Below are 57671 nucleotides of genomic sequence, written 5' to 3'. Positions count from 1 at the left end.
ACCACCAGCGCGCCCGGGCGCAGGCGCTCCTGCAGCAGGTCCAGCACATCGTCGTACAGCACCTTGGCGCCATCGAGCAGCACCAGATCGATGGTATCGGGCAGGTCCACTGCCAGCGTCTCCAGTGCATCGCCTACGCGGATCTCCACCAGGTCGTCCAGGCCTGCTTCACGCAGGTGGCCGGCGGCACGGCGCGCCTTCTCCGGCTCGAATTCGGTGGTGATCAGGCGACCGCCGCCGTTGTCACGCAACGCAGCGGCCAGATGGATGCTGGAGATGCCGAACGACGTACCGAACTCGACGATGGTACGGGCACCGCTGCTGCGCGCCAGCAGGTACAGCAGGCTGCCGGTTTCCGGCGACACCGGCAGCCACAGGTCCTTCAGCAGCTCGCCGTACAGGCGCCGGTATTCGGTACGGCTGCCGAGCAGTCGCTGCCGCTCTTCGGCGGAAACAGCGGTCAAGGCCGGGCTGAGCGCGCTGTCGGCTTCGGTGAACAGGCGCGCCAGGAGGGGCGCAACCGGGGTGGAGATCAGGGTGGACATGGGCGGAGGTTCCTCTCGGTGGCGGAGTTAGAATGCGAATGATTCGTCGCAATCAAGAATACGGACGATCCCCCGTTCCGCCTATTCGCATTGGAAAACCGCCATGTCCGAGCGCCGCCCGCCGCAGATTTCCTCGAGAAAACAGCCTCGCCAGTCACGATCGAACGACCTGGTCGCGGCCATCCTCGAAGCCGCTGCTCAGGTTTTGAAGCATGAAGGCGCCCCTCGGTTCACCACCGCGCGGGTGGCCGAACGCGCCGGCGTCAGCGTCGGTTCGCTGTACCAGTACTTTCCCAACAAGGCAGCAATCCTGTTCCGTCTGCAGCGCGATGAGTGGCAGCAGACCGGCGCGATGCTGCGCGACATCCTGCAGGACACACGGCAACCGCACCTGCAGCGCCTGCGCACGTTGGTGCATGCCTTCATCGTGTCGGAATGCGAGGAAGCGCAGACCCGTGGCGCGTTGAACGATGCCGCGCCGCTGTACCGCGATGCGCCGGAAGCGCAGGAAGCACGCAGCGAGTCCGACGATGCGATGCTCGCGTTCATGGCCGAAGTGCTGCCGCAGGCCTCGGTGGGCACGCGCCAGCTGGCGGTCGATCTGATCGACACCACGCTGGGTGCCACCGGCCGCGAATTCTCCAGTGAACCGCGCACCGCAGCGCAGATGCGCACTTATGCCGATGCGGTGGCCGACATGTTCTGCGCTTACCTCAGGCATCTGGGCGCGCACTGATCGCGCAGGCCGGGCTCTACACCGCGTAGAAGCCGAGGAACATGGCCACCGCCGACTCGGCCACGCGCGTACGTTCGGCTGGTGCCAGCGGCGCCTGGCCCATCGTCACCTGCGGCCAGAACGCGAAGCTCTTCACCAGGCCCTGCAGCTGATGGCCGGCGAACTCCGGATCGACCTCGCGCAGCCGCCCATCGGCAATCGCCGCACGGATCCACGCGCTGACGCCACTCTCCTTCTCGCCCATGCGGCAGACGATCGCCTGCGCACGCTCCGGCGAATGGATGATCTCGGCCATCGCCACCCGCGCCAGATCAATGAAGTTGGCATCGCCCAGCAGGTCCAGTTTCTGCCGCAGCAGCTGCAGCAGCTGCACCTCCAGCGGCTGGTCGGCACGGTACGGCAACTCGACGCTGGCCACGCTGCTGTGCCACAGCTCTTCCAGGATCAGCGCGAACAGTTCTTCCTTGCTCGGGAAGTGGTTGTAGACGGTGCGCTTGGAGACGCCAGCCACCGCCGCGATGCGATCCATGCTGGTCGCCTCGTAGCCGGCCGACCGGAACTCCTCCACCGCCGCGCGGACGATGGCCTCGCGTTTGCGGTCGGTAAGGCGTTGCGGGGAACGGGACATGGCGGGACCAGATAGCTGAACGAACGCACCCATTTTACACCCGCCAGTGTACTTTCCGGAAATCGGAAACTACACTGTGCAGTGTACCCTGCGGACGTCACCCATGAAGCGCCTGCTCCTTGTCCTCCTGCTCGGAATCCTCGCCGTGACCACCTATACCTTCTGCAAATCCTGGTCCCTCCCCGACTTCCCCGATTCGCCGCAGTACCGCGAAGGCAAGTTCCGCAACGCCCTGCCGAAGCCGGCAATGGGCCTGCGCGATGGCCTGGAGATCTGGTGGACCTTCCTGTTCAACAAGCCCAAGGGCACCGTGCCCAACCACCCCATTCCGGTGCAGACGCTGGACCGCGCCACGCTGGACGCAGCGCCTGACCGCAGCCTGTTCCGGCTCGGCCATTCGACGATCCTGCTGAAGCTGCGCGGCCAGTACTGGCTGACCGATCCGGTGTTCTCCGAACGCGCCTCACCGGTGCAATGGATGGGACCGGCGCGCTTCCATGCACCGCCGATCAGCATCGACGAACTGCCGCCGATTGCCGGCGTGATCCTCTCGCACAACCACTACGACCACCTAGACCACGCGGCCGTGATGAAGCTGGCCGGCAAGACCGCGCGCTTCATCGCGCCGCTGGGTGTAGGCGACCAGCTGATTGCCTGGGGCGTGGATGCGGCCAAGGTCGAACAGCTGGACTGGTGGCAGTCCACCGAAGCCGCTGGCCTGCGCCTGACCGCCACGCCCGGCCAGCATTTCTCCGGCCGCGGCCTGGGTGACAGCGATCGCAGCCTGTGGGCCTCGTGGGTGATCCAGGACGGCGACTTCCGCATCTTCTTCAGCGGCGATACCGGCTACTTCGATGGCTTCAAGGCCATCGGCGAGAAGTACGGCCCGTTCGACCTGACGATGATCGAAACCGGCGCCTACGATCAGCGCTGGGCGTTCGTGCACATGCAGCCCGAACAGACCCTGCAGGCGCACCTGGACCTGCGCGGCAAGTGGCTGCTGCCGATCCACAACGGCACCTTCGACCTGGCCCTGCACGAATGGCAGCAGCCGTTCGAACGCATCAGCGCATTGGCTGCGGCGAAGAACGTGCCGGTGGCCACGCCGATGATGGGCGAGGCACTGGACATGCAGGCACCGACCGCGGGAACGCGCTGGTGGGAGCGGGTGGAACTGTAATGGCCTGTCGCGCAGCGACCCTCAGCCGGGATGGCTAACCAGCCGTTCCTGCTCCTTCGCCACATTGATCTGAAGCGCCGCAGCAGCGAGCTCCGCCAGCTCGCTGCTGACCTTCTGGCTGCCGCGCGCCTGCATCCACGAAAGAATATCGGCCAGGTGCCAGATCGACGCGCTGCCTTCGTGCACCGGTGCCGGAAACGTCTGCGGGTGCGCGAGCAGCAACTTGCGCATGTTCTGCCGTGACATGCCCAGCAGATCAGCGAAATCCGTCAGCCCTACCAGATCGGGACTGACTTCGATCAGCTCTGCATCGGGTACGGCACGCTGGACGTCTGCCAGCGCGGAGCGCATCGCCTCAGCGGCACTGCTCGCCTCACGACAGAATTCCAGCGCCAGCCTCGCCACGCTCCCTATGCCCGGCAGTGCATCTCCACATCCAGCATCGAGCAGGCGCCGCTCGAGGACACCTTGATCAATCGAGGTATCAGGCAAGTGGTATCTGAGGGTGAAGTTGAATTCCGTCTTCAATGGACCTGCGTATCCTTGAGTTCACTGAGGGCGGCTACAGCGAGCGCCGCTGGACTGCCTAACCTACAGAATCTCCGTCGCGTTTCCAGAGGCGAATGCGCCACTCACGGTTCGAGGTGAACTCGCAACCCTGCCTCTCCCTCAGCCAACTCCGGCCGCAGCTCCAGCGACGGGATCAGGTAATCACCGCCGTTCTGCCGCCGGTAGGCAATCACCGGATCGCTCGCCAGCCCATCCAGCCGCGCACCCAGACCCTCCAGCACGGCAGGCAGCGACGCGTCATCGATACGACTGCTGCGGTAGATCACATGCGCGGGCAGCACGTCAAAGCCGGGATAGAACAGGATGCCGTGCTGGATCGGGAACAGCACATCGTCGATCGGCCCATTGATGCCGCGCGGACCGTAGTGCGACTCCCAGCCGCCGGTGGTCACCACCAGCATCGCGCGCTTGCCGGACATCGCGCCCTCGCCATAGCGGTCGCCCCAGTGCCGATCGGAATGCTCGCCGACGCCATACGCAAAACCATAGGCGTACACGCGGTCCACCCACCCCTTGAGGATGGCCGGCATCGAGAACCACCACAGCGGAAACTGCAGGATCACCGCGTCGGCCCAGCGCAGTTTTTCCTGTTCGGCAGCGATGTCTGCACTCTGACGGCCGGTCTTGAAGGCTTCGCGAGAATCCAGTGAAGCGTGGAACGGCAGCGAAGGATCCCGCCCGATGTGATCGTCGGCGTCGATCTGCGCCTTCCATTGCATGGCATGCAGATCGGACACCTGCACGGTGTGGCCGGCACGTTGCAGGCGCTCGACCGTGAAGGCCTTCAGGGTGCCGTTGAGCGAAGTGGGTTCGGGGTGGGCGTAGACAAGCAGAACGTTCATGGTGGCACCAAGGAGGGGATGCCGGCCACGTTAGGCGTCGCCGCGCTATAGTTGAAATGAATTCCTGCAATCCCCGGCATTGCCATGGACAATACCCTGCGTCGTATCGACCTCAACCTGCTGGTGACCCTGCAGGCCTTGCTGGAAGAGCAGAACGTCACCCGCGCCGCCGAGCGCCTGCATCTGGCCCAGCCCACCGTCAGCGTGCAGCTGGCGCGCCTGCGAGACCTGTTCGATGATCCACTGCTGCTGCCGGGGCCACGCGGCATGCGTGCCACCGCGCGGGCCGATGCGCTGCGCGAGCCGTTGGCCGAGGCACTGGCCGCAGTGCAGCGCGCGGTCGCGCCGGTACAGGCGTTCGATCCTGCCCAGGCCACGCAGACATGGCGGATCATGGCGTCGGACTTCGGCGAAACCACGATCGTCCTGCCGGCGATGGCCGACCTGCGCCAGCGTGCACCCGGCACCCGCATTGCGGTCGTCAGCCTGGCACCAGCCCAGATGGTGGCGCAGAGCGAACGCGGCGAGATCGATCTCGCGCTCCACATCACCTCCGACGCGCCTCCCTCGCTGCATCATCGCCCGCTGTTCCAGGAGCGCTACGTACTGGCCGGGCGCCGCGATCATCCACGACTCAAGCGGCGGCCGACGCTGAAGCAGTTCTGCGCACTGGACCATGTGATCGTGTCACCGGATGGCGGCGGCTTCCATGGCGGCACCGACAGCGCGTTGGCGCATGCCGGCGCGCGTCGCAACGTGGTGCTGTCGGTGCCGCACTTCCTGTTCCTGCGCAGCGTGCTGCTGCGCACGGATCTGGTGGCGATGATGCCGTCGCGCCTGGTCGCGCAGGATCCGGCCTTGAAGGCGGTTGAAGCACCCCTCGATGTGCCGGGGTTCGAGATGGTGATGCTCTGGCATGAGCGCGTGCATCGCGATCCGGCGCATCGCTGGTTGCGCGAGCGGATCTGTGCGCATTCATGAAACGTCGGGCTGGAGCATGTCCGGGAAATATTGCGACGCGTCATGTAACCGGTTACATCCCTTGCTAGCGTAGGCCCGCCCGTTCCCGGGCCCTGCTGATGTGAGGCCTTCGCAATGACGTTGTGCGCCGACCGCTGGACCGCTCCCTGCCCGCCGAACCGGCGCCTTGCCCTGGCCCTGCTGCTGCCGACCCTCGCACTGGCTGCAGCCGTAAGCGCACAGAACCTGCCACCTCGTGCGCAATGGCAGGCCAGCGCGTCATCGCAGCAGGTTCCGGCGATGGCGATCAGCCACCTGATCGACAACGATCCGAAGACGGTGACCGGTGGCGCGTTCAGTCCCGGCCACTGGTTCCAGATCGATCTCGGCAAACCGGCAATGCTGGCCGGTACCCGCCTCACCTGGGACGTTTCCAACCCCGAAGGCTATTCACTGCAGACCTCCCTCGATGGCAAGCAGTGGCAGACCGCCTACGTCATGGCCGATTCACTGGGCGGTATCGAGACCCTGTACTTTGCACCGCGCCAGGCCCGCTACCTGCGCCTGGCCAGCCCGCAGCGCACCTCCGACTGGGGCGTCTCCATCTTCGAAATGGAACCGCTCGACACCGCGCTCACTGCACGGATAACCGGGCTGGATGCCGCCCAGTCTGCTGCGTTGTGGCAGGGCGGCGGCTCGGTTGCCATCCCCGCTGGCAAGGGCGGCATCCACATGCTCGACATCACCCTGCCCCGTGCGCAGCCGAGCACCGGGCTGGCGGTGGACTGGGCCAACGTGCACGGCGCTGCACGCCTGCAGGCACAGGATGCGAAGGGCCACTGGCACGAACTGGCGCGCGATGCGCAGGCAGCGAGCCGGCAGCAGAGTTGGCTGGCGGCCGACGCCCCGCTCGATCTGCAGGCGCTGCGGCTGACCGTGGAAGGCGATGCACCGCAGATCAAGCGCCTCCGCCTGCTCGGCCCGAAGGCGGTGATGACGCCGATGAAGCGCTACCAGATCGCCGCCAGCGGCGCGCAGCGCGCCTTGTTCCCCGCGTCGCTGCACATGCAGCAGACCTACTGGACCGCGGTGGGTGTGCACGCGGGCCGGCAGAAATCGATCTTCGACGAGTACGGCAACATCGAGGCCTACAAGGGTGCGCCGCTGGTGCAGCCGATCTGGCGCAGTGCCGATGGCCGCGCGGCGGGTGCCGCCGAACACCCCGTGCAGCACGCCCTTCGCGATGGCTGGAAGCCGATGCCATCGGCCACCTGGTCGCCGCAACCGGGGCTGGAACTACGCAGCGAAGCCTTCGCCATCGAGCGCGACGGGCAACCGGTCACCTTCGTGCGCCATCGCCTGCGCAACACCGGCAGCACGGCGATCGAAGGCACGCTGACCCTCGCAGTGCGACCGATGCAGATGAACCCGCCGTGGCAGAACGGCGGGCTGTCGCCGATCCGCGAGGTGGCCGTTGCAGGCAACGCCGTGCGCGTCAATGGCCGCACGCTGCTGCAGTCACTCACTGCGGTGGATGCCGCCGGCGCCGCGCCCTTCGGCAACGAAGGCGACACCGAGATCACGTCGGCCATCGCCAGCGGGCAACTGCCTGCCGCACAGCAGGCAAGCGACGGCGCAGGCCTGGCAGCGGCGGCGTTGAGCTATCGCGTCAGCCTGGCCCCCGGTGCCAGCGATGCGGTGGTGGTGGCCTTCCCACTTGGCACCGCCACCGCCGATGCCAATGGCGTGCTGCCGCAAGCACCGACCCTCGACCTCACATCGTTGCCGCGCGATGGCGACAAGGCCTTCGACACGCTGGCCAGCCGTGCCTCCGCCGATTGGCAGGCACGCCTGGGCCAGGTCGGCCTGCGCCTGCCCGATCCGTCGCTGGTGGACATGCTGCGCGCGCAGGCCGCGTACATGCTGATCAACCAGACCGGCCCGGCGATGCAGCCCGGCCCACGCAACTACAACCGTTCCTTCATCCGCGACGGCATGGCCACCTCGGCCGTGCTGCTGCGCATGGGCGAAGCCAAGGTCGCGCGCGACTACCTGGCCTGGTACAGCGAACATGGCGTGCACGGCAACGGCCTGGTGTCGCCCATCCTCAACGACGATGGCAGCGTCAATACCGGCTTCGGCTCGGACATCGAGTACGACAGCCAAGGCCAGTACGTCACCCTGGTGGCCGACGTCGCACGGCTGGATGGCGGGCCCGAAAGCGTACGTGCCTATCTGCCCAAGGTGAAGGCCGCGCTGCGCTTCCTGCAGGAACTGCGCGAACGCACGCTGGTGCCGGGTTACATGGCCGACCAGCCTGCACCGGAGCGCTTCGCCGGCATTCTTGCGCCGTCGATCAGCCACGAGGGCTACCCCTCGCCCACCCACAGCTACTGGGACGACTACTGGGGTCTGAAGGGCTGGCATGACGGCGCGTGGCTGGCCGAGTCACTGGGCGACCACGAAACCGCGAAGTGGGCGCGCGAACAGTACAAGGCGTTGTATGACGCACTGCATGCGTCGATCCGCGCAACCATGGCATGGAAGGGCATCGACTTCATTCCATCATCGGCCGACCTGGGCGACGGCGACCCGACCGGTGTGTCGATCGCACTCGACCCGACCGGTGCGCAGAGCGTGCTGCCCGCCGAGGCCCTGCGCACCACCTTCGCCCGCTACCTGGACGATGTGCGCAAGCGCAACCAGCCCGGTGCGCTGTATGCCTACACGCCGTATGAAATCCGCAACGTGCTGAGCTACGTGCACCTGGGCCAGCCTGAAGCGGCCGATGAGCTGCTGCAGGGCCTGCTGCACGATCGCAGACCGCTGGAATGGCAGGTTCTGGCCGAGGTCGTGCATTCGCGGCTGCGTTTCCCACGCTACCTGGGCGACATGCCGCACACCTGGATCGGCGCCGAATACGGCCGCACCCTGTTCGGCATGCTGATGCGCGAGGACGATGATGCGCTGTCGCTGCTGCCGGGCACGCCGCCTTCCTGGGTGGCCGGTGAAGGCCTGGCCGTGGACCGCCTGCCCACTGCCTATGGCACCCTGCAGATGCAGGCGCGCCAACGCGATGGAACGCTGCAGGTCTCGCTCGGCAAGGGACTGCGCAAGGGCAGCCCGGTACGTGTGTGGTGGCCGAGCCGCACCCTGCCGAAGGACGTGCGCGTCGATGGGCGATCGGTACAGAACTTCGACAAGGACGGGGTGCTGCTCGATGGCCCGTTCCGTATGCTTGAGGCACGCTGGTAATGACGCCCCTGCAGGAACCGAAGTGATCGAACTTCTACTCAATGGCGGCCCGGTTGCCGCCACGACCGACGAACAGCTGGCCAGCGCACTGGCGCTGGCCGCATCGATGCCCCAGTTCGAGCTGTGGGCATCGGTGCCCGATGGGCCAACGCTGTGCATGCTGCGCAATGCGGAACACGCGTGGCTGATGTACCTGCACGAGCCGGGCGACGGCGGCTTCCATTCCTGCGGAAACGAACATCGCGCCGGCAACGCCTATTTCCGGCTCGACAACGGCCAGGTGGATGGATATCCGCTGGCATGGTGCATCGACGTCGAAGCGTGCTTTGCCGCGATCAGTTTCTTTCACGGCAATGCAGGCGCCCGTCCGGAACACATTGATTGGCAGTCCTGACCCCGGTAGAGGCCGACCTTGGTCGGCATGCCCCGCCTCGCATTCCGGTGGGTGCCAACCGTTGGTTGGCACGCCCTCCGGTAGAGGCCGACCTTGGTCGGCATGCCTTCCGTCGAGCAAGCTCGACGCCTACCAAGCGGCATCGCTAGAACCCCGGCAGCCCCGGCGGATTGGTCTGCGACTGCGGCACCGCTTCTTCGGCCACGTTCCAGCGTGCCAACACCTTCGCGTAGGTACCGCTGCTGATCTGCGTGTTCAGGGCCTGGGTCACTGCATCGGCCAGACCGCTGCCCTTGCGGGTGGTCACCGAGATCGCCGCCGCATCCGGCCAGCCGCCCGGGAACAGGCCGACCCGGCGCACCTTGCCATCGCGTGCCGAATAGGCACCGGTGGCATTCGGCTCGAACGATACATCCGCGCGACCGGTGATCACCGCCAGCCGCCCGATCACTGCGTCATCGAAGTACTGGTACTCCACCGGTTTCAGGCCCGCGGCGATGTTCTGCTTGTCCCATTGGCGCAGGATCTGGTCCTGGTTGGTGCTGGCGCCCACAACCACTTTCAGCCCGGCCACGTCGGCGGGCGTGGCGATCTTCTGGATCGGTCCATCGGTGCGGGTGTAGATGCCCAGCAGGTCGAAACGGTAGCTGGAGAAATCGAACTTCTTCTTGCGCTCTTCGGTGACCGTCACGTTCGACAGCACCGCATCGTACTTGCCCGATTCCAGCCCCAGCGGCCAGTCGGCCCAGGCCACCGGCACCACCACCAGCTTCAGGCCGAGGCCGTCTGCGATCAATCGTGCGATATCGGGCTCCACGCCCACCACTTCCTTGCTGTCGGCACCGTAGTCGGCCAACGGCAGCTGGCCGGGATGGGTGGCGATGGTGAAGGCACCCGGGGTGACGAAACGGTAGCCGGCCGGAATCAGTGCCTGCGCCTTCGGATCGGGCGTGCCCTTCAGTATCTCCGCGTTGCTGGCTGCCAGCGATGTCGCCGCAACAGGCACGCCATCGGGGCCCTGGCGTACGCGTGAGTAGACGATGCCGGCGATGCCGATGACCAGCACACCGACGATCAACAGGGTGCTGCGTGCGGGACGTCGCTGCGATGCTGGGCTCATGGGGTTTCTCGAAAGGGGTTACAGGGTCTTGGCCAGGAAATCGGCGGTGCGTTGCTGGCGCGGGTTTTCAAACAGCGCGTCCGGCGTGCCCTGCTCGATCACCCGACCCTGGTCCATCATCACCACGTGGTCGGCCACACGCCGGGCGAAGCCCAGTTCGTGGGTGACGATCACCAACGTGGTGCCGGAACTGGCCAGCTCCTCGATCACGCTCAGCACCTCCGACACCAGCTCCGGGTCCAGCGCGGAGGTCGGCTCGTCGAACAGCAGCACCTTCGGCTGCAGCGCCAGCGCGCGGGCAATGGCCACGCGCTGCTGCTGGCCACCGGACAGCTGGCGCGGGAAGGCATCGGCCTTGTCGGCCAACCCCACCCGCTCCAGCAGGGTGCGCGCCTGCTGCTCGGCCTGTGCACGCGAAATGCCGCGCACGGCGATGGGCGCTTCGATGATGTTCTCCAGCGCGGTCATGTGCGGGAACAGGTTGAAGCCCTGGAACACCATGCCGACTTCGGCGCGGCGACGGCGGATCTCGCCTTCCGGCAGCTCGTACAAGGTGTCGCCGTCTCGGCGGTAGCCGATCAGCTGGCCGCCCACCGTTACGAAGCCACTGTCAGCGCGTTCAAGATGATTGATCAGCCGCAGCAGCGTGGACTTGCCGGCACCGGACGGACCGATCAGCACGGTCACGCTGCCCGCCTTCAGTTCCAGGTGCACGTCATCCAGCACCGTCTGCTCGCCGAAGGCCTTGCCCACACCCTGCAATGAAACGGCGGCGCCCGTGCCCGCCTCGATCGGCACGGCAAAAGCCGCTCGGCTGGGTACGCGTGCAATGGCCGGCACCACCGGGCGCGGTGGCGTCGACGGTACCCGCGACACGTTGCGCTCATGCTGCAGCTGGCCACGCGCGAAACGCTGCTCCACCCGCCGCTGCAGCAGCGACAGCACCGTCAGGATCACCAGGTACCAGACCGTGGCCACCATCAGCAGCGGCACCACCTCCAGGTTGCGGCGGTAGATCACCTGCACGGTGTAGAACAGCTCCGGCAGCGCCAGCACATAGACCACCGAGGTGCTCTTGGCCAGCCCGATCACATCGTTGAACGCCGCCGGCAGGATCGAACGCATCGCCTGCGGCAGGATGATGCGGCGCACCTGTCGGCCGCGCGGCAGGCCCAACGCTGCGGCCGCTTCGTACTGGCCGTGGTCGACCGACAGGATGCCGCCACGGATCACCTCCGCCGAGAACGCCGCCTGGTTCAAGGTGAGGCCGAGTACCGCCGCAGTGAACACGCCGATCAACTGCGTGGTCGGGTACGAGAACAGGCTGATGCCGGTGAACGGCACGCCCAGTTCGATGGTGCTGTACAGGTAGCCCAGGTTGTTCAGCAGCAGCAACAGCACCAGCAGCGGAATCGAACGGAACAGCCACACGTAGCCCCACGACACCGCCGACAGCAGCGGTGAGCCGGAGACGCGGGCCAAGGCCAACAGTGTGCCCAGCGCGAAGCCGAGGCCGGTACCGAGCGCGGTCAGCAGCAACGTGCGCCCCAGCCCTGCCAGTATCGGGCGGGCGAAGAACCATTCGGCGAACGTGCCCCAGCCCCAGCGCGGATTGCCCAGCACCGACTGCAGCCCGATCAGGATCAGCGCCAGTGCCAGCACCGTACCGATCACCTGCAGCGGGTGCCGCGCCGGCACGATCTTCAGCGCCGTGGCCGGCTGGCGGGGAATGCCCTCGATAGCGGTGGACGGTGTGCTCATGCCACCGCTCCGTGCAGTGCGATGGCGGGCGCGACGTCCAGCTGCGGCTGCGGCACCAGCTGTTTTTCGAACGGCAGATGCGCGATGGTTTCCGGATCCGCATCCAGATCGAACAGCGCGGTGTAGCCATGACTGAGGTACAGGCCGACCGCCTCCGGCTGGCGGAAGCCGGTGGTCAGGAACACGCGTCGATAGCCCTGCCGCGCAGCCTGGTCTTCCAGTTCCTGCAGTACGCGGCGGGCGATGCCCTGCCGGCGCAGACCGGGCAGCGTCCAGATGCGTTTGAATTCGGCGGTATCCTCATCGCGATGCGGCATGAACGCGCCGCCGGAGATTGCCACGCCGTCGCGCAGCAGCAGCACGAACGCACCCACCGGGGCCGCGAAGGCCTCCGCAGGATAGCGCTGCAGCTCTTCGCGGGCGCTGCCACCAATCCGACGGCGCACGTCCGCGTAGCGGTTGTCATATTCCTGCTCCAGACCATCAAACAACGGCCGCGCCAGCGGGTCATCCACCGCGGTGTACAGGAAGCGATCGTTGTCGTACCGCACGCTCATGCCACGTCCTCCACCAGGTAGTGCTCGGCCAAACGCGCCCACAGACTGGCCGCGGGGGCGATGGCCGCATCATTGAACACATAGCGCGGGCTGTGCAGCGGCGCGCTGTCGCCGTTACCGACGAACACGAAACTGCCCGGCCGCGCCTGCAGCAGGAAGGCGAAGTCCTCGCTGGCGGTACGCGGTGCGAAGGCCTCCACCACCTGCCCGGCGCCGAAGCCCTGCACCGCCACCTCGCGGATGTACGCCGTCTGCTCCGGATGATTGATTACGCTGGGGAAGCCGCGCGGGAATTCGATCTCGGCACGCGCGCCAAACGCAGCGGCGGTCTGCTCGGCAATGTCGGTGACCCGTCGGCGCAGGGTATCGCGCACCTCCGGCAGGTACGCACGCACGGTCAGCTTCAGCTCGACCACATCGGGAATCACGTTGGCGGCCTGCCCACCATGGATCGAACCCACGGTGACCACGCCCATCTGCCGCGGATCGACATTGCGCGACACCACGCTCTGCAGCGCGGTGATGATGTGTGCAGCGGCCAGGATCGGGTCGACGCTGCCCTGCGGCTCGGCGCCGTGGCCACCCTTGCCGATCACCCGCAGCCGCGCCCAGTCCACCGAAGCCATCGCCGGTCCGTCGACGAAGCCGAAGTGTCCCACCGGCACGCCCGGCCAGTTGTGCAGGCCATAGATGGCATCAACCGGGAAGCGTTCGAACAGGCCATCGGCGATCATCTTCGAAGCACCCGACCCGGTTTCCTCGGCCGGCTGGAACACCAACTGCAACGTGCCATCGAATCGCCCGTGGTGTGCCAGGTAGTGGGCGGCCGAGAGCAGGATGGCGGTGTGGCCATCGTGGCCGCAGGCGTGCATCAGGCCTTCGCGCTGGCTGGCATAGGCCAGCCCGGATTCTTCATGGATCGGCAGCGCATCGATGTCGGCGCGCAGGCCCAACCGGCGACTGCCCTGCCCGCGCTGCAGCGTACCGACCACGCCGGTGCCACCGATGCCGGTGCTGACCGCGTAGCCCCATTGCTGCAGCAGTTCCGCCACGCGGGCACTGGTGCGGTGTTCTTCGAAGGCCAGTTCCGGGTGCTGGTGCAGGTCATGGCGGATCGCGATGGCCTCGTCGGCACGTGCCGCGATCTCGGGCAGTACGCCCGTTGCCGGCGAATTGCTCCGGGCATGGCCCGGCGCTACCGAGGTATCTCCGCTCATCGCCTTATCCCACCTTCCGCGCCGGCTCGGCGTCGGTCGCATAACGGCTCGCCTTGCGTGGCAGGCCCAGGTGGTCGCGCAGAGTCTCTCCTTCGAGCTCACTGCGGTGGTAGCCGCGCGCTTCCAGCAAGGGCAGCACAAGGGTCACGAAATCATCCAGGCCTTCGCGCTGCGCGGCGAAGCCGAGGATGAAGCCATCGCTGGCACCGGCGTCGAACCACCGGATCAGCTCATCGGCCACATGCTCCGGCGTACCAATGAAGTTCGGCCGCGGGCTCACCGCCTGCAGTGCCACCTGGCGCAGGCTCAGGCCCTGCTCACGCGCGTCCTGCTTGATGCGGTCAGTGGTGGAGCGGAAGGAATTGGCACCGATATCGCCCAGCTCCGGGAACGGCGCATCCGGGTCGTACTGGCTGAAATCATGGTGGTCGAAGAAGCGGCCGAGATACGCCAGTGCATCGTCCAGCCCGGCCAGCGCGGCAATCGCCTGGTACTTGGCTTCGGCTTCTTCCGCCGTACGTCCGACGATCGGGCCGATGCCGGGGAAGATCTTGACGTCACCGGTACTGCGGCCATGGGCGATCGCCGAGTTCTTCACCTTCTGGGTGAATGCACGGGTCTCCTCCAGCGACGGCGCGTGGGTGAACACCGCATCGGCATACTTGCCTGCCAGCGCAATGCCATCGTCGGACGAACCGGCCTGGAAGATCACCGGCTGCCCCTGCGGCGAGCGCTGGATGTTGAGCGGACCTTCCACCTGGAAGAAGCGGCCCTTGTGGTCGAGGCGACGGAACTTCTCCGGTGCGAAGAACGTGCCGCTGTCGCGGTCGCGCACGAACGCATCGTCATCCCACGAATCCCACAGGCCCTGCACCACCTCAAGGTACTCATCGGCAATCTGGTAGCGCAGCGCGTGTTCCGGATGCGGGCGGCCGTAGTTGCGGCCCGAACCTTCCAGCGGCGAGGTCACCACGTTCCAGCCGGCACGGCCACCGCTGAGCAGGTCCAGCGAGGCGAACTGGCGGGCTACGGTGAACGGATCGCTGTACGACGTGGACAGCGTGCCGGCCAGACCGATCTTCTTCGTTGCCGTCGCCAGTGCCGACAGCAGCGAGATCGGCTCGAAACGGTTGAGGAAATGCGGGATCGACTTCTCGTTGATGTACAGGCCGTCAGCAACGAAGCCGAAGGCGATGCCGTTGTCCTCGGCGGTACGCGCGATGTCGATGTAATAGCCAAGGTTGACGCTGGCATCAGGCGCATTGGACGGATGCTTCCAGGCGTGCATGTGGCTGCCGGGGCCCTGCAGCATGATGCCGAACGGGATGGGACGCGGGGTCGTGCTCATGGGGTCGCTCCAGCAGTCAGGCCACCGCCGCGCGGGGTGCGGGCGACAGCAGTTCAAGGGACGTCAGGCGTGCGTCGAGGTCGGCCACCGGCGCGTCGAGGATGAATTCACCCACGCCGAAGCGCCGGTGCAGCGCATCCAGCTCGCTGCGTACGTGCTGCGCGTCGCCAGAGAGCACGCTGGGGCGTGTTTCTTCGACGCGGAAGTCAGTGACACCCACCTGCCGTGCGTACTCGGCAGCGGCCTCGGGGCTGGGCAGGTTCACCGCTTGTCCGGGGCCGAGGTGCAGCTTGTAGACCCGCAACGCGCCGATATGGCGCGCAGCAGCCTCGCTGGTGGGCGCGGCGAAGGCCACCGTTGCCAGCAGCGGCGCGTGCGTGGACACCGCGCGATACGCCTCGAAGGCGGCCTCGATGTGTTTCGGGTCGCCGTCGAAGTGCGCGGCATACACGAAGCGCCAGCCCAGTTCGGCCGCCTGCCGCGCGCTCTGCGGGCTTGCGCCCAGCAGGAAGCGCTCCGGCGCCGTCTGCGGAATCGGCCGCGCCTGCGCATCAGCCTGTGCATCGGACAGATATCCTTCCAGGTCGCGCAGCTGCTGGTCGAAATCGGCGAATGCCGGGCGACCGGCGGCCAGTGCGGCAGTCGATGCCGGCAGACCGCCCGGTGCCTTGCCCACGCCCAGATCCACGCGCCCTGGCGCCAGTGCCGCCAGCAGATTGAAGTTCTCGGCCACCTTGTACGGTGCGTAGTGGCGCAGCATCACCCCGCCACTGCCGATGCGGATGCGCCGGGTCTGCGCCAGCACCCACGCCGCCAGTACTTCCGGTGCCGGGCTGGCCAGCGTCGGCGCTGCGTGGTGCTCGGCAAACCAGTAGCGGTGATAGCCCAACTGCTCAGCACGCTGCGCCAGTTGCAGGCTGTTGCGCAACGCCTGTTCCGGCGTGCTGCCGTCGGCCACCGGGCTCTTGTCCAACACGCTGGTGAGGTAGCTCATCGTCACGTCCTCGCTCAGGGATGGGCCACGGGAATGCCCAGCAGGCCGTTCAGTGCTGCCAGGATCGGCTCGGCACCGGAGATGTACTGGCGCTGCTGGTACTCACCACTGGCGTACTCATTGACCACGCCCTGCGGCAGCACCAGCTTCGGCAGCGACTGGTCCTGCTCGCCGATCTCGGCGATCACCTCGCGGCGCGGCCGGCTGAAGCCGATGCGGCGCACATCCAGCTGTGCGTCGAGGCCATCGATGCTCGACAGCGCCCCTTCCAGCAGCAGGCTGTGCCGGCAGAAGAAGCGTTGTCCGGGCAACTGGCCGTCCTCGAACTCGCGGTCCAGCAGGAACAGGATGGGTTTGTGGGTTGCGTCTACAGCCACGGAATCGTCCTCGTAGGGGGCGGCAATGCACTGCCGCTTCGATATCGATGCTAGAGAAGGACGGCCGGATGCCAGCGCCAGAACTCGACAATCCACGGTCGGATCCGGCCATGCAGATGCAGGTTGGCAATAAGCAGACTGCCGGCCGTTATGGACGCTCGCGGCGTCAGGCCGCCTGTGCAGGCGCGCGCCAGCCCAGTGCCGGCGCGATGTCCTCGATCACCGTGGTGAGGATGCGCCGGTAGTCCTGCTCGGGCAGCTCATAGGGGAGCTCCACGCGAAGCTCGTCCACCTGCTGCAGCAGCGGATCGGCCTGCAACCGCGCGATGATCTGCGCCGTGCTGCCGACCACGTCGGGCGCGAACATGGTGCGGCGTGGCCCTTGCGGGGCCAGGGTGCGCGCATGCCGCTGCGCACTGAAGGCCTCGATCCGCTGGCGCGTGGCCGCATCCACACCATCGGTGGGCACCAGCACACGCCCCACCGCCACGCGGCGCGGGCTGTCCAACGGCAATGCCGCGCGATAGGCCTGCAGGTGCTGCAGCTGGGCACCGAAGAAGTCATCACTCAGCTCGGCGCGGTTGACGTTGCCCAGCAGCAGATGCAGGCCCTGCTCCCCCGCCGAACGCGCCGACTGCAGAGAGCCAGCGCCATACCAGACCCGGTCCACCAGCCCCGGCGCCTGCGGCTGCAGTCGCGGACGATAGCGCGTGGCGGCATTGCCGACCTCGGCATCCGCATCACCCAACGGCTCGCCCCGCAGCGCTTCCAGCAACCGCGCCACCCGGCCATGGGAAAAGTCGATGTGCGCGGGGTCGCTGTCGTACAGCAAGGACCCAACCAGTTCCCCGTGTGGCGGCGCGCCGGTACTGACTCCCACCTGCAGCCGGCCACCGGCCAGCGCATCCAGCAACGACAGATCCTCGGCCAGGCGGAAAGGTGTTTCATAGCCCAGCTGGATCACCGCACTGCCCAGCTCGATGCGGGTGGTGTGCTGGCTGGCCGCCGCCAGGAACACTGCTGCCGAGCTGATGCCCGGTTCCAGGTGGCGGTGGCGCACCCACGCGCCGTCATAGCCCAGCTGTTCGGCAAACGCGATCAGCGCCAGCGTCGCATCCAGGCCCGCGCGGGGTTGTTCCGGTAGATAGCTTCCGGGCGTGAGGAACGCCAGGTGCCGTAGCTGCACCGCCACGTCCTAGGCGATCCTGCGCAGCGGCGCCGGCAGCGCCGCCGCCCGAGGCGCCACGTGTCCCGCTGCACGCTCGGCCGCCAGCTGGATGCGCGCCTGCAGTGCAGCGCTGTTGATGCAGTCGCCGTCGAAGTCGGCCGGCGTGGCATACACCCCGATCGGCAACGTATGCGCCTGCAGGAAGCTGAAAAGCGGCCGCAGCTGATGGTCGATCACCAGCGCGTGGCGCTCGCTGCCACCGGTGGCGGCCAGCAGCACCGGCGTATCCACCAGCGCGTCCAGTTCGATGAAGTCGATCAGGTGCTTGAACAGGCCCGGATAGGACCCGCGATACACCGGCGTGGCCGCTACCAGCAGCTGCGCCGATTCAATCGTGGCCAGCGCGCGCTCCACCTGCGGCTCCACTTCACTGCGCTGCAGCGCCTGCCCCAGCGAGCGCGCGATCGGCGCCAGCTCGACCAGCTCCACGCTGATGTTGACCCGCTCGCGCAGTTCTTCCAGCAGATGCCGCACCAGCAGCAACGTGCGCGAGTTGGCCGATGTCGTCGGCGAACCAATCAACGCAACCACATTCAATGCAGATGACATGAAACGCTCCCATGTAGCGCCGAGCCACGCTCGGCTGCGTGTTGCATGAACCTCAGAACCGGTAGTTGACGCGCCCGTACCAGAACGTGCCGACGTTGCTCAGCACATCACCGCTGTCCCAGGTGGTCTCGATGCTGGCCACATCGGTGGCGCTGCGTGCGTATGCGGGCACTTTGCGTGTGCGCTTGTCGAACACGTTGTTGATGCCCAGCGCAGCGCTCCAACCCGCACCCAATTCCACCCCACCGGACAGGTTGGTCACCAGCACCGGCGGCTGCTTGTACTCCACGCCGTTGTTAAGGCGCTTGATCGGGCCGTAGTAAGTGAAGTCCACGTTCGAGCGCCAGCGCCCGTTCTGCCAGCCCAGCCCCGCCACCTGCGTGTACGACGGCGTGCGGAAGCGCAGCGCATACTCACTCGACTTGGTCAGCAGGTTGATGTTCGGCAGCCCCTGCAACGCCTGCGGAATCGCGCTCACCTTCTGGATGGTGGTGCGGCCCACGTTGGCCGCATAGCTCCAGCGCAGCTTGCCCCACTGCGTTTCCTGGTTCGCTTCCAGGGTCAGCTCCACACCGCGCGTGCGGGTGTCGCCCACGTTGGTGAAATAGCTGGCGTAGAACGCATCACCGGGCAGGATGCTGATGCCGGCCGTACCCAGCAGCGCATCAATCGTGTTCTTCTGTGCGGCGGTCAGCACGGTGCCGCTGTTGTCGGTCACCCGCGCCGGGTCCTGCGCGTTGTAGCCGATCTGGCTGGACTGGCCGAGCTGCCCGCGAATGTCGATCTGGTACGCATCCACCGCCAGATGGAAGGCCGGGCTTGGGTCCCAGGTCACACCGAGGCTGTAGTTGGTGGCCTTCTCCGGCTTCAGCGGGGTAGCGCCCAGCGCCACCGCTGCCGGCGAAGCGACCTGCGCCACCAGCGTGGTACCGCACGGGCAGCTGCCGGTGGCCTGATAGAACTGCGCCCCCAGGCTCGGCGCGTGGAAGCCATTGCTGACCGTGGCGCGCACACCCAGTGCATCAGTGAAGTCGAAGCGCGTGGTCAACCGACCGGTCGACACCGTGCCGAAGTCGGAATGGTCTTCCCAGCGCGCGGCCGCATCCAGGTACCAGCGCGAGGTGATGTTGGTCGCCGCACCTGCATACACCGCCTTGCTGTTGCGGGTGGCCTTCACCGCATCGGCGGTGGAATAACCCACGAAGGCGGCCGCACCGAAGCCGGTGTACGACTCCCACTGCCCTGCCCCGCGCTCGTACTGCTCGTGCTGGTACTCGGCACCGGCACTTACTTCCAGCGGCGAGGCGAAGGCCGCCACCTCGAAGCTGCGACGCAGGTCGAGGTTGGCGATGCCCTGCTGGTAGTCCAGCTTGCCGTCGTAGAAGTCAGTGGGCGAGCCAGGGTACGGCAGCGAGTAGTTCACCGAATTGCGGGTGTAGGTACGCACCGTGTTGCGGTTGCCGGTGAGGCTGACGTCGTAGTCCCAGCCCGCAACTTGGCCCTTCACCCCGGCCGTGCCGGTGTACTGCTTCTCCTTGGTTTCCAGCACCGGCAGGAAGCCGTCGGGAAATACGCTCAGCACGCCCGGCGCCCGGTAGGTGGTGAAGATCGTCGCCGGCAACCGGAAATTCTGGATCGCCTGCGCGGTACGGTCACTGGCCGTCGCATTGGCGTAGAACTGCGCGTTCTCACCCAGCCCATGGCCCACGTTCACCGCGAAGGCCTTCAACGCATACGACGGCGAGCTGAGGATGATGTTGGCCTCGGCATCGCGTCCGGCCTCGGCCGGGTTCGGCGACGCCCCGGCCGGCAGCCGGTTGTTCGGCCGCAGCGCCACCAGGTTGCCGTTGCCGTCCACCGCCGGATAGCTCAGGTAGCCATCGATGTAGCGCCTCGTGCGGATCGCATGATGCTGGCGCGTGCTCTCGCCGGACAGGTTGATGAAGCCATCCTCGCCCCAGGGCAGACCGATGTTGGCGCGCACGCTGGTGCGGCTGCCGTCACCGTCGGTGCTCTGCCCGCTCTCCACCGACACATCGCCACCGTGCGCCTGAGATTTCAGGATCACGTTGATCACCCCGGTGATCGCGTCCGAACCGTAGATGGCCGATGCGCCATCACGCAGCACCTCTACGTGGTCGATGGCCGATACCGGAATCAGCGCCAGATCGGCCCAGGCGTGGCCCGGATAGCCGCCGCCGTTGGCGCCACTGACGTACGCACTGGCGTTGCGGCGCTTGCCGTTCACCAGCACCAACGTGTAACCCGGCGACAGGTTGCGCAGCTGGTAGCCGCGGATCAGGCTTTCCTGGTCGCTTTGATAGCCACCGATCTGGCTGAGCGACGGCAGGCTGCGCTGCAGGGCTTCAAGCAGATTGGCCTGGCCAGTAGCTGCCAGGTCCTCGGCGGAAATCACGTCGATCGGTGTCGAGCTGTTTTTCACCGTGCGCGTACTGGTACGCGAACCGGTCACCACCACCGCATCCAGCGTGGACGCGGCAAGGTTCGCAGAAGTGGCAGTGGTCGCCGACGGCGCATCGGCATCAGCCGCATACGCCGGGGCAGCGGCCAGGGCGGCCGCAATCAGAAGGGAGAGCGTGGACAGCGCAGGAATGTGGGCAGCAGGCATGGGGGCTCGTGGGGGTGGGCCGGAGACACGCCTCCATTCAAGGGCCCACGCCCAACGCGCAACAGCGGATATCGCGTCATGTGACCGTCACATCGCGCCAGCCACATGACTGCTGGTAATGACCTTACGCAGCCTGCACACACCGGGTCGCATCCCTTTCCAAAGGAAAGGGCTCTGACCCCATACACGCGAATCCGCAGGGTCAGAGCCCTTCCTGCGGAAAGGATCTGACCCCGGTCTTCATATACCCCGCGGGCATCACCTCATGCCCGCGCGCCACTCAGCGGCACGTGCCGGCGTCGGTAGCATCAAGCCATGCCCACCCTGCCTGCCGAACCGAACGCGCCCACCGTCGCCATCGTGGCCTGCCACGGCCAGGGCCTGTTCGAATTCGGCTGCGCGGTCGGCCTGTTCGCGCCCATCCGCCCCGAACTGGGCGTGGCCTGGTACCGCACCCAGCTCTGCGCTGGCGAGCCCGGTGCGCTGCGCATGCTCGGCAGCGCACAGGTGCAGCTGCCCTACGATCTGAGCGCCGTCGACGACGCCGACATCATCGTCATTCCCGGCTGGCGCGAACCCAGCGAGCGCCCACCGCAGGCGCTGCTCGATGCCCTCACCCGCGCCCACGCGCGCGGCGCCCGCATCACTTCCATCTGCTCCGGCGCGTTCGTGCTCGCCTGGGCCGGTCTGCTCGATGGTCGCCAGGCCACCACCCACTGGCGGCTCACCGAAACGCTGGCCCGCGAATTCCCACGCATCCACGTACGCGACGACGTGCTGTATGTGGACGCCGGCAGCATCATCACCTCGGCCGGGTCGGCCACCGGCATGGACATGATGCTGTACATGGTGCGCAAGGATTACGGCGCGCGCGTAGCCAACCTGGTCGCCGAACGACTGGTGCTGGCGCCGTGGCGCGATGCCGAACGCAGCCAGCGCGTCAGCCGCGCGATCCCGCTGGGCGAGCCCACGCGGCTGGCGAAACTGATGGAATGGATGCGGCGCAATCTGCGCGAACCGCATTCGCTGGGCAGCCTCGCCGAACAGGCCGCGCTGAGCCAGCGCACCCTGCAGCGCCAGTTCCTCGAAGCCACCGGCCTGTCCCCCATCGACTGGCTGATCCGCGAGCGCGTGGCCTACGCACGTGAACTGCTGGAAACCACCGACCGCCCACTGCAATGGGTAGCCGAACAGGCGGGCTTTGGTTCGCAGGAATCGTTCCGTCGGCACTTCCGCGGCATGGTCGACGCCAGCCCCATCGAATACCGCAACCAGCATCGCAGTGGCATCAGCGCCGACCGGCTGGTGAGCTGCTGACAGCCCCCCGGTCTTTCCACGCAGCCATCCACCCGGCAAGATGCAGGCACGCCCCGGCCTGCCGATGGAACGGTGATGACTGCTACCCCATACAGGAACTACCGCTTCGGTATCGGCGTCTCGCTGGTCCTGGCCGGCCTCCTCGCCGCGCTCGGCCTGATCGCAGTCTGCACCCCGAATCTCGGCTGGGGCGTAGTGGCGTTGGTCACCCTCGCGCTGTGGGTTGGCGTGCCGCTGCTGCTGCTGCTCCTGCTGGCCTGGGTTCGCTACATGGTGCGCGAGCGCGGACACGTGCCGGGCGGCGTGCATGCCCTGATGTTCCTGCCCACTGTCCTCGCCCTGCTCATCGTTCCGCTGGGGCACGCGCTGCACAGTACCGTGGACACCACCACCGGCGGCTCACGCGCAGCCATCGCAGAAACGCACATCAACCTCAGTGGCAATGCACTGTGGCTGGACACCTCACCCTATGCCTCCACCTACTCCGGTGCCGGGCCCGACCTGCCGATACAAGGCGATAGTCCCGAGCGCTTCGTTGCCTTCCATCGCTACCCGAACGCACAGTCCGATGCAGACAGCGCCTTCCCCTACGACAACGCACGACTGAAACCAGGCATCGAGCACTACCATTACGGCGCCCCGCCCGGGGGCACCGGCACCCGCCTGCCACTGCGTCGCCAGTCCTATCCGGATACCACAGCGCTCACCCCCGTGTGGGGCACATCGGGGGGGCCAGACATCGTCCACCTCTACTACCACTATGCCGACCACGTCGAGGTTGCCCCCGCACTGGCGCGTCTGGCCGGCGCTACCGAATACGAGCTCGAGCGCAGCCGCGTGGAAGGGCTGGTGCAGTTCAGGACGCACAACTACGGCGCCGCGCCGATCGTGCGCCTGGAAATCAACGGCGCGACGCTGGACATCGGCGACGAAGCCATCGCGCCCATTGCTGCGCCCCCCGCTGCGTGCACGGCGTCCAACCACGCCACCGGTGTTGCGCTGTTGAATCTCGACCAGCCGCTGCAGGTTCGCTGGCAGACCGCCGCCGCACCGCAGGAATGGCACAGCGCGCGCGTGCAGGTTCCTGCATTCCGCCAGCCGCAGCCATTGGACGGCCAATCCACCCTGCAGCGCGTGCTGCTTTACGTTCTGCCCGACGACACGCTGGCAGCAGAGCGCTACGTGGAAGTGTCCGCGGGCGATTCGCGGCGTGCCATCAAGGCCACCGGCCTGCCTGCCAACGCGGCGGCGTACGCAACGTGCGGCAGCGCCAACGCCACCTATGGTGAAGACGCACCAGCACCGCTGGCAGACTGATCACCTGGACTGTTCCGCGCAGCGTCAGCCGCGTGCGCGTGGGTTGCGCGCATGTATCCGCCAGCACTGCGCCACGAAACCGATCGCAAACACCGCCGCACACCCCAGCAACGTCTGCAGGATCACCGGCGCCAGCGGCGCAGCCGCAATCGGATGCGCCACCGGCAGTCGCGTCAGCGTTTCATTCACGCCCGGCACCAGCGACAGCAGGAAGCTGAAAGACAGCGCGAACGTGGACAGATAGGGCGCCAACCGGCCAAGGAACCGCAGCCGCGCCGCCAGCACTCCACCGAATGCAATCAGCAGGATCACCACACCAAATGCATGACCAGGGTTGAGGCCCCCGGTGCTGGAGACGGTGAACGACGTCACCACCGACAGCACCAATCCCAGCAGATAGAGCTTGCCCGCGCGCGTAGCCGGAGCAATGGCGCGGTAGCGGATGAATCCGTAAATGCCGGCGACGATGGGAACCAGGCTGATCGCGGTGTGTACGACGCCCAAGGGAGAAAGCGGATGACTCATGGCAACCTCTGCTGGAGTTATGAACCTACTAGTAGGTAGATTCAATGGACAAAAAGAAGACCCGCTTCGCGCAGGCCTTCCGGGAATCACTCAGACCGCCGCACTCACCCGGGCAATCGACAACCGTGCCAGCGCCGCGAACGTCGCTGCATCACCAAAACCGCGCGCCGCCAGCATCGCGCCATGCACCGACGCCATGAAGGCCTTGGCCTCGTCGGCAGGCGTGCCCTGCAGGCGCAGCTGGCCGCGGGCCACGCCCTTCTCGAGCGTCGCGGTCAACCAGCTGGTCAGATCCTCGAAGTGCCCGCGCACTTCGTCGGCAACTTCCAGCGGAATCATCGGCATCTCGGCGGCCAGCATCGCGCAGATGCAGAACGACGCCGTGCCACCGGCAATGCAGCTGGACCAGTAGTCCACGTACGCATTGAGCTCCTGCAACGGGTCGCCCAGCTGCCGGTCCAGCAGCGCCAGGCCCTCGAGTGCTTCCGCCCGATACAGCTCCACCACCGTGCGCACCAGGTCGGCCTTGCTGGGGAAATGGTGGTGGATGCTGGCCTTGCTGATGTTCACCCGCGCCGACACGTCGGCATAGCTGAAACCGTTGTAGCCACCGGCTTCCAGCAGCGAACGGGCCTGAGCCAGGATCTCGTGGGCCTTGGGGGAGAGTGACTCTTTCATGGATGCAAACCTACTAGTAGGTAGGCTCCCTGTCAACCGGCTCGTTAGCCGGGCATGGCCCGGCGCTACCTGACACGGGCTTCCCTGGTAGCGCCGGGCCATGCCCGGCGAGCGCAGCGGTCAATGGGAAGACACATACACCGCGTCGACCGGCGCCGGCGGCACCGCAAAAATTCGCCGCATGCGCGCCACCTCGGCCGCCGGCGGCAACCCGAACAGGCGCTTGAACTCCCGATTGAACTGCGACGGGCTGGCGTACCCCACCGCCAACGATGCCGCCTCAGCCGTCATGCCCTGCCGCAGCATCAGCAGCCGCGCCTGGTGCAGCCGCGTGGACTTCACGTACTGCATCGGCGAGGTGCCGGTAATGCTGCGAAAGTGATCATGGAACGTGGCCACGCTCATCTCCGCCTGCGCTGCCAGCGCATCAACATCCAGCGCCGTCGAATAGGCCGCGTGGATATGTCGCAGCACTTTGCCGATGCGGCCGAAGCGCCCACGCATGGCCAGCGCCTCGCGCATCGCCCCACCCTGGACGCCGGTCAGCACCCGGAAATACAGCTCGCGCACCAGCGAGGGGCCCAACACGTCTGCCTCCAACGGATCGGCCAGCGCCTCCAGCAACCGCAGCACGGTGGCCTGCATCGCGCCGTGCATCGGGCTGGACATCATGCCTTGTGCCGGCGCTTCGGCGCTGGCGGCGCGCTCGCCCAGTTCAATCAGCAGATCCGCCGCCAGCTGCAGGTCCAGATGCAGGTAGATCGCCAGCAGCGGCGCCTCCGCCGTGGCCTCGGTTTCCATGGTGAATGGCACCGGCACCGACACCGCCAGGTAGTGCTGCGCGTCGTACTGGTAGACCTGCCCGCCCAGATACCCGCGCTTCACGCCCTGGCAGACGATCACGATGCCCGGGTCGTACAGCACCGGCGTGCGCGCCAATGGCCGGTTCGAGCGCAGCAGCCGCACACCGGGCACTGCCGTCAGCGTGTAGCCCTCGTCCACCGCCAGCGCCTGCAACAGGCCGATCATGCGCGCCTGTGCGGGATGCTGCAGCGGATCATCGGTCAATTGCATCGGGTGCCCCATAGGAATAGGCAAGAACGACCGAAGCTTAGGCCTGGGCCGCCCCGCACTCAACCACTAACGTGCAAGACCCCAGCCACGAGCCCTTGTCCATGACCGTATCCCGCCTCCTCCTCATCACCGGCGTCAGCAGCGGCTTCGGCCGCGCCCTCGCACAGCAAGCGATGCTGGCCGGCCATCGCGTGGTCGGCACCGTGCGCAGCGAAACCGCCCGTCAGGATTTCGAAGCCCTCGCCCCCGGTCGCGCGTTCGGCCGCCTGCTGGACGTCACCGACGACGCCGCCATCGATGCACTGGTGATCGCCATCGAAGCCGACATCGGCGCCATCGACGTGCTGGTCAACAACGCCGGCTACGGCCACGAGGGCATCCTCGAAGAATCCACGCTGGACGAGCTGCGCCATCAGTTCGAAGTGAACGTGTTCGGCCCCGCCGCGCTGATCAAGGCCGTGCTGCCGCACATGCGCGCGCGCCGCCGCGGCCACATCCTCAGCATCACCTCCATGGGCGGCTTCATCACCCTGCCCGGCATCGCCTGGTACTGCGGCAGCAAGTTCGCGCTGGAAGGCATCAGCGAGGTGCTGGGCAAGGAAGTCGCGCCGTTCGGCATCCACGTGACCGCCGTGGCACCCGGTTCGTTCCGCACCGATTGGGCCGGTCGTTCGATGGTGCGGGCCTCGCGCAGCATCGGCGACTACGACGCGCTGTTCGACCCGATCCGCAGCGCGCGCGAGGCCAAGAGCGGCCACCAGCTGGGCGATCCGGTGAAGGCTGCGCTGGCCATGCTGCAGGTCATCGACAGCGATGCGCCGCCAAGCCATCTGCTGCTGGGCAGTGACGCCGTGCAACTGGTGCGGGCGAAGCTGGCGTCGATGGCTGACAGCATCGACACCTGGGAATACCTCAGCCGCTCAACCGATGGCGCATCGTTGCGGTAGCGCCGGGCCATGCCCGGCGAGCGAAGCGGCGCCGCAAGAAGCCGCCGGGCATGGCCCGGCGCCACCAACGGCCCGCTCGCTCAGTCGTCCTGCACCAGATTGAACTCCCGCAGCAGCCCACCGATCTGGGTCTTGTCCAGCTTGTTCATCAGCAGGTTGCGCAGGAACGCCGGCCCTGGAATGTCCAGTTCCTTGCCATCGCGCAAGCGGCCGGTGGCCGCCAGCAGCGTGCGCACGTCGTAGGTGGAATTGAACACCTCCGGCACGCCACGCTCGATGCCCAGCAGGGTGTACACCGCTTCCATCGGCGTACGCACCGAATACTCGGTGGTGAAGATGCAATCGCGCTGCTTCGATTCGGCAAACTGGCCGATGAAGGCGAAGTTCACCGCGCCTTCCGGCACTACGTCCGGGCGGTCACCGGCCTGGCGCGGCATGAAGAACGCGGTGATGTACGGCATCATCACCGGCACCGTCTTCGCCCCGGTCGCCGCCAGCTCGTCGATCTCTTCCACCGGCACGCCCAGGTGGTACAGCCACTCGCGGGTGATCTCCTCGCCCGTGCAATCCTGCATCGGCTTGTTCACGTAATCGCCGGGCGTATCCACGAACAGCGAATACACCCACACCACGATCTGGTCCTTCGGCTGGTTCTTGAAGTGCGGCTGGCGGTTCACCGTCCAGCTCATCAGCCAGCGCGAATCGCGCACGCTCACGATGCCGCCGGTCACCACCCTGCCACTGAACGGATCGCGCTTGGCGATCTTCTCAATGTACGCCGGAATGCGCGCGTCCAACGTGGTCACCGTCGCCGATTCCCATTTGGTTTCCGGTATATGCGCGCCGAACACATCCGGGCGCCCGAACGCCGCGTCCTTGGCCGCGATGCGCCGCCACAGGTCCCACGCCGGTGCCGGGCCTTCATTCAAGCGCGCAGCAGTGTGGTGGTCGCCGTTGTCGGAATTCTCGGTGAGCGAGCCGATCGTCATGAACAGCAGATCGTCCGCGCCCAGATCGACGCCGCCGGCCTGGCCATCCCGCGTCCAGTGGATGCGCGTGGCCTGCTTGCGCCCTTCCTGCAGCGCGAAGTCCACATCGGTCACCTCGGTGCCGTACTGGAACCGCACACCGCGCTTCTGCAGCCACTTCACCAGCGGCAGCACCAGCGATTCGTACTGGTTGTACTTGGTGAACTTCAGCGCAGAGAAATCCGGCAGCCCGCCGATATGGTGGATGAAGCGATGCAGGTAGAGCTTCATCTCCAGCGCCGAGTGCCATTCCTCGAACGCGAACATCGTGCGCCAGTACAACCAGAAATTGCTGTCGAGGAAATCGCGGCCCAGCACTTCGTTGATGCGCTTGTTTTCCATCTCCTGGCGGGTGGCCAGGAACAGCGCGATGATGTCCTTCTGTGCCTGCTCGCTCAGGGTGAACAGGCCATCGGTATGCGCGTCCTCGCCCCGGTTGATCGTGGCACGCTGCAGCGAATAGTTCGGGTCGTCCTTGTTCAGCCAGTAGAACTCGTCCAGCACACTGGCATCGTCGATCTCCAGCGACGGAATCGAGCGGAACAGATCCCACAGGCACTCGAAATGGTCTTCCATCTCGCGGCCGCCGCGGATCACGAAACCCTTCTCCGGCACCTTCAGGCCATCCAGCGCGCCACCGGCAATCTGCTGCTGCTCCAGGATGGTGATGCGCTCGCCGGGCATGCGCCCATCGCGCACCAGGAACGCCGCACCGGCCAACGAGGCCAGGCCCGAGCCGACGAACCACGCCGTCTTGTTGTCCACGCCCGCCGGCTTGCGCGGGCGTGCGAAGGCCTCGTAATTGCCACTGCTGTAATACATGCGCGTCTCCTTCCTGGATGGGTATGCCCACTCTAGCGCTGAACCGATGTACTGCATCCTGCAGAAAGGCTGCGACGCAGTGACGCAGCTACCTCACAGGCGGCGACCCAACACCTGTCCCGGCCAGCCATCCACATTGAAGGTCGACAGCCGCTCGTAACCGCACGATTCGTAGAATCGCACCAGCTCACCATTGCCACCGCCATAGCAATCCACGCGCAGGTAATCCAAGCCCGCCGCGCGCGCCTGCTCGTCGGCGAATGTCATCAAGCGACGGCCGATACCACGCACCCGCGCATCGCGTGAAGCAATCAGCACGCGCACGTACAACTCGGGTTCGGTTGCCGCAGGCACATACGGCATGGCCTCACCCAACGCCAGGAACGCACGCACCTCGCCCTGCGCGGTTTCCGCCACCCACGCACCGGGCAGTGCGCAGGCATCGGTCACCTGGGTGATACGGCGCGGAATGGACGACCACGCCTCGGTGCCCCACTGCTGCGGGTTGCCGATGGCGACGAACCACGCAATCACCTCATCGAACAAGCCCAGCACCGCAGGCGCATCGGCCACACTGGCGCGACGGATCATCAGCACCTCTTTTCCTGCATCACTCACGCGTAGTGCTCCTTTCATTCAACGAACCCGAACGACTGCCATCACCCAGCTCCGCCCAGAATGCCGCCGCGCAGCCGTCACCACCACGGCCAAAAGTCCATTGCGCCCCGCTAACCGGTAGTGCCGGCCGCTGGCCGGCAGCTGCAATCACCCGACTCCCCCTGGATGCCGGCCAACGGCCGGCACTACCACAGCGAAAATCCATGGCGCCGCATCCACCGGCCCAGGCTCCACGGCGGCGGAGTTGACATGCAGGCATTTACCTGCCTATTGTGATCCCACGGACGGCACCCCGCCGCCCACCGTGGAGCCGCAGTCATGGTGGATATCGCACACAGAGTCGGCATCAACGCCCCATCGGCCCAGGTCTACCAGGCCCTGGCTACCCCCGAAGGCATCGCCGCCTGGTGGGCCGAAGACACCACCGGCGACCGCCACCCCGGCGGTACCGTCACCGCCCGCTTCACCGCCAACGGCCAGGAAATCGGCGCCATGCAGATGAAGCTGCTGCAACTGCAGCCCAACGAGCTGGTGCTGTGGGAATTCATCGATGGCCCACCGGAATGGATCGGCACCACCGCGCGTTTCGCCCTGCACCAGGACGGCGACTACTGCATCGTGCTGTTCACCCACGAAGGCTGGAAAGAACGCGTGGAATTCATGCACCACTGCAGCACCAAATGGGCCATCTTCCTGATGAGCCTGAAATCCCTGCTGGAAACCGGGCGCGGTCAGCCCAGCCCGCACGACGTCAAGATCGACAACTGGAACTGAAGCCCCCCCCATGGATGCAGACAAGGTGTTCAAGGCACTGGCCGACCCCACGCGCCGCACGCTGCTGGACCTGCTGTGCGAGCGCAACGGGCAGACGCTCGGGCAGCTCTGCGAGCACCTGCAGATGGCCCGGCAATCGGTCACCCAGCACCTGGGGCTGCTGGAAGACGCCAACCTGATCAGCACCGTCAGGCGTGGCCGCGAGAAGCTGCACTTCATCAACCCGGTGCCGCTGCACGACGTCTATACGCGCTGGGTAAGCAAGTTCGAGCAGCAGCGCCTGAGCCTGCTGCATGACCTCAAACAGGAACTGGAAGGAGAATGACGATGAGCACTGAATCCACCCGTTTCATCCACGTGATCTATATTGCCTCCACGCCGCAGAAGGTGTTCGAAGCCATCACCCGGCCGGAGATTGCCCGCACTTACTGGGGCCATGAAAACGTATCGGACTGGAAGCCCGGTTCGCGCTGGCAGCACGTGCGCGCCAATGACGAACGCAAGGTTGAATTGGTAGGCGACGTGGTGGAAAACACCCCACCCTCGCGGCTGGTGATCACCTGGGCGGCCGCCTCGCAGGCGGACAACCCGAAGGCCTACAGCCGGGTGACGTTCGAGATCGTGCCATATGAGGACATGGTCAAGCTGACGGTGACCCATGACGAGCTGGAACCGGGCAGCGGCATGGATACCGGCATCCGTCAGGGCTGGCCGATCGTGCTGTCGAGCCTGAAGTCGCTGCTGGAAACCGGTAAGGGACTGGACGTCTTCGTCAAACCCCAGTAGTGCCAGCCCATGGCTGGCAATTCGCGCCCCGGCCCAAGCCAACCCGTGAAGGCGCCTTGATTCCGCTGAACGACGCATGCAACGCGTGTTGGCCGCTCACCCGCAAAGCACGCGTTACGTCACGTCAACACGGCATCATTGCGACGCAGTCTAAATACCCTTCCACAGGTTCCTCTTGCAGCCCTCTTCCCCTTCGGCCGGTGAACCGGCCCCGTCGTCGCCGGCCTTCATTGAAGTTGTTGTTGTGCGGGCCGGTACCTACCTGTTTGCCATCGATGTCGAAGCCGCGATTGAAATCCGCGGGCCGGAAACCTTTGATCGCCCCGGCAGTAGCGCGCGCCCGCATCTCACCGTGCGCGGCCACGCCCTGCCGGTGGTCGACCTGCGCCAGGCCATCGGCTTGAGCGGGTTTGCCCATGGCTGCCCGGCCATGCTGCTGATGCAGGCCGGCGCGGAGTCCCTCGCTCTGGCCGTCGACGAAGTGCGCGATATCGAAAGCGCGCCATGCCACAAGGTGCAGCCCGTCGCGAATATCCCGTTCGGGTTCTGCAGCCATCGCATCGCGTTGAGCACTTTGGGCGAGACCCCATTGATCGACCACGCACTGTTGAAGATCGGATGATCCGCCGTTGCTTGGCCGACGCGCCGGGCAAACGCTGAACGCTGCCCTCGCACTCACTCACACCGAACCCGGTTCCGACCGCCCTCCGACGGCGCCCATCACAGCATCGCCTGCAGACATTCCAGGCAACCCTCGATGAGCGCCTCAGACACAGGTTCCCTGCACAGCAAAGTGGCGGCGGTCACCCTCGGCTTCTGGGTGATGAAGATCGCCGCCACCACCCTGGGCGAGACCGCCGGCGACCTGCTGTCGATGACGCTCAACCTGGGCTATGTGGCCAGTTCGGCCATCCTGCTGACCATCTTCGCCGGCCTGCTGGCCCTGCAGCTGTCGGCACGGCACTTCCACCCGCTGCTGTTCTGGTCGGTAGTGCTGGCCACCAGCACCGCCGGCACCACCCTATCCGACCTGATCGACCGCACGCTGGGGTTGGGCTACGCCACTGGCGCCAGCCTGCTGGCCGGCTGCCTGGCGCTCGTGCTGCTGGCCTGGCGGCTGTCGGAAAAATCGATCTCGGTCAGCAACATTGAATCGCGCCGCGCCGAAGGCTTCTACTGGACCGCCGTGCTGTTCTCCAACACCCTCGGCACCGCACTGGGTGATTTCCTCGCCGATGATTCCGGGCTGGGCTTCACCGGCGGCGCACTGTTGATCGGTAGCCTCATCGCCCTTACCGCGTTGGCCAGCCGCATCAAGGGCATCAACCAGGTGGTGCTGTTCTGGATCGCCTTCGTGCTCACGCGTCCGTTCGGAGCGACCTTCGGCGACCTGCTGACCAAGCCGATGGAAAAAGGTGGCCTTGGCTTCGGCACGGTGGGCTCATCGCTGGTGTTGTTCTCCATCCTGGTAACGCTGGTGGCGCTGCCGATGCTGCAACGTAAGGCACAGCCGGCCAGCAGCTAGCGGGCCGTCCAGCCTCCATCCACCGGCAGCGCTGTACCCGTGATCTGCGCCGCAGCATCCGAGGCCAGGAACACCACCATTTCTCCCAGCTGCTCGGGCGTCACAAACTGCAACGAAGGCTGCTTTTCAGCCAGCAGCGCGCGAGCAGCGGACTCCTGATCCGTTCCCTCGCGCTCCGCCAATGCGGTGATCTGCTGCTCGACCAGCGCCGTTCGCACCCACCCCGGGCAGATGGCATTGGCGGTGATGCCCGTACCCGCGTTCTCCAGCGCCGTTACCTTGGTGAATCCAACCACGCCGTGCTTCGCCGCCACATAGGCCGACTTGTTCACTGACCCAACCAGCCCATGCACTGACGCGATATTGATGATGCGACCGGCTCCCTGCTGCTTCATGTAAGGCAAGGCCGCCGCAGTTGAGTGGAACACCGCCGAGAGATTCAGCGCGAGGATCGCATCCCACTTCGCTACGGGAAACTCCTCAATCGACGCGGTGTGCTGGATGCCCGCGTTATTCACCAGGATGTCGATACGCCCCATTGTCGCAACGGCGCGGGCGATCATGTCCCGCACCGCCTCACCACGGGAAAGGTCGGCGCCATCATGCGCCACCCGTACACCGAACTCTGCTTCCAGGCCGGAGCGGATGCGTTCGATCTCCTGCGCATCGCCAAATCCATTCAACACGATGTCGGCGCCTTGCCGCGCCAGCGCAGTGGCAATGCCAAGACCGATACCGCTGGTGGAGCCGGTAACTACCGCGACTTTTCCATTGAACATGGGCGAGCTTCCATCGGGCGTAGGCAGCCAGTGTAGCTTCAGTAGATACACGCCATGCGTGGATGCTCTCCTTCAACGCGGTCTTACCCCAATGAGCCGGTTCCGGGGCCAAGATGGCTCAGACAACGCGGCTGACCCGATGTCGCAAAAGACATTGGACCCGCCAAGCCATGTGCGGGTACTCTCAAATCTGCATGGATCTGACGAAAAGGTGAAAGTCATGACGCTGCCCTCCCCGCCCGTTCCGACCAAGCTCAGGGAAATGTTCAAGGATTATCCGGGGCATATCGAACAGTTGCAGGAGGCTCTGAATTCGGTAGAGGACAGAAGGATTAAGTCCACCCCTCCCTTTGAGGCCGCAGCCTGGGCTTTGGAAGACAAGCTTGATGGGTTCATCCGCGAAGCTCGCATTGAGCTCGCCGATGCCGAGGCAACTAACGATCCGCAGGTCATTGCCCGAGCAAAGGAAAAAGAACAGCTGATGTTCACCGCCTCCTTCAAGCGCCATTGGTTGGGAGATGAATCGCTTCACGCGTTTTTTGAGACCGCTGAGAAATGAGCGCTCCGGACAGCCGCTTGGATCATGAAACTCATGCTCGGCTGCTTCGAGAGAAGGTGATCCCCAAAGGTGGCGTGAATGAAACCAGCTCTCAGGTTCACCCCAAGGCGGTCGTTCTAGCTGGCCAGCCGGGAGCCGGCAAGAGCAAAGTGAGCGGGGCGCTTCTTCGCGAATTCGACGGAGATGTGGTGCTAGTGGACCCCGACGAACTGCGTAGGACGCACTCCGACTTTGTAGGCCTAAGTCAAAAACATCCTTACACATGGGCTGGTCATACCCACGAAGACGCTAGCCAATGGGCTAAAGAGCTGCGTTCGGTAGCAGTAGAAGGTCGTAGGAATCTCATCCTCGATACCACGCTCGGCAACGGTGATAGTGCGGTCACACTTATCAAGGACCTTCAGGCCAAAGGCTACGACGTAGAGATTCGAGGCGTCGTCGCACATCGACTGGAAAGTGAACTTGGCGTGGATGCCCGCTTTGCGGACTCTCTGGATAGCGTTGGCTTCGGCCGCTACGTCCCCGAAGACGTGCGCAAACACGTCTACGAAGCCTTGCCCGGCAATCTGGACAAGGTCCAGGCCGAGACCGGCATCCAGATCCGGCTCTACGGACGCGAAGGCGCTCAGGTCTACGACAGCCATAGCGATACCCGCCTACCGGGCGCAGCACTGGTAGCCGAACGCGAAGCTCGACTGAAAGACCCTCGAATCACCCAATCATTGCGCGATGGCTGGCGCGCACAAGGGCGCTGGCACGCCGAGCTTGCGGACACCCTGCCCTACAACGACAAGGTCAGTCCGCCCACAGCGGCAGCCGTTTTCGATGAGCGCGCGGCACTCAAGGTTGTTGAAGCCAATGCGTCCAACATTCGCCAAGCGCAAACCATTGACCACACCATCCGTGTGCGTCCAAACATGGTGCGAGGCGCCGTGATCGGCGGCGCAGCAGCGACCGTCGTTGAGCCGCCACGGAAGGGACAAAGATTGCCGACCTGTACGCGCGCGACAACCGCACAGGCGCGGAAGCCGCAATATTGGACTTCGGCGCACGCAGTGTCGGCGCTTGGACCGGCGCAGCCGTGGGCGCCAAGGCCGGCACACTGTTGGGCATCGAGTCGGCCCCCGGAGCGATTGTCACCGGCATCATCGGTGCCGGGTTAGGCGCCTGGGGCAGCAGCGAGATCGTCGAATGGATCGAGAAATACCAGATCAACAACCAAGCCGACAGCACCCGCAGGGTCTGGACGTTTGATCCCGAGCATCCCGAAAAGGGCTGGACGCACAGCGAGAGGGAAATCTTAGGCACCGTCGGCACCCTGGCGGATCGCCCGATCTATGGAGCGACCACGCTGCTGACGGCCGATGCCGAACTGACCCAGCAACTGAACTACAAAGCCTCAAGCTTGGCCGTTGCCCTGCGGATGCGGGAGCCTGATCAACCGATCAATCCTTTCAGCATTGCCGGCGACGTCACCGACACACCCAGCGCACTGCCACGCTCCTGGGAGCGCAATCCGGAAACCGGAGAATGGCGGCGTGAAGTCGTCCATCAGCTCCTTGAGCACGGCATCAAGAACACTACGGTGGAAGTGGCCGATGCCGCCAAGGCGGCCCATCTCGATGAGACCGCTCAAGGCATCATGGCCTTCAACGCTGCTCGTAGTTCTGCCGCCTTCGCCAAGCAGTACGAGCAGGTATATGCCACGCAGGGCTGGTCCCAGCATGGAGAGATTCCCGAGGAAGTGGTCTGGGCCCGAAACCATCCCGATCACGTCCTGGCGTCAGATGGACGCACTTATCAGCGCCAGAACGACGGCGAATGGCTGCATGACGGCTGGATCTACGATTCGCTGGCCGAGGGCAATATCCGCGACGAGTTGAACGACACCTACCCGCAGATCCGGGCGATCCAGCAGCAGGAGGCTCCCACACCCGGCTCCCATGAGCGACGTATCGAGGCCCTGACCGCAAACGAGCGCGACGCCTACGAACAGGCCACGCAGGAAGCCAACCGGCTGGGCGTCGCTGCTCCCCAGGCGCAGCAACTGGCCGCAGCAGCGATAGCCGAGGTGCGCGGCGAGCACGCCGACGAGCGACTGACGCCGCAGGCTGTAATCGATGCGCACGCCGAGGAGCGAGCTGCACCGGCGCCCAGCGCACCGCCTCTGGTGCAGGAGCATCGCACTCCTGTGCCTGCAGCACCGACGCCCCCGAAGCGCGCCGAACCGGTACAGGAGCCGGCGCGCCCGGAAGCGCCACGATCCGAGCCAACCGCGGCTAAAGTGCCCCCAACACAAGAAGATTCGAGCGAGCAGAAAGCGCGTGCGGATGCAGACTCCCCTGCGCACCAGACGCCCTCTCCACCCGCGTCATCACCTGGCATTCCCCCGGCTGAGCAATCTCGCGCCCAGCCCGAAGCGATTGCGCTGTCTGCTTCCGGCATTGAGCGCCACGCTTCCACGCAGGCTCCCATTGCAACGGACACCCCCTCCCCGGTCCCGTCGATCCAGACCGAAGTGGTCGACGCCGCGCCAATAATTGCTCGCCTCCACGAAGCCGAAGCAAAGCCGGCGCCGATCCAGCCGGAGCCAGAAATTCCGGCCAGCCTCACAGCAGTCGAGCCGGCTGCGGCTCCGCTGACAACAGACTCCGCGCCCAAGGTCTCGGAGCACGCGCGTCCTTACACGCCACCGCCAGTGGAGGCGCCGGCAGCTCCACCCTCAAGCGCAACGGCCTCACAAGAGTCCCAAGCACCGCCCGCCCCCCTGCTGCCTACCCAGCCCGAACATCCCGATCACGCCCTCTACCAACAGGTCCGCGAAGGCGTCGCCGCGCTGGACGTCAAGCACGGTCGCACCTACGACGAAGCCAGCGAGCGCATGACCGCGAGCCTGCTGGTACTTGCCCAAGACAACGACCTGCAACGCGTCGACCACGTACTGCTGAGCAACGCCACCGCAGACAAGCCCGCCGGTCACACCCTGTTCGTGGTCCAGGGCGAGCCCAGCGACCCGGCACACCAGCGCGCCGCAATGCCGACCGAGCTGGCCGCGCAGACATCGGTTGAGGAATCAATGCAGCAATTCGACGCAGTCAGCCGCGAAGCGCAGCAGCGCGCTATCGCCAACCAGCTTGAGCAGCAGCTGGAAGATCAGCGCGTGCAGCACGATATCCAGATCCGCGCCGCCAGCGTGGGCTGAGCGAACCTACTGCCTAGCGCTGCCTCAGTAGATCCACGCCATGCGTGGATGGCTCTCCCTCAACGCCCCATCACTTCCAATGATCCGGCCCCAGGAATGGCAGGCTCAACACAAACACCGGCACTGCCACAGGCACCAACGCAGCCCCCAGCACCTTCCCAGCCGCCGTCGCCACACCCGGCTTGTCCATATCGTCCGGCCGAATCCTCTCAGCCCGCGCGGTAATCGACTGCTCCAGCTTCGCCTTCGCCGCCAGCGCAGCAGCGTCCGGCAACGTCACCCGCTCGCCATCACTCTCGAACAGCGCGCTGTAATAGCTGCCGCCCTGCCTGGAAAGATTGCAGTCCGGGTTGGCCGCCAGCTCGTAACGGGTCCGGGCTTCAAGGATGTACGGCCGGCGCGTCAACCCATCGATGGCCTTGGCCACACGTGGGCTGATCTCCAACCGCTCCAGCTTGAACTGCGCCACCTGTTCCGGCGTCACCTGCTCCGGCCGCAGCAGCAGCGCGTAGCTGCCATGCACCTTGCTCCGGTCGGCCTGCACGCGCCAGTCCTCACGGAAGTACAGCTGCGCGCAGACCACGGCCTCGCGCAGCGGGCTGTCCATCAGCGCACGGTAATCACGGAACGGCGCGGCATCAAAGCGCATTGGCTCGTCATAGACCGGCAGCAGGTACAGCTTGCCGTCGTCGGCCACGAACGCGCCGGTGATCTCGCGATTGGAATGGTGGTAGTCCGGCCCGCTGGCGCAGCCAGACAGCAGGGTCAAGCACAGGGCGGAGAGAATGAAGAGGACGGACGTACGCATGTCGTGTTGAATGGATTCCCTGGATAACCGGCCCCGCCCAAAGGAGCGAAGCCAGTCCACCATGGTGCCATGACGCAGCAGGCGATGAAAAAACCGACTTACTTCAACCGCTCAACCAACCGCTGCCCCACCTCCAACGCCGAAGCCGGGTTCTGCCCGGTAATCAGCTCACGGTCCACCACCACATGCCCCGTCCACGGCGTGGCATTGCTGCTGAACCGCGCACCCGCCCGCACCAACGCGGTCTGCGGGTAGAACTTCATCTCACCACCGCCCAGCAGCGGCTTGGCCTGCTCTTCTTCCTGGTTGCTGATCACCGTCATCTGGTAGCCGCTGTAGATCCAGTTCGGCGTAGCCGGCATCGCACCCGCTTCCAACTTCGCCACAAAACCACCCGCATACGGCAACGTGGATAGCAGCGCGATCGGTCCGTGGCAGACCAGCGCGGTGGTCTTGTTGCGCTGGTGGAAGTCGGCCAGCAGCCGGCCCAGCGCCGGGCTCTTCAGCAGATCCTGCATCGGCGCGTGGCCACCGGGAATGTAGACCGCATCGAAACGCGCGTAGCCCTGCTGCTCGACGCGCGCCAGGCTGACCACCGGCGAGGCGGTCGGCGAGGTCAACGCCAGTTTCTCCAGCAGCTCCTTGTGCAGCGTCAGCTGCGCGGCATCATTGCCGAAGTACGCCGGCGTCACCGAGGACGCATCCACCGTCGGCGCCCGCCCCTGCGGCGTGGCGAAGGTGACCTCGTGGCCCGCGTCCAGCAGCAGCTTGACCGGCTGCATCAACTCGTTGAGATAGAAGCCGGTGGACAGCACCTTGCCGTCCTTCAGGTCCAGGTGGTTTTCGTCGGACAGCACCACCAGCACGTTGGCAGCATGCGCGCCGGTCGCAACCAGGGTCAGGGCCAGCGCTGCGGCCAGCCGGGTCATCAGGTTCATGGGGAGCTCCTATCGGGGGAATGGCCGCCACTTTATTCATCGCCCCAGCGGCGATAAATTGGCCCCACCGCAAAACATCTGTTCCCCGGAGAGCCAAATGAGCCGCAAGTTCGACTACCTGGGCGATGTGGAGGTGTTCCTGGCGGTGGTCGAGCACGGCTCGTTCACCGCCGGCGCGGTGGCGCTGTCCACCACGCCCTCGGTGCTGAGCCGCGCGGTCACCCGCCTGGAAGCGCGGCTGGGCCGGCAGCTGCTGCAGCGAACCACCCGCCACGTGGGCCTGACCGACGCCGGCCGGCTCTACCTGGAACAGGTACGCACCGCCTTCGGCCTGCTGGACGATGCCGAGCGCGACGTACTGGCCCAGGACGGCGCGCTGGCCGGCCGCGTGCGCCTGAGCGTGCCCACCACCTATGGCCACTACCGGCTGCCGCCCGTGCTGGCGCGCTTTGCGCAGCAATACCCGCAGGTGCAGGTGGAACTGAACATCACCAACCGCAACGTGGACCTGGTAGCCGAAGGCTTCGACCTGGCCATCCGCCTGGGCCAGCTACCGGACAGCGGGCTGGTGGCGCGAAAGCTGGAAGACGCGCCACTGATGCTGGTGGCCGCACCGGACTACCTGCAGCGCCGCGGCACGCCGCAGACGCTGGACGACCTGCAGCAGCACCAGTGCCTGCCCTTCGTGATGCCGCGCACCGGACGGCTGGCACCATGGATCTTCCGCGACGGCGGACGCGACGTGGACTGGCTGCCGCGTTCGTCCATCGAGACCTCCGACGATGTGCTGGGCGTGGTGTCGCTGGCGGAACAGGGGATTGGGATTTGCCAGAGTTATGAGTTCATCGTGCGCGAGCGATTGCAGCGCGGGCAGCTGGTGGAAGTGCTGCCGCAGCTGCGGGGGCGGTCAAGGCCGTTCTCGGTGATCTATGCACCGCATCGGCGGCAGTCGGCGGCGGCGCGGGCGATGATTGAGTTGCTGGTGGGGAATGCCGGCACGCTTGAGGATCGCGTTGATTGAGGCTGCCATCACTCACGCCCTTTCACCCGGCCCAACAGTACGAACACCAGGATTGCCGTCGCCGCAGCAGCACCCGCCAGGACAAGAAGCTGAAAGCGGAATGCGCCTTCGTAGACCTGCAACAGCAACGACCGTCCAGCCGTCGGCAAATGCACCAGGGCATTCTGTAGATCACTCATCGCCAACCGGTTCGATGCTTCAACCAGATCGACATTCGCCACCGGCCCTGATGCACCCGTCGGCACTGAAGCCACCAGTCCAGAGAAAATGCTGGCGGACATCATCGCCCCCACGGCGGCGAGGGCCATCCCGTCGCCGGCCAGCCGCACCGCATTGAAGATTCCCGCCGCCATGCCCGCCCGTTCCTTGGCAACAACGCTCACGGCCAAACCATCCATCAAGCCCCATGGCAGGCCGATGCCGATGCCAATTACCAGCATCGCCAGCAGACGCGCGCTCTGCGCACCGCCGTGCAGCGTCAGACCCAACCAGGCCAGCCCGGCGGCCGCAATGGCCAGGCCAATGCCAGACAGCACGCCCACGTTGATCCAGCGCGCCAGCACGCCGGCAATGAAGGGCACCACCAGCAACGGCGCGGACAGCGCAATCATCATCTGCCCAGCTGCCAGTGCGCTGTATCCCTCCACCCCGATGAAGCGGGCGGGCAGCATGACCAGCAGCACGATGTACGCATAGGCCGGCGCAATCGCCAGCACCTGCACGCCCACAAACCGGGCATTGGCGAACAGGGACAGGTCGAGCATGGGCTTGGTCTGCCGCCGTTCGATCACCACAAACGCGGCCAACAACACGGCGGCGCTCGCCAGGCACGCCACTACCCACGCATCGCTCCAACCCCGCTCCGGGGCAAGGATGATTCCGTAGGTCAGCACGGCCAGACCGGTGGTGAAGCTGATGGCGCCGGGCCAGTCCAGTCCCGTGGCATCGGGGTCGCGTGTATCGCGGGCAAAGGCTGCAATGAGTAGCGATGCCAGCAAGGCCACCAGCGCCGGCAGGAAGAACACCCATTGCCATCCCAAGGTGTCGATCAGCAGTCCAGCCAGGAATGGACCGAATGCCGCTCCGGCGCCGAACGTCGTACCGATCAGGCTGAATACCCGCGTGCGTGCGTGTCCGTCGAACTCCTGTGTAAGCGCAGCCATCGCGCCAGCAAACGCAGCTGCCGCGCCGATGCCCTGAATGAGCCGGAGGATGTCGACCCAGAACACCGACGGCATGAACGGAATGGCCGCCGTTATCAAGGCGAACAACAGCATTCCCGACAGCCAGACCCGCTTGCGCCCATAGGTGTCGGCCAGGCTGCCTGCGGCCAGCGTCGCACTGCCGTAGGTCAGGATGTAGGCGTTGATGACCCAGGCCAGCTCGACCGCGCTGCCGTCCAGCGCCTGATTGATCGAAGGCACGGCGACGGCGGGGCTGGCGATGCTCAACGGGATGACCGCGGCGGTCAGGCAACCCGTCACGATCAGTGGGGTCTTGCGAACCCTCGCGTCCGACGCAGATGCGGTAGTAGCACTCATCAGGTAGTCCGATGTTCCCAGTGAATAACTGAGGATAAGAACGAACTTTTGATGGAGAAATAGCGCGTAGATCATGATTAACATGACCGATCTGTCATCAATCGAACGTTGAAATGGATAGCCACAGCGGCATGACGATCTTTGTGCAGGTGGCCGAACTGCGCAGCTTCGCGGCAGCGGGACAGCGATTGGGCATATCCGCGTCGGCAGTCAGCAAGGGCGTGGCACGGCTGGAGCAGAAGCTGGGCGTGCGCCTGTTCCAGCGCAGTACCCGCAGCGTGAGCCTCACAGCGGAAGGCGCGCTGTTCCTCGACCGTTGCCGGCGCATCCTTTCCGAAATCGCGGCGGCCGAGAACGAACTGGCCAGCACGACCGCAAGTCCGCAAGGCCGGCTGCGGGTGAGCCTGCCGCTGGTCAGCGGATTGATGTGGCCGGTGTTGTCGGCCTTTGCCAGCCGCTATCCGCAGATCGAACTCGACCTGGATTTCAGCGACCGGCTGGTGGACGTCGTGGACGAAGGTTTCGACGCGGTAGTACGCACGGGAGACTTGAGCGATTCCCGCCTGATGAGCAGGCGCTTGGGGGTCAGCCGTTTTGTCTGCGTGGGCGCGCCTGGCTATTTCGAGCAGCACGGCACGCCCGAACGGCCCGAGGATCTCGCTCGCCACGCTTGCCTCCTGCATCGCATCCCAAGCAGTGGCCTGCTGGAAAAATGGCAGCTGCGGCGCGGCGACGAGGACGCCGAGCTGCGCCCGGCGGCAAGCTTGACCAGCAATCACCTGGAGACCCTGCGGCACATGGCCATCGAGGGCCATGGCATCGCCTACCTGCCGGATTTCGCGGTCAGGCCGGCGCTGGATCGCGGAGACCTGGTGACGGTGCTGGACCAATGGGCCGGTGTATCCAGTTCTTTCTGGCTGTTGTGGCCATCCAATCGGCAACTGTTGCCCAGAGTGCGGGCGTTCGTTGATTTCATGGCTGAGCATCTGTTTCGGGTGGGCCATTAGAAAGCGGTGTCGGGTTTGAACCGCTTTTCCGCTTTTGATGCTGATTGAGCGCCCTTGCCACCCGCTGCGGACTAAGAACTGTTGTAAAGAAGGCCGTCGCGCTATTCGCTTGTAATACGGGCGATTGCGCCACTTTGATTCGCAATCGACAGGGCGACTGCACGAATGCGTCTGGTGGCGTCGCGCGCTGCACGAATGGGGCGTGCAACAATCGTGCTTCGCTCTCGAATTCCGCGAGTTCTTCGCGAATTTCAGTTTGCATTCGGAGCGGCGGCGTAAACACCATGGCGCGCCACCGACAACGGGTGGCAACGGGCCTGCAAACCCGCTTGATGCACGCGCAAGTTGTTTACGCTTGCCCGTCGGCACCGTCCTTAACCGGTGCCGGCGGGCAATCCGTCGGCCTTTATGGCGGGCGGTGCGTGGGAGTCTTCGGACTCACCGGCCAATTGCGCAGCATCAACCGGTTTGCAGCCACGCATCGTCCGCCACCCCGCTTACGCGGTGGCGCTGTTAAGCACAGCCAAGGAAACCGACGCCATGAGCGAATCCGACACCTTCTCCTCGTACACCGTTGTTGAGCCCATCAACGACGACACTCCCCTGCCCGACCTGAACTCCCTACTCGGCATCCTCAAGCGCATGCGCGACTGCGAGGGTGCAGATGGACTGCCCTGGCCGGAGAACGACGTGTCACCCGGCCGCCGCGTGAGCCTGGCTAGGACCGAGCGCGCGTTGGTGGGGCTGCTACCAAGTCTACCTCGCCGGCGCTGGGTTCTTTGGGAGAACAGCCGCCTCACCGGTTGCTGTTTGCCTAATGAATAGCGGACACGAAAAACAACAAGGGCGCCTCTCGGCGCCCTCGCTCTTTCAACTCATTCCCACTCTGTCATCAACGGACCTCGTAAGCCCACGTGGTTAAAGGGATTGGCTGTGATCGACATTAGCCTCTACCGTCACCTTTACCGTCAGAAACACACATCTTTTGCTGACGCGGGAGATGGAGCGATCTGCGTGGAGGCAATACTTTCGGGCGAATTGTCAATCAAACTTCATCTTAGCGCAGCGCACTCTGTCTGAGAACACTTGATCCAATGCCGTAGACCTGCCCTGCCGCCACCTTCATATATTGCCACCTACGCCCTTAAATTTTTCAACAAAAGCAGCGATCTTTTGAAAAGCATCTTGCTTCTTCTTGAGATATTTCGGATTAAGCGGGCTCATTTTTGGCAAGATGGCATTAAGCTCAGTTCCATTATCGCTAGCAAATTCGCGTTTCAATGAAGCTGCAATGTAGCGTTTGGCCGCCTCTTCATTCAGTTCCTCGTCGCCGATCAACTCCTGCACTGCGCGCTGCTGCTCTGACTGGGCGAAAGTGAAGAAGGCATCGATGACGCTAGCCTTGTCACCAATCCGATCCAGATCGGTCTGATTGATGAAGTCGACTACTAGGCTTTCCTTGGCGCGGTTGCCTAGGCTGGCACGAATGACCCGGCGCATCTCTTCGACCAAGGACGCCTTATCTTTGACCTTCTTGTTCTTTTCGAAGAGCAGTTCCAGGATGTAATCTAGATTGATTTCCTGCGATTTGAGCAGGTCCACCTCAAACACTACGTCATCCCAGTCAACGATGGACTCGCTTTTCTCGTTGCCTGCTTTCTCACGTCGCAGCCAATCACGGATATCATTGTAGGTGGAGCGATAGTCCTGAATCTTGCGCTCGGCTGGCAAGCGGATGACCTCCAGCTCAGCTAGCTTCTCGTCATCAAGATAGTGGTCAGCCTTGAACGTCTCGACAGCCTGCGGGTCGTTCATGTCGACGTTCAGCAAGGCCTTCAGGCTGGCGTACTCATCGAAGTTCTGCAGCACGTTCTCCACGCGCAGATATTCCCCGAACAACTTTGCGAAAGCCTTTTTGTCTGACTCCTTGACGATGTTGGCGGCGTCGGGGAAGCGCTGCTCGAGCTCAGTCACTACATCCACGAAACCGCGCCGCGCCTCCCCGGTCAGCGCGTCAGTGAAGCCCTCCATGTACTCTTTGTAGCTCTTCTCCAGCACCACGTTGCGCGTGTTCTTGTCGCCAAATAGAGTGATGGCATCGACGGTAGCCTGCTCCAGATCGCGGAAGGTGACGATGTTGCCAAAGGTCTTGGTGGCATCAAAGATACGGTTGGTGCGCGAATAAGCCTGAATCAGGCCGTGATAGCGCAGATTCTTGTCCACGAATAGGGTATTCAGCGTAGGCGCATCGAAGCCGGTCAGGAACATGCCCACCACGATCAAAAGATCGATTTCCTGGTCTTTCACGCGCTTGGCTAGGTCGCGGTAATAGTTCTGGAAGCCCTTGCTGTCTACACCAAAATTGCTTTTGAATAGAGCGTTGTAGTCGTCAATTGCAGCGCTTAAAAACTCCTTGGCACTGCTGTCCATCGCGGACACTTCAAAGCTCTCATCCACGATATCGCCAATAGCATCCTGCTCTTCATTGGGCGCGTACGAGAAAATAGTGGCGATCTTCAACGGCTTGCCACTGCCTTTCTGCAGCGTCTTGAACGCCTCGTAATACGCCTTGGCGGCATCGACGCTACTCACCGCAAACATGGCGTTGAAGCCCTTGCCTCTGCCCTGCAAGCGATGTGTTTTCTGGCGGAAATGCTTCAGAACGTACTGCGAGATTTCCCGGATGCGTATGGGGTGCAGCAAGGCCTGCCTGTTTTCTGCAGCGCTGAGCTTCTTCTCGTCCTGCTCGGTTTCGAGGGCTTTGAACTGCGGACGTACGTCGTTGTAATCCACCTTGAACTTGAGCACTTTTTCATCGCGGATGGCATCGGTGATGACGTAAGAATGCAGCTCACGGCCGAACACGCTGGCGGTGGTGTCCGCACCCAGCGCATTTTTCGGAAAGATAGGCGTACCGGTGAAACCGAACTGGTAGAACTTCCTGAATTTCTTCTTCAGGTTCTTCTGCGCCTCGCCAAACTGGCTACGGTGGCACTCGTCGAAAATGAACACTACCTGCTGGTTGTACACCGGCAGGTCACTTTCGCTCTTCATCAGATTATTGAGCTTTTGGATTGTGGTGACGATGATCTTGTTGTCATCCTTGTCCAGATTTCGCTTCAGCCCAGCGGTGCTCTCCGAGCCGTTCACACTATCGGGCGAAAAGCGCTGGTACTCCTTCATAGTCTGGTAATCCAAATCCTTGCGGTCCACCACGAAGAACACTTTGTCGATGAACTCCAGCTCGGTAGCCAGGCGCGCCGCCTTGAAGCTGGTCAGGGTCTTGCCTGAACCGGTGGTATGCCAGATATAACCACCGCCCTCAGCACTATTCCAGCGCTTGGCCTGATAGGCGCACCTGATCTTCCACAGAATGCGCTCGGTGGCGGCGATCTGGTACGGACGCATGACCAGCAGAGTGTTGCTGACATCGAACACCGAATAGGTCAGCAACACATCAAGCAGGGTGCGCCTCTGGAAGAAGGTCGCCGTGAAGTCCTTCAGATCCTTGATTGGGCTATTGTCGGCCTGCGCCCAATTCATGGTGAAGTCGAAGCTATGCTTGTTGCGCTGGGTGGTATTGGCGAAGTAGCGCGTATCCGTGCCGTTGGAGATGATGAACAGTTGCAGATATTTGAATAGCGAATGCTCGGTATTGAAGCTTTCCTTGCTATAACGGTGTACCTGATTGAAGGCTTCGCGAATCGCCACGCCGCGCTTTTTCAGCTCGACCTGCACCAGCGGCAGGCCGTTTACCAGAACCGTCACGTCATAGCGGTTGGCCTGGCTGCCAGCCTGCTCGAACTGCTTGATGATCTGCAGCTTGTTGCGGGCAAGGTTCCTCTTGTCCAGCAGGTAGATGTTCTGGATACGCCCATCATCGAATACAAAATCGTGGACATGGTCATCTTGAATCTTGCGAGTCTTATCGACGATGCTGTCACTGGGCTTGTCCAGCCAACTTTCCACGAAGCGCGCCCACTCACCGTCCGAAAATTCGGTGCTATTCAGCGATTGCAACTGCGTGCGCACATTGGCCAACATCGCCGCGGCATTTTTCAAGCTGGCTTGGAGCTCATAGCCCTGATTGATCAGATCCTGGATGAACTCACGCTCTAGATCACCTTCGCTCTGGTAGCTTTCGGCGATCTTCCACTCCTTGGTGTATCTATCGAGGACGATGAAGTTGTTCGACTCGGCGATGGTCTTGTAATCAGTCATTTTTTTGGAGCCCTCCGCTCCCCTCTATGAGCGCGCTTCCAATTTCCCCTACCGTCGGCTGGTTCAACAACGCGGCATTCAACACTACTACCGAGCAGCTCTGGGATGTCTGGATGCGCTGCTTCATGGTGACCAGTGCTCGTCGGTAATGGCTATGTCGGGTGATCTCACCCATGCCTTGCCACTCCCAAGGTTCGCAACAATAGAGATAATCATACCATCACGCACCACGCGCCTCCTCTTGCTGCCAATAGCCATAGTTGGCGACCAGATGGTCCAGCAGAAATTTAACCGTCTGCTTCTCCTGCAGGGTTGGCTCGGTGATGCTCTCGTTGGACAGCGTGCTGTGGCTGGTGAATTGAATAATGCGGTTTAGGTAGGCCTGCTTGCCGTCAGGTAAAAGTCCTGACCACTGCGGGTACCCCAGAAAACCGGCGGTTTTCTCGTAGAGGTTGCGCAGCAGGGTGAAGTGATAGCGTTGTATCTGGTCGGAAGCAATCGCCTGCTCCAGAGCCTGCCGCAGATGGAGGTGATAAGAAAAGCTTTTATTGGAATCGCCATACTTGACGTTCAGATCAAAGGTGCCGTCTTCAAGACGATCCAGCAAATAGCAACCCTCTTTCTTGCCACCTTTTTTGAGGTCAAGCTCATTGTGCAGCACGTTGTAAAAAAGCGGGCTGTGCGTGGTGATAACGAACTTCAGGTCGGCTGGACTAGCCTTGATCAGCCCTGCCAGATTGACTGCCAGTTCGATGAGATGGTTCTCGTCCAGTGAACTCACCGGGTCGTCAATGAAAACATATTCGATCTCGTCAAACTCCCGCGTTTCGCGGTCTTCCGGCTCGGGCACATTGCGCGTGCTGATGACTTGATCCAGCAGCGTATAAAAGATGCTCCAGATGAAATTACCTTCTTCGCCCTTGGAGATCTTGAGGTTTCCGGAGCTTTCATCATCACCCCGTTCAAGCGAAAACGTGACCTCTGAAAAGTCTTCGTTGAAGTGGGGGGTCAGCTTGTCGCTGGCGTAGTGCTGAAAATAGCGGACGATATTGCCGTCCTGCCCCAAGTCCCGGAGTACCATGAGTAGCCAACTCGTAAATGAGTTTGGTTGAATCCGTAGTTTGGGCTGCGCGTCCAGCGTCAGGTCGTTATCCCAATAGAACAAGTCTTCGGTAAAAGCATTGAAGTAAAGAATTTTGGTGCGCGACAACGCTGGCGGATCGACTTCCTCATCGCCGTAGCCCTTTGGTGCGACCAACTGTTTGAACTCGCGCGACAGGCGTGTCTTGCCCGTGCCGTTGAAGGCGTAGATCAGCTGCACCTTCTTTTCGGCGTCTCTCAACTGCTGGGCGATCTCGGTCAGCGTCTTGCTCATATTAGGCCACCGCCTCTTCCGACTTGGGGAAGCTCAGAAGCAGGTCGCGGTAGTACTCGTATTGCTTCTGGCGCAGCTCGATCTCGCGGGGCAAGCCTTCGCTGATTGAGTTGGTCAGGGTGTCAAAATTATCGAGGATGGCAACGATACGAATCTGTTCCGCCAGCGACATATCGGGATCATTAGGATATGGGACAGGTATTTTAATCTTTGAAAACCCATTGATCAGCAAGGTTTTGACCTTGGTCCTGGCCACATACTTTCCCTTCTTGGCGATAAAAGCCTTCGTCTGCATGCAATAGGAAACAAACTTCGGGCTCATGGAGTGCCGGAATGCATAACAGTGATCGTGAATGGCGACCTTCTCATCCCCGAGCCACGCTACTGCTTTACCGACATCATCAACTGTTTCGCCAACATCAGTTAATATCACATCCCCCGGCTCGGCATAGCGCAGCGACCCAGCCATATCGACTCGCACCTTGGAAAACGCATGGTCGGCCCAAACACCATATCGGGTGTAAATTTCACCGTAGTGGATGACGCTGATACCTTCTTCGACGTAGTCAGCCTTGGTAAATCGCTTCCCACGAATAAACTCACCAATATCCCCCAGCGCCTTCCACTCCACCTCCCCTCCCATCTCTTCAAAACTCAACAACTGCTCGCGATAGTAGTTGTATTGTTCTCTTCGGGCGGTCAGCTCGGCGGTCAGCTCGGCGGTCAGCTCGGCGGTCAGCTCGGTAAAGGTGTCCAGTATGCGGACAATTTTGGCTTGGATTTCAAGTGATCTTTTGGTGTCTTCTGGGCAGGGGACAGGGATCTTGTAAGTCGAAACCGCTTCTGTTGGCAAATGTGCTGGAATGGCGTCCGTTGCCAGTGATTGGATGTCGTACTGATGTCTTTTTAAGTAATAAAAAAGATATTTGTTGTTGAGTGCCAAGCCTGGTTTTATGCAATAGCAGACATCATTTGCCCAGAAATCTTCCTCAATGAGATTAACAAACCCAGCAGTGCCATACTTAACAATGGTGATTGTATTCTTTTTTTGATTGAAGTCATCGTAAAACCCCATGGGGGTAACGCCCCCGCTAAAAACGGGGTACCTCTTTTCCGGACTCAATGCACTTTTTGTCACGCGACGACCTCTTTCTATAGTCGCGCATGATTCCAATGCCTTCCACTCCACCCCAACTCCGTCAAGCAGTTTCTCCAAGAAGCTCACGCCACTCATGCGCCAAACTCCTCACCTTCAATCTCCGCCACGATGACATCAATATCCTTGCGCAGTTGGTCGATGCGGGCCACGGTCGTGTTCAGCGCGATGTTCAGCTGGGCAATGTCCACCACTTCACGGGTGTCCCGTGCTTCCACATAACTGCTGACCGACAGATTGTAATCGTTGGCAGCCACCTTCTCTAACGGCACTGAAAGCGCGAAGTGCTCCACATTTTCCTTGCTGTCGAACACCCGCATGATCCGCTCGATATGCGCGTCTTCCAGCAGGTTGTTGTTGGTGCCTTTCTTGAACAGCGCGCTGGCATCAATGAACTGGGTGGCAGTATCCGGCTTGTGCTTGGACAGCACCAGAATATTCACGGCGATGGTGGTGCCGAAGAACAGGTTGGGCGCCAGCGAGATCACCGTTTCCACATAGTTGTTGTCCACCAAGTATTGGCGAATCTTCTGCTCGGCGCCGCTACGGTAGAAGATGCCGGGGAAGCAAACGATGGCGGCGCGGCCTTTAGCGGAAAGGTAGCTCAGCGCATGCAGCACGAAAGCGAAGTCCGCCTTGGATTTGGGTGCCAGCACGCCGGCCGGGGCAAAGCGGTCGTCATTGATCAGCGTGGGATCATCACTGCCGATCCACTTCACCGAGTACGGCGGGTTGGAAACGATGGCGTCGAAGGGTTTGTCATCACTAAAGTGCGGATGACGCAGTGTGTCGCCCAACTGGATGCTGAACTTATCGTAGTTGATGTTGTGCAGAAACATGTTCATCCGCGCCAGGTTGTAGGTGGTGTGGTTCACCTCCTGGCCGAAGAATCCATCCTCGATGACATGGGCATCGAAGTGCTTTTTGGCTTGCAGCAACAGCGAGCCGGAGCCGCACGCCGGGTCGTAGATCTTGTTGACGCGGGTCTGCTTGTGCATGGCCAGCTGGGCGATCAGCTTGGATACATGCTGCGGGGTGAAAAACTCGCCACCGGACTTGCCGGCATTTGCGGCGTAGTTGGAGATGAGAAATTCGTAGGCGTCGCCAAACAGGTCGATATGGCTCGCATCGAAGCGCCCAAACTCCAGCTTACTCACCCCCTTGAGCACATCCGCCAAGCGCTTGTTCTTATCGGCAACAGTATTGCCCAGGCGGTTGCTAGTGGTGTCGAAGTCAGCGAACAGGCCTTTGATGTCCTGCTCGGAGGCGTAACCATTGGCGGAACTCTCGATGGCGGCAAAGATGCGCGCCAGATCGGTATTCAGACTATCGTTGGTGCTGGCCTTGGCGGCCACGTTGCTAAACAATTGGCTAGGGTAGATGAAATACCCTTTGGTCTTGATGGCATCGTCTTTGACGGCGGCTATCAACGGCTCGTCATCGTCCATGGCAGCGTAATCGACCGTTTCATCACCACCGGTGATGTAGTCAATGAAGTTCTCGCTGATGAAGCGATAGAACAAGGTGCCGAGCACGTACTGTTTGAAATCCCAGCCGTCGACTGCGCCACGCACGTCATTGGCGATGGCCCAAATCTGACGTTGCAGGGCGGCACGTTGTTGAGCACTGGTCATACGGTTTTCCTATTTCAAAGGTCCTGGCTCAGATGGGAGTACGCGCCAGAAGAAATTATGTGTCTAGCGTCAAGCAGGCCAATACAAGCTCTTCAAGGGAACGACTCGTTTGGTTTCGGCGTCAGTGGCGTCGTAGTGCTCGATCAGTGCGCGGACCACATGGTCCAGTGTCCACATAGCCAGCGGTATGGAGGCGCGATCTGCTTCGTATTGAGCATCCTTGGTGAAACCACCAGTACTGACATACAGCCCGCGATCATCCTTGTGGCGGCCACCGAGGAAGCTGCGAATCTCCTGGCTTCCCATCTGTCCCTTGCGGTGCTTTACCTCTACGACGATGCGCGGGTGTTCGAAGCCGAAGCCGTCCGGCGAGGCCACGATGTCCTTCCCACGGTCGGAGCCAGGTGGCGAAACCTGGGTCTTGTAGCCCATGGCGCGCAGGATGCCGGCAACCAATTGCTGCATGTCATCCCAGTCCAGTTCGTTGACCCGATCCTTGATGCGTTCCAGTGCCTGAGACTCAATGTCCGCCAATGGATCAGCGACGACTTCCTCGGCCTCCTCTTCCACTGCTGCCGCTGGTTTACCCTTCAGTGCGGCCAGCACTTCGGCTGCCGCGCTGGACGGCACCTCGAAGAGGGTCAGGGTCGAACCCAGGCTGTTCTTGCTGCTCGTGCCCAAGTTGTCGCGTGGTAGTTCCTGCGCTTGCCATTGCACCTTGCGCACCAGGGGCATGCCTTGCTCGGCCCACTCGGGGTGGTGCTCGGCTGGTCCAGCGACATTACCGATTAAGTACAGACGATTGGCGGGCGAATAAGTGATCACCCAGTCGCCCTCCTGGATGTCATTGACGAAGCGCCAGACTTGGGACGCGCCCGAAACCACCGTGCCATTTTTCGCAAGGGGTTCGGCGGACTGGTACAGGGTGATCAACTGCTTGCGCCCGACACCGGGCCTAGCGTGAGCCGCCAACTGCTTCCAGCCCACGGCAGCCACACCGCGCTCCCGAAATGCGTCGTACAGGCTGCCGCCTTCGCCACGCACCATCCACATACGCTCCATCGAGCCCCCTCTTGGTCTGAAAGCCATCAATCCAGCCCGACCAGAACTCAGTTTCCGACGCGACGGGCTTAATACCTCGAGTTTTGCAACTGTGCGAGTCAGGAACGTATGAGACGAGCTACTGGCAACATTGTATCAGCGCCAGATCACCGTCAAGCACCCTCTGCGCGGGCTTATTCCTGATCCGAACAACGACCTCCTTCCGCAAACAACAAGGGCGCCTCTCGGCGCCCCTGTTCTTTCAACTCATTCCCACTCAATGGTCGCCGGCGGCTTCCCCGAGATGTCATAGACAACCCGTGAAACCCCCCGCAACTCATTGATGATCCGGTTGCTCACCGTCCCCAGGAACTCATACGGCAGATGCGCCCAATGCGCCGTCATGAAGTCAATCGTCTCCACGGCCCGCAGCGCAATCACCCACTCATAAGCCCGCGCGTCACCCACCACGCCCACCGACTTCACCGGCAGGAACACGGCAAACGCCTGGCTGGTCTTGTCGTACAGATCCGCCTTGCGCAGCTCATCGATGAAGATCGCATCGGCCTTGGCCAGCAGCTCCGCGTATTCGCGCTTCACTTCGCCTAGGATACGCACGCCCAGGCCCGGGCCCGGGAACGGATGGCGGTAGACCATGCTGCGCGGCAGGCCCAGTTCAACGCCCAGGCGGCGCACTTCGTCCTTGAACAGCTCGCGCAGCGGCTCCACCAGGCCCAGCTTCATGTGCTCCGGCAGGCCGCCCACGTTGTGGTGGCTCTTGATCACATGCGCCTTGCCGGTCTTGCTGCCGGCCGACTCGATCACGTCCGGGTAGATGGTGCCCTGCGCCAGCCACTTGGCGTTCTTCAGCTTGTTCGACTCTTCGTCGAAGATCTCAACGAACAGGTTGCCGATGATCTTGCGCTTGGCTTCCGGGTCGCTCACGCCTTCCAGCGCGGCGAAGTAACGGTCGGCGGCATTCACGCGCACCACCTTCACGCCCATGTGCTCGGCAAACATCGCCATCACCTGGTCGCCTTCCTGCCAGCGCAGCAGGCCGGTATCCACGAACACGCAGGTCAGCTTTTCGCCGATGGCCTTGTGCAGCAGCGCGGCCACAACCGACGAATCGACGCCGCCGGACAGGCCCAAAATCACTTCGTCATCGCCCACCTGTTCGCGCACGCGGGCGATCTGGTCGTCGATGATGTTGGCGGCGGTCCACAGGGTCTGGCAGCCGCACACGTCCACCACGAAGCGGCGCAGCAGCGCCTGGCCCTGCAGGGTGTGGGTCACTTCCGGGTGGAACTGCACGCCGTACCAGCGCTTCTCTTCGTTGGCCATGGCGGCCACCGGAATGCGGTCGGTGGTGGCGGTGATGGTGAAGCCCGGCGGCGCAACCGAGACGTGGTCGCCGTGGCTCATCCAGACATTCAGCTTCGGCTCGCCGCCGTGGTCGCTCAGGCCCTTGAACAGCGCATCGGGGTTGATCACGTTCACTTCGGCGTGGCCGAATTCGCGCTGGTCAGCCGCTTCGGTGGCACCGCCCAGCTGCGCGGCCAGGGTCTGCATGCCGTAGCAGATGCCGAAGATCGGCAGGCCGCTGTCGAACACTTCCTGCGGCGCGGCGGGCGCGCCCGGCAGCGTGGTCGACTCCGGCCCACCGGACAGGATGATGCCCTTGGCGCCAAAGCCGGCGATCTCGGCCGGGTTGTGGTCCCACGCCCAGATTTCGCAGTAGACGCCCAGCTCGCGGATGCGGCGGGCAATCAGCTGCGTGTACTGCGCGCCGAAATCGAGGATGAGGATCTTGTCGTTATGGATGTTGGTCATGGCGCCCCGGCAGTGCAGTAGGGAAAACGAAAACGTCAGAATTTTTCAGCGGCAGATGGAGAAAGAGGAACGGGAATCAGCTTCCTCGTTCCTCTTTGCTCGTCCCGCATCAGGAGCGGTAGTTCGGCGGCTCTTTGGTGATCGTCACGTCGTGGACGTGGCTCTCGCGCTGGCCGGCGCCGCTGATCTTCACGAACTTGGGCTTGCTGCGCATGTCCTCGACGGTGGCGCAGCCCACGTAGCCCATGGTGGCGCGCAGGCCGCCCATCAGCTGGTGGATGATGCCGCCCACCGGGCCGCGGTACGGCACGCGGCCTTCGATGCCTTCCGGCACCAGCTTGTCGGCGGTGGCGGCGTCCTGGAAGTAGCGGTCCTTGGACCCCTTCTCCATCGCGGCCAGCGAGCCCATGCCGCGGTAGCTCTTGTACGAACGGCCCTGGAACAGCTCGGTCTCGCCCGGCGATTCCTCGGTACCAGCCAGCAGGCCACCGACCATGATGGTCGAGGCACCGGCAGCCAGCGCCTTGCCGATGTCGCCGGAGTAGCGGATGCCACCGTCGGCGATCAGCGGGATGCGGTCCTGCAGCGCTTCGGCCACCAGGTCGATCGCGGTGATCTGCGGCACGCCCACGCCGGCGACCACGCGGGTGGTGCAGATCGAGCCCGGGCCGATGCCCACCTTCACTGCGTCCGCGCCGCTGTCCAGCAGCGCCAGCGCGGCTTCACCGGTGCAGATGTTGCCGCCGATGACCTGCACGTTCGGGAAGTTCTTCTTCACCCAGCTGACGCGGTCCAGCACGCCCTGCGAATGGCCGTGCGCGGTATCAACCACGATCACGTCCACGCCGGCAGCGACCAGCGCTTCAACGCGGCGATCGGTATCGCCGCCCACGCCGACGGCGGCGCCGACCAGCAGGCGGGTGGCGATGTCCTTGGCAGCGTTCGGGAAGTCGGTGTTCTTCTGGATGTCCTTGACGGTGATCAGGCCACGCAGGGCGAACTCGTCATTGACCACCAGCACCTTTTCGATGCGGTTGCGGTGCAGCAGCTGCAGCACTTCATCAGACGCGGCGCCTTCCTTGACCGTGATCAGGCGATCCTTCTTGGTCATGATGTGGCGGACCGGATCGTCCAGCTCGGTCTCGAAGCGCATGTCGCGGTGGGTCACGATGCCGGCCAGCAGGCCGTCGCTGCCCACCACCGGCACGCCGGAGATGTTGTGCGCCTGGGTCAGGGCCAGCACGTCGCGGATGGTGGTTTCCGGGCCGACGGTGATCGGGTCGCGGATGACGCCGGCCTCGAACTTCTTGACCTTGGCCACTTCGGCCGCCTGCTGCTCCACGCTCAGGTTCTTGTGGATGATGCCCATGCCGCCCAGCTGTGCCATGGCGATAGCCAGGCGTGCTTCGGTGACGGTATCCATGGCGGCGGACAGGATCGGAAGCTTGAGCTTCAGGTCACGCGTCAACCGCGTTTCGAGGTTGACGTCCTTGGGCAGGATGGTCGAATGAGCGGGGACGAGCGAGACGTCGTCGTAGGTGAGAGCTTCAGCCTGGATGCGCAGCATCGGCATACCCGAGATGTGGGGAAGCGCGACATTTTACCCTGTTTTGGCAGCCAAGAACAGTAATTTTGGTAGCCGGAAATAGGCAATGCTGCGACACAGTGTCGCGCGGGCGCACCGCCCTTGGTAGGTGCCAACCTTGGTTGGCACGAACCGTCCGGCTTCCGGACCCCAGCTGGGGCAACGGCCCCGTCAGATGTGTGCCAACCAAGGTTGGCATCTACCAAGAGCGGGTCATGCGGACCGGCGGCAATTACGGGGCATCGACGCGATCCCGGTAGCGCCGGGCCATGCCCGGCGAGCGCAGCGGCGCCGCAACAATCCGCCGGGCATGGCCCGGCGCTGCCACGCCCCAGCGCAAGCAGTCCAGCCCGTTCAGACCCCGGCTTCCGCCGCTTCCAACGTGTTCTGCATCAACGTGGCCACGGTCATCGGGCCCACGCCGCCCGGCACCGGGGTGATCCAGCTCGCCCGCTGCGCTGCGGCCTCGAACCCGACATCGCCCACCAGGCGGCCGTCATCCAAGCGGTTGATGCCGACGTCGATCACCACCGCACCCGGCTTCACCCACTCGCCCGGCACGATGCCCGGGCGACCCACCGCCACCACCAGGATGTCGGCGTTGCGCACGGCCTGTTCCAGCACGTCCTTGGGGGTGAACTTGTGGCAGCTGGTGACGGTGCAGCCGGCAATCAGCAGCTCCAGGCCCATCGGCCGGCCAACGTGGTTGCTGACGCCGACGATGGTGGCGTTGCGGCCACGTACCGGCTGGTCGGTGTGGCCCAGCAGCGTGGTGATGCCGCGCGGGGTGCACGGGCGCAGGCCGAACTCGCGCAGGGCCAGATGGCCGACGTTTTCCGGGTGGAAGCCGTCCACGTCCTTGCGCGGGTCGATGCGCTGGATCAGCCGGCGCGCATCGGGGATGCCCGGCAGCGGCAGCTGGATCAGGATGCCGTTGATCTTCGGGTCGGCGTTGAGCTGGTCGATCAGGTCGAGCAGCTCGGCCTCGGTGGTGCCGGCCGGCAGATCGTAGTCATAGGCCTCGATGCCCACCTTCTCGGCGGCGCGGCGCTTGTTGCGTACGTACACGGTCGAGGCCGGGTCGCCACCCACCAGCACCACGGCCAGGCCGGGGCGGCTGCCACCGGCGGCAACACGGGCGTCGACCCGCACCTTCAGGCTGTCGAGCAGGTCCTCGGCGATACGGCGGCCATCGAGGATGCGGGCAGGAAGCTGGGGGGCGGAGTCGGTCATCGGGTGCGGGCGTGGGGCGGCGGGGACGCTATTGTCCCCGATTCACGGCCCCTCGCCCACCGCCGCGATCGCCCGCTGCGCTCGCCGGGCATGGCCCGGCGCTACCCACGAATCGCGCGACACCCCGGTAGCGCCGGGCCATGCCCGGCGAGCGCGAAGCGCGGCGCGTGGCGATCATTCCTCTTCTTCTTCCGGCACGTCATCCGCATTGAGCGTGCGCGCCTTGCGCTTGGGCGCGGTGAACGGCGTCGGCGTCGGCACGCCGGGCAGCGCGGTGCCGAACACCATGTGTGCGCCGGCACGCAGGTTGCCGCCGGCCATTTCCAGTTCGAAGCGTTCGGCATCGCGCTCGCGGATCTGCTCGGCGATCTCGCGCGCGTCGTCTTCCTCGGCGCCCAGCTCCACCAGCGCGGCCTGCCCGAACAGCAGCGCCGACTCGAACGTTTCGCGGATCTGGAAGTCCACGCCAGCATGGATCAGCCGCAGCGAATGCTCGCGGTCGAACGAGCGCACCAGCAGCTTGGCCTGCGGGAACTGATGGGCCACCAGTTCGACGATGCGGTCGGCATCCTCGGCATTGTTCACGCACACCGCCACCGCCCGCGCACTGCCCGCACCGGAGGCATGCAGCACGTCCAAGCGGGTACCGTCGCCGTAATAGATCTTGAAACCGAAGCGCTCGGCGTTGTGGATCATCTCCACATCGTTGTCGATGATGGTCACGTCCACGTCGCGGGCCAGCAGCGACTGGCTGGCCACCTGGCCGAAGCGGCCGAAGCCGATCAGCAGCACGCTGCCGGACAGGCCATCGGCAGTATCCACGCCTTCCAGGCTGACGGTCGGCTTCGGCGCCACACGCTTGTAGACCAGCACCACCAGCGGCGTCAGCGCCATCGACAGCACCACCACCGCGGTGAAGTTGGCATTGATGTCCAGGCTGATCACGCCGGCGCTCGCAGCGGCCGAGAACAGCACGAAGGCGAACTCGCCGCCCTGCGCCATCAACACGCCACGGTCCAGCGCCTGCGCATGGTCGCTGCCCATCAGTCGCGCCACCACGTAGATGCACAGCGCCTTGGCCGCCATCAGCGCGACCACCAGGCCGAGGATCATCGGCCAGTTGCCGGCCACCACGCCCAGGTCCAGTGCCATGCCCACGCTGAGGAAGAACAGCCCCAGCAGGATGCCGCGGAACGGTTCGATGTCCGCCTCGATCTGGTGGCGGAAGGTCGATTCGCTCAGCAACACGCCGGCCAGGAACGCGCCCATCGCCATCGACAGGCCGGACAGCTGCATCAGCAGCGCCGCACCCAGCACCACCAGCAGTGCGGCGGCGGTCATCACTTCGCGCGCCTTCGATTCGGCCAGCACGCGGAACAGCGGATTGAGCAGGAAGCGGCCGACCAGCACCAGGCCGACGATGGCGCCCACGCCGAT

The 57671-nt window shown here is 64.0% G+C and carries 51 protein-coding genes (2 of these 51 running past the window's edge); 19 read left to right on the top strand and 32 right to left on the bottom strand.

The annotated features are described in order from the left end of the window. On the bottom strand, window positions 1-545 hold the 5' portion of the coding sequence (locus tag H3005_RS20630; protein WP_100552358.1) for an O-methyltransferase. The gene continues 115 nt to the left of window position 1, outside the view; the window shows 545 of its 660 coding nt (coding positions 1-545); it begins with the start codon at window positions 543-545; its stop codon lies beyond the left edge, outside the window. A 103-nt stretch (window positions 546-648) separates the two neighbouring features. Between H3005_RS20630 and H3005_RS20625 the strand changes: the two genes are divergently transcribed. Then, entirely contained in the window at window positions 649-1281 is a 633-nt protein-coding gene (locus H3005_RS20625; RefSeq protein ID WP_100552357.1) for a TetR family transcriptional regulator, read from the top strand. A gap of 16 nt (window positions 1282-1297) precedes the next feature. Here H3005_RS20625 and H3005_RS20620 read toward each other — a convergent pair whose 3' ends face one another. Beyond that, complete coding sequence (locus H3005_RS20620) at window positions 1298-1909, bottom strand: TetR/AcrR family transcriptional regulator (RefSeq protein ID WP_100552356.1); 612 nt, start codon at window positions 1907-1909, stop codon at window positions 1298-1300. 103 nt (window positions 1910-2012) lie between these two features. Between H3005_RS20620 and H3005_RS20615 the strand changes: the two genes are divergently transcribed. Continuing rightward, entirely contained in the window at window positions 2013-3089 is a 1077-nt protein-coding gene (locus H3005_RS20615; RefSeq protein ID WP_100552355.1) for an MBL fold metallo-hydrolase, read from the top strand. Between the two features lie 21 nt (window positions 3090-3110). Here the strand turns inward: H3005_RS20615 and H3005_RS20610 are convergent, their stop codons facing one another. Both H3005_RS20610 and H3005_RS20605 read right to left on the bottom strand, forming a co-directional pair. Next, window positions 3111-3617 carry a DNA-binding protein gene (locus H3005_RS20610; protein WP_100552354.1) on the bottom strand — a complete coding sequence of 169 codons (507 nt, stop codon included), beginning with the start codon at window positions 3615-3617 and terminating at the stop codon, window positions 3111-3113. 104 nt (window positions 3618-3721) lie between these two features. After that, window positions 3722-4501: an NAD(P)H-dependent oxidoreductase gene (locus tag H3005_RS20605; RefSeq protein ID WP_100552353.1), complete on the bottom strand. Its 780-nt coding sequence runs from the start codon at window positions 4499-4501 to the stop codon at window positions 3722-3724. 84 nt (window positions 4502-4585) lie between these two features. Here H3005_RS20605 and H3005_RS20600 point away from each other — a divergent pair, with 84 nt between their 5' ends. The 3 genes from H3005_RS20600 to H3005_RS20590 all read left to right on the top strand — a co-directional run bounded on the left by H3005_RS20600 (window position 4586) and on the right by H3005_RS20590 (window position 9110). Further along, window positions 4586-5482 carry a LysR family transcriptional regulator gene (locus tag H3005_RS20600; protein ID WP_100552352.1) on the top strand — a complete coding sequence of 299 codons (897 nt, stop codon included), beginning with the start codon at window positions 4586-4588 and terminating at the stop codon, window positions 5480-5482. A gap of 114 nt (window positions 5483-5596) precedes the next feature. Further along, window positions 5597-8716, top strand: a complete 3120-nt coding sequence (locus H3005_RS20595; RefSeq protein WP_100552351.1) for a discoidin domain-containing protein — start codon at window positions 5597-5599, stop codon at window positions 8714-8716. Window positions 8717-8738: 22 nt separating this feature from the next. Further along, on the top strand, window positions 8739-9110 hold the full coding sequence (locus H3005_RS20590) for an Imm1 family immunity protein (protein ID WP_191078944.1): 372 nt from the start codon (window positions 8739-8741) through the stop codon (window positions 9108-9110). A gap of 145 nt (window positions 9111-9255) precedes the next feature. Here the strand turns inward: H3005_RS20590 and H3005_RS20585 are convergent, their stop codons facing one another. The 10 genes from H3005_RS20585 to H3005_RS20540 all read right to left on the bottom strand — a co-directional run bounded on the left by H3005_RS20585 (window position 9256) and on the right by H3005_RS20540 (window position 20890). After that, complete coding sequence (locus H3005_RS20585) at window positions 9256-10230, bottom strand: ABC transporter substrate-binding protein (RefSeq protein ID WP_099821301.1); 975 nt, start codon at window positions 10228-10230, stop codon at window positions 9256-9258. An 18-nt stretch (window positions 10231-10248) separates the two neighbouring features. Next, complete coding sequence (locus H3005_RS21100; RefSeq protein WP_100552349.1) at window positions 10249-11991, bottom strand: amino acid ABC transporter permease/ATP-binding protein; 1743 nt, start codon at window positions 11989-11991, stop codon at window positions 10249-10251. Beyond that, on the bottom strand, window positions 11988-12548 hold the full coding sequence (locus H3005_RS20575; protein ID WP_100552348.1) for a GNAT family N-acetyltransferase: 561 nt from the start codon (window positions 12546-12548) through the stop codon (window positions 11988-11990). The genes H3005_RS21100 and H3005_RS20575 overlap by 4 nt, the downstream gene beginning before the upstream one ends. After that, window positions 12545-13765 (bottom strand): M20 aminoacylase family protein, encoded by a 1221-nt coding sequence (locus tag H3005_RS20570; protein ID WP_191078943.1) that lies wholly within the window; start codon window positions 13763-13765, stop codon window positions 12545-12547. Before H3005_RS20570 ends, H3005_RS20575 begins: the two co-directional genes overlap by 4 nt. A 4-nt stretch (window positions 13766-13769) precedes the next feature. After that, window positions 13770-15113: an LLM class flavin-dependent oxidoreductase gene (locus H3005_RS20565; RefSeq protein ID WP_191078942.1), complete on the bottom strand. Its 1344-nt coding sequence runs from the start codon at window positions 15111-15113 to the stop codon at window positions 13770-13772. 16 nt (window positions 15114-15129) lie between these two features. Then, window positions 15130-16107: an LLM class flavin-dependent oxidoreductase gene (locus H3005_RS20560; protein WP_191078941.1), complete on the bottom strand. Its 978-nt coding sequence runs from the start codon at window positions 16105-16107 to the stop codon at window positions 15130-15132. A gap of 14 nt (window positions 16108-16121) precedes the next feature. Beyond that, the gene (locus H3005_RS20555) at window positions 16122-16484 is read right to left on the bottom strand and encodes a DUF3088 family protein (RefSeq protein WP_191078940.1); all 363 of its coding nucleotides are present in this window, start codon (window positions 16482-16484) and stop codon (window positions 16122-16124) included. A 166-nt stretch (window positions 16485-16650) separates the two neighbouring features. Then, window positions 16651-17670 (bottom strand): LLM class flavin-dependent oxidoreductase, encoded by a 1020-nt coding sequence (locus H3005_RS20550; RefSeq protein ID WP_191078939.1) that lies wholly within the window; start codon window positions 17668-17670, stop codon window positions 16651-16653. 9 nt (window positions 17671-17679) lie between these two features. Beyond that, window positions 17680-18261: an FMN reductase gene (msuE, locus tag H3005_RS20545; protein WP_191078938.1), complete on the bottom strand. Its 582-nt coding sequence runs from the start codon at window positions 18259-18261 to the stop codon at window positions 17680-17682. A 52-nt stretch (window positions 18262-18313) separates the two neighbouring features. Beyond that, window positions 18314-20890: a TonB-dependent receptor gene (locus tag H3005_RS20540; RefSeq protein WP_191078937.1), complete on the bottom strand. Its 2577-nt coding sequence runs from the start codon at window positions 20888-20890 to the stop codon at window positions 18314-18316. Window positions 20891-21205: 315 nt separating this feature from the next. Here H3005_RS20540 and H3005_RS20535 point away from each other — a divergent pair, with 315 nt between their 5' ends. Both H3005_RS20535 and H3005_RS20530 read left to right on the top strand, forming a co-directional pair. Then, window positions 21206-22207, top strand: coding sequence for a helix-turn-helix domain-containing protein (locus H3005_RS20535; RefSeq protein ID WP_191078936.1), 1002 nt, complete (start codon window positions 21206-21208; stop codon window positions 22205-22207). Window positions 22208-22282: 75 nt separating this feature from the next. Further along, a complete protein-coding gene (locus H3005_RS20530) occupies window positions 22283-23524 on the top strand; it encodes a hypothetical protein (protein WP_191078935.1) in 1242 nt (413 codons plus the stop codon). Between the two features lie 24 nt (window positions 23525-23548). Here H3005_RS20530 and H3005_RS20525 read toward each other — a convergent pair whose 3' ends face one another. From H3005_RS20525 to H3005_RS20515, 3 genes are all read right to left on the bottom strand, one after another. Then, a complete protein-coding gene (locus tag H3005_RS20525) occupies window positions 23549-24049 on the bottom strand; it encodes a hypothetical protein (protein WP_191078934.1) in 501 nt (166 codons plus the stop codon). 90 nt (window positions 24050-24139) lie between these two features. Then, window positions 24140-24727 carry a TetR/AcrR family transcriptional regulator gene (locus tag H3005_RS20520; protein WP_191078933.1) on the bottom strand — a complete coding sequence of 196 codons (588 nt, stop codon included), beginning with the start codon at window positions 24725-24727 and terminating at the stop codon, window positions 24140-24142. Window positions 24728-24847: 120 nt separating this feature from the next. Then, window positions 24848-25801, bottom strand: coding sequence for an AraC family transcriptional regulator (locus H3005_RS20515; RefSeq protein WP_223880372.1), 954 nt, complete (start codon window positions 25799-25801; stop codon window positions 24848-24850). Window positions 25802-25902: 101 nt separating this feature from the next. On the opposite strand from H3005_RS20515, the gene H3005_RS20510 reads away from it, so the two are divergent. Then, window positions 25903-26748, top strand: coding sequence for an oxidoreductase (locus tag H3005_RS20510; protein ID WP_191078932.1), 846 nt, complete (start codon window positions 25903-25905; stop codon window positions 26746-26748). An 80-nt stretch (window positions 26749-26828) separates the two neighbouring features. Here H3005_RS20510 and H3005_RS20505 read toward each other — a convergent pair whose 3' ends face one another. Together H3005_RS20505 and H3005_RS20500 are read right to left on the bottom strand one after the other, a co-directional pair. Next, window positions 26829-28598: an oleate hydratase gene (locus H3005_RS20505; RefSeq protein ID WP_191078931.1), complete on the bottom strand. Its 1770-nt coding sequence runs from the start codon at window positions 28596-28598 to the stop codon at window positions 26829-26831. A 93-nt stretch (window positions 28599-28691) separates the two neighbouring features. Continuing rightward, window positions 28692-29216, bottom strand: coding sequence for a GNAT family N-acetyltransferase (locus tag H3005_RS20500; RefSeq protein ID WP_191078930.1), 525 nt, complete (start codon window positions 29214-29216; stop codon window positions 28692-28694). Window positions 29217-29534: 318 nt separating this feature from the next. Here H3005_RS20500 and H3005_RS20495 point away from each other — a divergent pair, with 318 nt between their 5' ends. The 5 genes from H3005_RS20495 (at window position 29535) to H3005_RS20475 (ending at window position 32301) form a co-directional block, all read left to right on the top strand. Continuing rightward, window positions 29535-29990 (top strand): SRPBCC domain-containing protein, encoded by a 456-nt coding sequence (locus H3005_RS20495; RefSeq protein ID WP_191078929.1) that lies wholly within the window; start codon window positions 29535-29537, stop codon window positions 29988-29990. A gap of 10 nt (window positions 29991-30000) precedes the next feature. Next, complete coding sequence (locus H3005_RS20490; RefSeq protein WP_100436164.1) at window positions 30001-30315, top strand: metalloregulator ArsR/SmtB family transcription factor; 315 nt, start codon at window positions 30001-30003, stop codon at window positions 30313-30315. Window positions 30316-30317: 2 nt separating this feature from the next. Next, entirely contained in the window at window positions 30318-30776 is a 459-nt protein-coding gene (locus H3005_RS20485) for an SRPBCC family protein (RefSeq protein WP_191078928.1), read from the top strand. A 175-nt stretch (window positions 30777-30951) separates the two neighbouring features. Further along, entirely contained in the window at window positions 30952-31398 is a 447-nt protein-coding gene (locus H3005_RS20480; RefSeq protein ID WP_191078927.1) for a chemotaxis protein CheW, read from the top strand. A gap of 135 nt (window positions 31399-31533) precedes the next feature. Beyond that, window positions 31534-32301 carry a hypothetical protein gene (locus H3005_RS20475; RefSeq protein ID WP_191078926.1) on the top strand — a complete coding sequence of 256 codons (768 nt, stop codon included), beginning with the start codon at window positions 31534-31536 and terminating at the stop codon, window positions 32299-32301. Here H3005_RS20475 and H3005_RS20470 read toward each other — a convergent pair. Further along, window positions 32298-33080: a 3-hydroxybutyrate dehydrogenase gene (locus tag H3005_RS20470; RefSeq protein ID WP_191078925.1), complete on the bottom strand. Its 783-nt coding sequence runs from the start codon at window positions 33078-33080 to the stop codon at window positions 32298-32300. The two genes, H3005_RS20475 and H3005_RS20470, sit on opposite strands and share 4 nt — an antisense overlap. A 220-nt stretch (window positions 33081-33300) precedes the next feature. On the opposite strand from H3005_RS20470, the gene H3005_RS20465 reads away from it, so the two are divergent. The 3 genes from H3005_RS20465 to H3005_RS21160 are packed head-to-tail and all read left to right on the top strand — an operon-like array spanning window position 33301 to window position 36841. Then, window positions 33301-33639, top strand: a complete 339-nt coding sequence (locus tag H3005_RS20465; protein ID WP_191078924.1) for a hypothetical protein — start codon at window positions 33301-33303, stop codon at window positions 33637-33639. A 17-nt stretch (window positions 33640-33656) separates the two neighbouring features. Then, window positions 33657-34802, top strand: a complete 1146-nt coding sequence (locus H3005_RS21015) for a zeta toxin family protein (protein ID WP_223880371.1) — start codon at window positions 33657-33659, stop codon at window positions 34800-34802. Next, entirely contained in the window at window positions 34721-36841 is a 2121-nt protein-coding gene (locus H3005_RS21160) for an XVIPCD domain-containing protein (protein ID WP_331273783.1), read from the top strand. Before H3005_RS21015 ends, H3005_RS21160 begins: the two co-directional genes overlap by 82 nt. Before the next feature lie 70 nt (window positions 36842-36911). Here the strand turns inward: H3005_RS21160 and H3005_RS20455 are convergent, their stop codons facing one another. Both H3005_RS20455 and H3005_RS20450 read right to left on the bottom strand, forming a co-directional pair. Continuing rightward, the gene (locus tag H3005_RS20455; protein ID WP_191078923.1) at window positions 36912-37649 is read right to left on the bottom strand and encodes a hypothetical protein; all 738 of its coding nucleotides are present in this window, start codon (window positions 37647-37649) and stop codon (window positions 36912-36914) included. Window positions 37650-37747: 98 nt separating this feature from the next. After that, window positions 37748-38587: a type 1 glutamine amidotransferase domain-containing protein gene (locus H3005_RS20450; RefSeq protein ID WP_191078922.1), complete on the bottom strand. Its 840-nt coding sequence runs from the start codon at window positions 38585-38587 to the stop codon at window positions 37748-37750. Window positions 38588-38684: 97 nt separating this feature from the next. On the opposite strand from H3005_RS20450, the gene H3005_RS20445 reads away from it, so the two are divergent. After that, window positions 38685-39608, top strand: a complete 924-nt coding sequence (locus H3005_RS20445) for a LysR family transcriptional regulator (protein ID WP_191078921.1) — start codon at window positions 38685-38687, stop codon at window positions 39606-39608. 8 nt (window positions 39609-39616) lie between these two features. Here the strand turns inward: H3005_RS20445 and H3005_RS20440 are convergent, their stop codons facing one another. Continuing rightward, window positions 39617-41233: an MFS transporter gene (locus H3005_RS20440; protein ID WP_223880370.1), complete on the bottom strand. Its 1617-nt coding sequence runs from the start codon at window positions 41231-41233 to the stop codon at window positions 39617-39619. A 29-nt stretch (window positions 41234-41262) separates the two neighbouring features. Here H3005_RS20440 and H3005_RS20435 point away from each other — a divergent pair, with 29 nt between their 5' ends. Next, window positions 41263-42156 (top strand): LysR family transcriptional regulator, encoded by an 894-nt coding sequence (locus H3005_RS20435; protein ID WP_191078920.1) that lies wholly within the window; start codon window positions 41263-41265, stop codon window positions 42154-42156. A 540-nt stretch (window positions 42157-42696) separates the two neighbouring features. Beyond that, window positions 42697-42981: a hypothetical protein gene (locus tag H3005_RS20430; RefSeq protein WP_223880369.1), complete on the top strand. Its 285-nt coding sequence runs from the start codon at window positions 42697-42699 to the stop codon at window positions 42979-42981. 297 nt (window positions 42982-43278) lie between these two features. Here the strand turns inward: H3005_RS20430 and H3005_RS20425 are convergent, their stop codons facing one another. From H3005_RS20425 to H3005_RS20385, 9 genes are all read right to left on the bottom strand, one after another. After that, a complete protein-coding gene (locus H3005_RS20425; protein WP_191078919.1) occupies window positions 43279-46377 on the bottom strand; it encodes a type I restriction endonuclease subunit R in 3099 nt (1032 codons plus the stop codon). A 220-nt stretch (window positions 46378-46597) separates the two neighbouring features. Next, window positions 46598-47752 (bottom strand): AAA family ATPase, encoded by a 1155-nt coding sequence (locus H3005_RS20420; protein WP_191078918.1) that lies wholly within the window; start codon window positions 47750-47752, stop codon window positions 46598-46600. A gap of 1 nt (window position 47753) precedes the next feature. Continuing rightward, complete coding sequence (locus H3005_RS20415) at window positions 47754-48986, bottom strand: restriction endonuclease subunit S (protein WP_191078917.1); 1233 nt, start codon at window positions 48984-48986, stop codon at window positions 47754-47756. Further along, window positions 48983-50542: a type I restriction-modification system subunit M gene (locus tag H3005_RS20410; RefSeq protein ID WP_191078916.1), complete on the bottom strand. Its 1560-nt coding sequence runs from the start codon at window positions 50540-50542 to the stop codon at window positions 48983-48985. Before H3005_RS20410 ends, H3005_RS20415 begins: the two co-directional genes overlap by 4 nt. A 69-nt stretch (window positions 50543-50611) precedes the next feature. Further along, window positions 50612-51604: a restriction endonuclease gene (locus H3005_RS20405; protein WP_191078915.1), complete on the bottom strand. Its 993-nt coding sequence runs from the start codon at window positions 51602-51604 to the stop codon at window positions 50612-50614. A 246-nt stretch (window positions 51605-51850) separates the two neighbouring features. Further along, window positions 51851-53416: a glutamine-hydrolyzing GMP synthase gene (gene guaA / locus H3005_RS20400; RefSeq protein ID WP_049410928.1), complete on the bottom strand. Its 1566-nt coding sequence runs from the start codon at window positions 53414-53416 to the stop codon at window positions 51851-51853. 109 nt (window positions 53417-53525) lie between these two features. Then, a complete protein-coding gene (guaB, locus tag H3005_RS20395; protein WP_191078914.1) occupies window positions 53526-54983 on the bottom strand; it encodes an IMP dehydrogenase in 1458 nt (485 codons plus the stop codon). 372 nt (window positions 54984-55355) lie between these two features. After that, a complete protein-coding gene (gene folD, locus H3005_RS20390) occupies window positions 55356-56234 on the bottom strand; it encodes a bifunctional methylenetetrahydrofolate dehydrogenase/methenyltetrahydrofolate cyclohydrolase FolD (RefSeq protein ID WP_100552320.1) in 879 nt (292 codons plus the stop codon). A 174-nt stretch (window positions 56235-56408) separates the two neighbouring features. Then, a protein-coding gene (locus H3005_RS20385) for a monovalent cation:proton antiporter-2 (CPA2) family protein (RefSeq protein WP_191078913.1) crosses the window boundary here: on the bottom strand, window positions 56409-57671 show its 3' portion. 573 nt of this gene lie beyond the right edge of the window; the window shows 1263 of its 1836 coding nt (coding positions 574-1836); its start codon lies beyond the right edge, outside the window — the gene reads right to left on this strand; the stop codon is at window positions 56409-56411.

It is taken from the genome of Stenotrophomonas sp. Br8 (assembly GCF_014763005.1).
Classification (GTDB): Bacteria; Pseudomonadota; Gammaproteobacteria; order Xanthomonadales; family Xanthomonadaceae; genus Stenotrophomonas; species Stenotrophomonas lactitubi.
The sequence above is the reverse complement of the archived record's forward strand: the minus strand, read 5'-3'. Positions and strand labels throughout refer to the sequence as shown.

What these genes read in the sequence shown, in the direction of transcription:
- H3005_RS20570 (WP_191078943.1), bottom strand. Translation starts at nt 13,765, where the DNA reads ATGAGCGGAGATACCTCGGTAGCGCCGGGCCATGCCCGGAGCAATTCG.
- H3005_RS20585 (WP_099821301.1), bottom strand. Translation starts at nt 10,230, where the DNA reads ATGAGCCCAGCATCGCAGCGACGTCCCGCACGCAGCACCCTGTTGATC.
- H3005_RS20435 (WP_191078920.1), top strand. Translation starts at nt 41,263, where the DNA reads ATGGATAGCCACAGCGGCATGACGATCTTTGTGCAGGTGGCCGAACTG.
- H3005_RS20560 (WP_191078941.1), bottom strand. Translation starts at nt 16,107, where the DNA reads ATGAGCTACCTCACCAGCGTGTTGGACAAGAGCCCGGTGGCCGACGGC.
- H3005_RS20475 (WP_191078926.1), top strand. Translation starts at nt 31,534, where the DNA reads ATGAGCGCCTCAGACACAGGTTCCCTGCACAGCAAAGTGGCGGCGGTC.
- guaB (WP_191078914.1), bottom strand. Translation starts at nt 54,983, where the DNA reads ATGCTGCGCATCCAGGCTGAAGCTCTCACCTACGACGACGTCTCGCTC.
- H3005_RS20605 (WP_100552353.1), bottom strand. Translation starts at nt 4,501, where the DNA reads ATGAACGTTCTGCTTGTCTACGCCCACCCCGAACCCACTTCGCTCAAC.
- H3005_RS20455 (WP_191078923.1), bottom strand. Translation starts at nt 37,649, where the DNA reads ATGCGTACGTCCGTCCTCTTCATTCTCTCCGCCCTGTGCTTGACCCTG.
- H3005_RS20505 (WP_191078931.1), bottom strand. Translation starts at nt 28,598, where the DNA reads ATGTATTACAGCAGTGGCAATTACGAGGCCTTCGCACGCCCGCGCAAG.
- H3005_RS20595 (WP_100552351.1), top strand. Translation starts at nt 5,597, where the DNA reads ATGACGTTGTGCGCCGACCGCTGGACCGCTCCCTGCCCGCCGAACCGG.
- H3005_RS20530 (WP_191078935.1), top strand. Translation starts at nt 22,283, where the DNA reads ATGACTGCTACCCCATACAGGAACTACCGCTTCGGTATCGGCGTCTCG.
- H3005_RS20600 (WP_100552352.1), top strand. Translation starts at nt 4,586, where the DNA reads ATGGACAATACCCTGCGTCGTATCGACCTCAACCTGCTGGTGACCCTG.
- H3005_RS20620 (WP_100552356.1), bottom strand. Translation starts at nt 1,909, where the DNA reads ATGTCCCGTTCCCCGCAACGCCTTACCGACCGCAAACGCGAGGCCATC.
- H3005_RS20450 (WP_191078922.1), bottom strand. Translation starts at nt 38,587, where the DNA reads ATGAACCTGATGACCCGGCTGGCCGCAGCGCTGGCCCTGACCCTGGTT.
- H3005_RS20470 (WP_191078925.1), bottom strand. Translation starts at nt 33,080, where the DNA reads ATGTTCAATGGAAAAGTCGCGGTAGTTACCGGCTCCACCAGCGGTATC.
- H3005_RS20490 (WP_100436164.1), top strand. Translation starts at nt 30,001, where the DNA reads ATGGATGCAGACAAGGTGTTCAAGGCACTGGCCGACCCCACGCGCCGC.
- H3005_RS20415 (WP_191078917.1), bottom strand. Translation starts at nt 48,986, where the DNA reads ATGAGTGGCGTGAGCTTCTTGGAGAAACTGCTTGACGGAGTTGGGGTG.
- H3005_RS20510 (WP_191078932.1), top strand. Translation starts at nt 25,903, where the DNA reads ATGACCGTATCCCGCCTCCTCCTCATCACCGGCGTCAGCAGCGGCTTC.
- H3005_RS20445 (WP_191078921.1), top strand. Translation starts at nt 38,685, where the DNA reads ATGAGCCGCAAGTTCGACTACCTGGGCGATGTGGAGGTGTTCCTGGCG.
- H3005_RS20540 (WP_191078937.1), bottom strand. Translation starts at nt 20,890, where the DNA reads ATGCCTGCTGCCCACATTCCTGCGCTGTCCACGCTCTCCCTTCTGATT.
- H3005_RS21100 (WP_100552349.1), bottom strand. Translation starts at nt 11,991, where the DNA reads ATGAGCACACCGTCCACCGCTATCGAGGGCATTCCCCGCCAGCCGGCC.
- H3005_RS20430 (WP_223880369.1), top strand. Translation starts at nt 42,697, where the DNA reads ATGAGCGAATCCGACACCTTCTCCTCGTACACCGTTGTTGAGCCCATC.
- H3005_RS20525 (WP_191078934.1), bottom strand. Translation starts at nt 24,049, where the DNA reads ATGAGTCATCCGCTTTCTCCCTTGGGCGTCGTACACACCGCGATCAGC.
- H3005_RS20485 (WP_191078928.1), top strand. Translation starts at nt 30,318, where the DNA reads ATGAGCACTGAATCCACCCGTTTCATCCACGTGATCTATATTGCCTCC.
- folD (WP_100552320.1), bottom strand. Translation starts at nt 56,234, where the DNA reads ATGACCGACTCCGCCCCCCAGCTTCCTGCCCGCATCCTCGATGGCCGC.
- H3005_RS20515 (WP_223880372.1), bottom strand. Translation starts at nt 25,801, where the DNA reads ATGCAATTGACCGATGATCCGCTGCAGCATCCCGCACAGGCGCGCATG.
- H3005_RS20565 (WP_191078942.1), bottom strand. Translation starts at nt 15,113, where the DNA reads ATGAGCACGACCCCGCGTCCCATCCCGTTCGGCATCATGCTGCAGGGC.
- H3005_RS20615 (WP_100552355.1), top strand. Translation starts at nt 2,013, where the DNA reads ATGAAGCGCCTGCTCCTTGTCCTCCTGCTCGGAATCCTCGCCGTGACC.
- H3005_RS20495 (WP_191078929.1), top strand. Translation starts at nt 29,535, where the DNA reads ATGGTGGATATCGCACACAGAGTCGGCATCAACGCCCCATCGGCCCAG.
- H3005_RS20410 (WP_191078916.1), bottom strand. Translation starts at nt 50,542, where the DNA reads ATGACCAGTGCTCAACAACGTGCCGCCCTGCAACGTCAGATTTGGGCC.
- H3005_RS20625 (WP_100552357.1), top strand. Translation starts at nt 649, where the DNA reads ATGTCCGAGCGCCGCCCGCCGCAGATTTCCTCGAGAAAACAGCCTCGC.
- H3005_RS20425 (WP_191078919.1), bottom strand. Translation starts at nt 46,377, where the DNA reads ATGACTGATTACAAGACCATCGCCGAGTCGAACAACTTCATCGTCCTC.
- H3005_RS20535 (WP_191078936.1), top strand. Translation starts at nt 21,206, where the DNA reads ATGCCCACCCTGCCTGCCGAACCGAACGCGCCCACCGTCGCCATCGTG.
- H3005_RS20575 (WP_100552348.1), bottom strand. Translation starts at nt 12,548, where the DNA reads ATGAGCGTGCGGTACGACAACGATCGCTTCCTGTACACCGCGGTGGAT.
- guaA (WP_049410928.1), bottom strand. Translation starts at nt 53,416, where the DNA reads ATGACCAACATCCATAACGACAAGATCCTCATCCTCGATTTCGGCGCG.
- msuE (WP_191078938.1), bottom strand. Translation starts at nt 18,261, where the DNA reads ATGTCATCTGCATTGAATGTGGTTGCGTTGATTGGTTCGCCGACGACA.
- H3005_RS20420 (WP_191078918.1), bottom strand. Translation starts at nt 47,752, where the DNA reads ATGAGCAAGACGCTGACCGAGATCGCCCAGCAGTTGAGAGACGCCGAA.
- H3005_RS20465 (WP_191078924.1), top strand. Translation starts at nt 33,301, where the DNA reads ATGACGCTGCCCTCCCCGCCCGTTCCGACCAAGCTCAGGGAAATGTTC.
- H3005_RS20440 (WP_223880370.1), bottom strand. Translation starts at nt 41,233, where the DNA reads ATGTTAATCATGATCTACGCGCTATTTCTCCATCAAAAGTTCGTTCTT.
- H3005_RS20405 (WP_191078915.1), bottom strand. Translation starts at nt 51,604, where the DNA reads ATGGAGCGTATGTGGATGGTGCGTGGCGAAGGCGGCAGCCTGTACGAC.
- H3005_RS20520 (WP_191078933.1), bottom strand. Translation starts at nt 24,727, where the DNA reads ATGAAAGAGTCACTCTCCCCCAAGGCCCACGAGATCCTGGCTCAGGCC.